General features: G+C 70.1%; 50 protein-coding genes, 3 tRNA genes and 1 pseudogene (2 of these 54 cut by a window edge). 38 read left to right on the forward strand and 16 right to left on the reverse strand.

Translation table 11 applies throughout. The features are described from left to right. Together DFP88_RS12430 and DFP88_RS12435 are read left to right on the forward strand one after the other, a co-directional pair. On the forward strand, positions 1-1,204 hold the end of the coding sequence (locus tag DFP88_RS12430) for an efflux RND transporter permease subunit (RefSeq protein WP_110815019.1). It extends 1,850 nt beyond the left edge of the window; the window shows 1,204 of its 3,054 coding nt (coding positions 1,851-3,054); its start codon lies beyond the left edge, outside the window; the stop codon is at positions 1,202-1,204. Then, positions 1,201-1,893: a TetR/AcrR family transcriptional regulator gene (locus tag DFP88_RS12435; protein WP_110815021.1), complete on the forward strand. Its 693-nt coding sequence runs from the start codon at positions 1,201-1,203 to the stop codon at positions 1,891-1,893. The genes DFP88_RS12430 and DFP88_RS12435 overlap by 4 nt, the downstream gene beginning before the upstream one ends. Here DFP88_RS12435 and DFP88_RS12440 read toward each other — a convergent pair. After that, a complete protein-coding gene (locus DFP88_RS12440) occupies positions 1,890-2,423 on the reverse strand; it encodes a gluconokinase (protein WP_110815023.1) in 534 nt (177 codons plus the stop codon). The two genes, DFP88_RS12435 and DFP88_RS12440, sit on opposite strands and share 4 nt — an antisense overlap. A 134-nt stretch (positions 2,424-2,557) precedes the next feature. Here DFP88_RS12440 and gndA point away from each other — a divergent pair, with 134 nt between their 5' ends. Beyond that, entirely contained in the window at positions 2,558-3,973 is a 1,416-nt protein-coding gene (gene gndA / locus DFP88_RS12445; RefSeq protein WP_110815025.1) for an NADP-dependent phosphogluconate dehydrogenase, read from the forward strand. A 59-nt stretch (positions 3,974-4,032) separates the two neighbouring features. Here the strand turns inward: gndA and DFP88_RS12450 are convergent, their stop codons facing one another. The 3 genes from DFP88_RS12450 to DFP88_RS12460 form a co-directional block, all read right to left on the reverse strand. Further along, positions 4,033-4,953 (reverse strand): DMT family transporter, encoded by a 921-nt coding sequence (locus DFP88_RS12450; RefSeq protein WP_245904809.1) that lies wholly within the window; start codon positions 4,951-4,953, stop codon positions 4,033-4,035. 43 nt (positions 4,954-4,996) lie between these two features. Then, the gene (locus tag DFP88_RS12455; RefSeq protein WP_110815242.1) at positions 4,997-5,596 is read right to left on the reverse strand and encodes a LysE/ArgO family amino acid transporter; all 600 of its coding nucleotides are present in this window, start codon (positions 5,594-5,596) and stop codon (positions 4,997-4,999) included. A gap of 99 nt (positions 5,597-5,695) precedes the next feature. Then, positions 5,696-8,101: an ATP-dependent helicase gene (locus tag DFP88_RS12460; RefSeq protein ID WP_110815027.1), complete on the reverse strand. Its 2,406-nt coding sequence runs from the start codon at positions 8,099-8,101 to the stop codon at positions 5,696-5,698. A 131-nt stretch (positions 8,102-8,232) separates the two neighbouring features. Between DFP88_RS12460 and DFP88_RS12465 the strand changes: the two genes are divergently transcribed. From DFP88_RS12465 to DFP88_RS12475, 3 genes are read left to right on the forward strand one after another with little or no spacing between them, the layout of a single operon-like run. Beyond that, complete coding sequence (locus DFP88_RS12465) at positions 8,233-10,041, forward strand: sensor domain-containing diguanylate cyclase (protein WP_110815028.1); 1,809 nt, start codon at positions 8,233-8,235, stop codon at positions 10,039-10,041. Between the two features lie 54 nt (positions 10,042-10,095). Next, a complete protein-coding gene (gene hisF / locus DFP88_RS12470; RefSeq protein ID WP_110815029.1) occupies positions 10,096-10,881 on the forward strand; it encodes an imidazole glycerol phosphate synthase subunit HisF in 786 nt (261 codons plus the stop codon). Further along, the gene (locus DFP88_RS12475) at positions 10,878-11,183 is read left to right on the forward strand and encodes a phosphoribosyl-ATP diphosphatase (RefSeq protein WP_110815030.1); all 306 of its coding nucleotides are present in this window, start codon (positions 10,878-10,880) and stop codon (positions 11,181-11,183) included. The genes hisF and DFP88_RS12475 overlap by 4 nt, the downstream gene beginning before the upstream one ends. Positions 11,184-11,370: 187 nt before the next feature. Here the strand turns inward: DFP88_RS12475 and rlmB are convergent, their stop codons facing one another. Beyond that, a complete protein-coding gene (gene rlmB / locus DFP88_RS12480) occupies positions 11,371-12,162 on the reverse strand; it encodes a 23S rRNA (guanosine(2251)-2'-O)-methyltransferase RlmB (protein ID WP_110815031.1) in 792 nt (263 codons plus the stop codon). Between the two features lie 154 nt (positions 12,163-12,316). Between rlmB and DFP88_RS17060 the strand changes: the two genes are divergently transcribed. Next, positions 12,317-12,400 (forward strand) — tRNA-Tyr (locus DFP88_RS17060). Positions 12,401-12,422: 22 nt separating this feature from the next. Here DFP88_RS17060 and DFP88_RS12485 read toward each other — a convergent pair. After that, positions 12,423-13,538 carry an AbrB family transcriptional regulator gene (locus DFP88_RS12485; RefSeq protein ID WP_110815243.1) on the reverse strand — a complete coding sequence of 372 codons (1,116 nt, stop codon included), beginning with the start codon at positions 13,536-13,538 and terminating at the stop codon, positions 12,423-12,425. A gap of 176 nt (positions 13,539-13,714) precedes the next feature. On the opposite strand from DFP88_RS12485, the pseudogene DFP88_RS17585 reads away from it, so the two are divergent. After that, positions 13,715-14,101: pseudogene (locus DFP88_RS17585) on the forward strand (four-helix bundle copper-binding protein). 88 nt (positions 14,102-14,189) lie between these two features. Beyond that, a complete protein-coding gene (locus DFP88_RS12490; RefSeq protein ID WP_110815032.1) occupies positions 14,190-14,729 on the forward strand; it encodes a DUF421 domain-containing protein in 540 nt (179 codons plus the stop codon). Here DFP88_RS12490 and DFP88_RS12495 read toward each other — a convergent pair. Next, positions 14,720-15,460, reverse strand: coding sequence for an SIMPL domain-containing protein (locus DFP88_RS12495; protein WP_110815033.1), 741 nt, complete (start codon positions 15,458-15,460; stop codon positions 14,720-14,722). The genes DFP88_RS12490 and DFP88_RS12495 overlap by 10 nt on opposite strands. 166 nt (positions 15,461-15,626) lie before the next feature. On the opposite strand from DFP88_RS12495, the gene DFP88_RS12500 reads away from it, so the two are divergent. The 10 genes from DFP88_RS12500 to DFP88_RS12545 all read left to right on the forward strand — a co-directional run bounded on the left by DFP88_RS12500 (position 15,627) and on the right by DFP88_RS12545 (position 28,093). After that, positions 15,627-19,181 (forward strand): hypothetical protein, encoded by a 3,555-nt coding sequence (locus DFP88_RS12500; protein WP_110815034.1) that lies wholly within the window; start codon positions 15,627-15,629, stop codon positions 19,179-19,181. 55 nt (positions 19,182-19,236) lie between these two features. After that, positions 19,237-21,165 (forward strand): monovalent cation:proton antiporter-2 (CPA2) family protein, encoded by a 1,929-nt coding sequence (locus tag DFP88_RS12505; protein WP_110815035.1) that lies wholly within the window; start codon positions 19,237-19,239, stop codon positions 21,163-21,165. Between the two features lie 183 nt (positions 21,166-21,348). Beyond that, a tRNA-Gly gene (locus DFP88_RS12510) sits at positions 21,349-21,423 on the forward strand. A gap of 142 nt (positions 21,424-21,565) precedes the next feature. Continuing rightward, positions 21,566-21,640 (forward strand) — tRNA-Gly (locus DFP88_RS12515). An 87-nt stretch (positions 21,641-21,727) separates the two neighbouring features. Continuing rightward, positions 21,728-22,696, forward strand: coding sequence for an NAD(P)H-dependent flavin oxidoreductase (locus tag DFP88_RS12520; protein WP_110815036.1), 969 nt, complete (start codon positions 21,728-21,730; stop codon positions 22,694-22,696). A 200-nt stretch (positions 22,697-22,896) separates the two neighbouring features. Continuing rightward, positions 22,897-24,492 (forward strand): ABC transporter substrate-binding protein, encoded by a 1,596-nt coding sequence (locus tag DFP88_RS12525; RefSeq protein WP_181418639.1) that lies wholly within the window; start codon positions 22,897-22,899, stop codon positions 24,490-24,492. Positions 24,493-24,499: 7 nt separating this feature from the next. After that, positions 24,500-25,555, forward strand: coding sequence for an ABC transporter permease (locus DFP88_RS12530; RefSeq protein WP_110815038.1), 1,056 nt, complete (start codon positions 24,500-24,502; stop codon positions 25,553-25,555). Then, the gene (locus DFP88_RS12535) at positions 25,552-26,475 is read left to right on the forward strand and encodes an ABC transporter permease (RefSeq protein ID WP_110815039.1); all 924 of its coding nucleotides are present in this window, start codon (positions 25,552-25,554) and stop codon (positions 26,473-26,475) included. The genes DFP88_RS12530 and DFP88_RS12535 overlap by 4 nt, the downstream gene beginning before the upstream one ends. Beyond that, positions 26,472-27,329 (forward strand): ABC transporter ATP-binding protein, encoded by an 858-nt coding sequence (locus DFP88_RS12540; protein WP_110815040.1) that lies wholly within the window; start codon positions 26,472-26,474, stop codon positions 27,327-27,329. The genes DFP88_RS12535 and DFP88_RS12540 overlap by 4 nt, the downstream gene beginning before the upstream one ends. Next, positions 27,326-28,093 (forward strand): ABC transporter ATP-binding protein, encoded by a 768-nt coding sequence (locus DFP88_RS12545; RefSeq protein WP_110815041.1) that lies wholly within the window; start codon positions 27,326-27,328, stop codon positions 28,091-28,093. Before DFP88_RS12540 ends, DFP88_RS12545 begins: the two co-directional genes overlap by 4 nt. On the opposite strand, the gene DFP88_RS12550 is transcribed toward DFP88_RS12545, so the two are convergent. Continuing rightward, a complete protein-coding gene (locus DFP88_RS12550) occupies positions 28,090-29,148 on the reverse strand; it encodes a dipeptidase (protein ID WP_110815042.1) in 1,059 nt (352 codons plus the stop codon). The genes DFP88_RS12545 and DFP88_RS12550 overlap by 4 nt on opposite strands. 108 nt (positions 29,149-29,256) lie before the next feature. Then, positions 29,257-31,707, reverse strand: coding sequence for a beta-glucosidase (locus DFP88_RS12555; protein ID WP_110815043.1), 2,451 nt, complete (start codon positions 31,705-31,707; stop codon positions 29,257-29,259). Positions 31,708-31,864: 157 nt separating this feature from the next. Between DFP88_RS12555 and DFP88_RS12560 the strand changes: the two genes are divergently transcribed. Continuing rightward, positions 31,865-32,731: a ribokinase gene (locus DFP88_RS12560; RefSeq protein ID WP_110815044.1), complete on the forward strand. Its 867-nt coding sequence runs from the start codon at positions 31,865-31,867 to the stop codon at positions 32,729-32,731. Positions 32,732-32,770: 39 nt separating this feature from the next. Here the strand turns inward: DFP88_RS12560 and DFP88_RS12565 are convergent, their stop codons facing one another. Beyond that, entirely contained in the window at positions 32,771-33,571 is an 801-nt protein-coding gene (locus DFP88_RS12565; RefSeq protein WP_110815045.1) for an XRE family transcriptional regulator, read from the reverse strand. A gap of 129 nt (positions 33,572-33,700) precedes the next feature. Here DFP88_RS12565 and DFP88_RS12570 point away from each other — a divergent pair, with 129 nt between their 5' ends. The 8 genes from DFP88_RS12570 (at position 33,701) to DFP88_RS17545 (ending at position 43,878) form a co-directional block, all read left to right on the forward strand. Continuing rightward, on the forward strand, positions 33,701-35,683 hold the full coding sequence (locus DFP88_RS12570; RefSeq protein WP_110815046.1) for a CocE/NonD family hydrolase: 1,983 nt from the start codon (positions 33,701-33,703) through the stop codon (positions 35,681-35,683). 54 nt (positions 35,684-35,737) lie between these two features. Continuing rightward, positions 35,738-37,309 (forward strand): ABC transporter substrate-binding protein, encoded by a 1,572-nt coding sequence (locus DFP88_RS12575; RefSeq protein ID WP_110815047.1) that lies wholly within the window; start codon positions 35,738-35,740, stop codon positions 37,307-37,309. Between the two features lie 10 nt (positions 37,310-37,319). Beyond that, positions 37,320-38,264 carry an ABC transporter permease gene (locus tag DFP88_RS12580; protein WP_110815048.1) on the forward strand — a complete coding sequence of 315 codons (945 nt, stop codon included), beginning with the start codon at positions 37,320-37,322 and terminating at the stop codon, positions 38,262-38,264. Further along, positions 38,248-39,126, forward strand: coding sequence for an ABC transporter permease (locus DFP88_RS12585; protein WP_110815049.1), 879 nt, complete (start codon positions 38,248-38,250; stop codon positions 39,124-39,126). Before DFP88_RS12580 ends, DFP88_RS12585 begins: the two co-directional genes overlap by 17 nt. After that, complete coding sequence (locus tag DFP88_RS12590) at positions 39,123-40,118, forward strand: ABC transporter ATP-binding protein (RefSeq protein WP_110815050.1); 996 nt, start codon at positions 39,123-39,125, stop codon at positions 40,116-40,118. Before DFP88_RS12585 ends, DFP88_RS12590 begins: the two co-directional genes overlap by 4 nt. Then, the gene (locus DFP88_RS12595) at positions 40,115-41,092 is read left to right on the forward strand and encodes an oligopeptide/dipeptide ABC transporter ATP-binding protein (protein WP_110815051.1); all 978 of its coding nucleotides are present in this window, start codon (positions 40,115-40,117) and stop codon (positions 41,090-41,092) included. Before DFP88_RS12590 ends, DFP88_RS12595 begins: the two co-directional genes overlap by 4 nt. Continuing rightward, positions 41,089-43,359, forward strand: a complete 2,271-nt coding sequence (locus tag DFP88_RS12600; protein WP_110815052.1) for a S9 family peptidase — start codon at positions 41,089-41,091, stop codon at positions 43,357-43,359. The genes DFP88_RS12595 and DFP88_RS12600 overlap by 4 nt, the downstream gene beginning before the upstream one ends. A gap of 159 nt (positions 43,360-43,518) precedes the next feature. Continuing rightward, the gene (locus DFP88_RS17545) at positions 43,519-43,878 is read left to right on the forward strand and encodes a M23 family metallopeptidase (RefSeq protein ID WP_425450838.1); all 360 of its coding nucleotides are present in this window, start codon (positions 43,519-43,521) and stop codon (positions 43,876-43,878) included. 98 nt (positions 43,879-43,976) lie between these two features. On the opposite strand, the gene groL is transcribed toward DFP88_RS17545, so the two are convergent. Both groL and DFP88_RS12615 read right to left on the reverse strand, forming a co-directional pair. Then, the gene (gene groL, locus DFP88_RS12610) at positions 43,977-45,629 is read right to left on the reverse strand and encodes a chaperonin GroEL (RefSeq protein WP_110815053.1); all 1,653 of its coding nucleotides are present in this window, start codon (positions 45,627-45,629) and stop codon (positions 43,977-43,979) included. 76 nt (positions 45,630-45,705) lie between these two features. Then, on the reverse strand, positions 45,706-45,993 hold the full coding sequence (locus DFP88_RS12615; protein WP_110815054.1) for a co-chaperone GroES: 288 nt from the start codon (positions 45,991-45,993) through the stop codon (positions 45,706-45,708). A gap of 378 nt (positions 45,994-46,371) precedes the next feature. Here DFP88_RS12615 and DFP88_RS12620 point away from each other — a divergent pair, with 378 nt between their 5' ends. The 10 genes from DFP88_RS12620 (at position 46,372) to DFP88_RS12660 (ending at position 53,109) form a co-directional block, all read left to right on the forward strand. Further along, on the forward strand, positions 46,372-46,656 hold the full coding sequence (locus DFP88_RS12620; RefSeq protein WP_110815055.1) for a hypothetical protein: 285 nt from the start codon (positions 46,372-46,374) through the stop codon (positions 46,654-46,656). A 92-nt stretch (positions 46,657-46,748) separates the two neighbouring features. Beyond that, the gene (locus DFP88_RS12625) at positions 46,749-46,997 is read left to right on the forward strand and encodes a hypothetical protein (protein ID WP_110815056.1); all 249 of its coding nucleotides are present in this window, start codon (positions 46,749-46,751) and stop codon (positions 46,995-46,997) included. Positions 46,998-47,118: 121 nt separating this feature from the next. Next, a complete protein-coding gene (locus DFP88_RS12630) occupies positions 47,119-48,036 on the forward strand; it encodes a manganese-dependent inorganic pyrophosphatase (RefSeq protein ID WP_110815057.1) in 918 nt (305 codons plus the stop codon). Next, on the forward strand, positions 48,036-48,920 hold the full coding sequence (locus DFP88_RS12635; protein ID WP_110815058.1) for a TIGR01459 family HAD-type hydrolase: 885 nt from the start codon (positions 48,036-48,038) through the stop codon (positions 48,918-48,920). The genes DFP88_RS12630 and DFP88_RS12635 overlap by 1 nt, the downstream gene beginning before the upstream one ends. Positions 48,921-48,992: 72 nt before the next feature. Next, complete coding sequence (locus DFP88_RS12640) at positions 48,993-49,958, forward strand: bifunctional riboflavin kinase/FAD synthetase (protein WP_110815059.1); 966 nt, start codon at positions 48,993-48,995, stop codon at positions 49,956-49,958. A 1-nt stretch (position 49,959) separates the two neighbouring features. Then, positions 49,960-50,400, forward strand: coding sequence for a YcgN family cysteine cluster protein (locus tag DFP88_RS12645; RefSeq protein ID WP_110815245.1), 441 nt, complete (start codon positions 49,960-49,962; stop codon positions 50,398-50,400). Next, positions 50,401-51,453, forward strand: a complete 1,053-nt coding sequence (locus tag DFP88_RS12650; RefSeq protein ID WP_110815060.1) for a threonine aldolase family protein — start codon at positions 50,401-50,403, stop codon at positions 51,451-51,453. An 86-nt stretch (positions 51,454-51,539) separates the two neighbouring features. Continuing rightward, entirely contained in the window at positions 51,540-51,704 is a 165-nt protein-coding gene (locus DFP88_RS17075) for a hypothetical protein (protein ID WP_181418640.1), read from the forward strand. Then, a complete protein-coding gene (locus DFP88_RS12655; RefSeq protein ID WP_110815061.1) occupies positions 51,701-51,928 on the forward strand; it encodes a hypothetical protein in 228 nt (75 codons plus the stop codon). The genes DFP88_RS17075 and DFP88_RS12655 overlap by 4 nt, the downstream gene beginning before the upstream one ends. A 161-nt stretch (positions 51,929-52,089) precedes the next feature. Beyond that, a complete protein-coding gene (locus DFP88_RS12660; protein ID WP_110815062.1) occupies positions 52,090-53,109 on the forward strand; it encodes a ribose-phosphate pyrophosphokinase in 1,020 nt (339 codons plus the stop codon). Between the two features lie 359 nt (positions 53,110-53,468). Here the strand turns inward: DFP88_RS12660 and DFP88_RS12665 are convergent, their stop codons facing one another. The 4 genes in view from DFP88_RS12665 to atpA are tightly spaced (at most 30 nt apart) and all read right to left on the reverse strand, a layout consistent with a single transcriptional unit that may run on beyond the window. Continuing rightward, entirely contained in the window at positions 53,469-53,906 is a 438-nt protein-coding gene (locus DFP88_RS12665; protein WP_110815063.1) for a F0F1 ATP synthase subunit epsilon, read from the reverse strand. A 2-nt stretch (positions 53,907-53,908) separates the two neighbouring features. Continuing rightward, on the reverse strand, positions 53,909-55,333 hold the full coding sequence (gene atpD, locus DFP88_RS12670) for a F0F1 ATP synthase subunit beta (RefSeq protein ID WP_110815064.1): 1,425 nt from the start codon (positions 55,331-55,333) through the stop codon (positions 53,909-53,911). A 19-nt stretch (positions 55,334-55,352) separates the two neighbouring features. Next, a complete protein-coding gene (locus DFP88_RS12675) occupies positions 55,353-56,237 on the reverse strand; it encodes a F0F1 ATP synthase subunit gamma (RefSeq protein ID WP_110815065.1) in 885 nt (294 codons plus the stop codon). A gap of 30 nt (positions 56,238-56,267) precedes the next feature. Next, a protein-coding gene (gene atpA, locus DFP88_RS12680; protein ID WP_110815066.1) for a F0F1 ATP synthase subunit alpha crosses the window boundary here: on the reverse strand, positions 56,268-56,292 show its end. 1,514 nt of this gene lie beyond the right edge of the window; the window shows 25 of its 1,539 coding nt (coding positions 1,515-1,539); the start codon falls outside the window, past its right edge — the gene reads right to left on this strand; its stop codon occupies positions 56,268-56,270.

The following is a 56,292-nucleotide window of genomic DNA, read 5'->3' on the forward strand; positions in this document are numbered from 1 at the left end:
CATCGTGATGACCCGCGACCTCCCCGCCCGCGACGCGCTGGTCGACAAGATCGCCGCCTATGGCCGGGATCGCCCGGGGGTCGAATACCTGCCCAAGACCGTCGCCCTCGGCCCGCCGGTCGGCAAGCCGGTGCAATACCGTCTGACCGGGCCGGACTATGCCGTGCTGCGCGACGAGGGGCGCGAGCTTGCCGCCGTCATGGCGCAGGACCCGCGGCTCGACCTGATCGCGCTGGACTGGAACGAGCCCAGCCGCGTCGTGCGGGTCGAGCTGGACCAGGCCCGGATGCGGCAGCTCGGGCTGGCGCAGACCGATGTCGCCAACGTGCTCTCCAGCCTCTTCGAGGGCAGCACCGTCACCCAGCTGCGCGAGGGCGACCGGCTGATCGACGTCTCGGTCCGCGGCGCGGACGAGGATCGCACCACCCTTCGTGCGCTGCAGAACCTACAGTTCGCCAGCTCGCAGGGCGCGACGATCCCATTGTCGTCCATCGCGACGCTGGACTACACGACCGAGCAGCCGGTGATCCGGCAGCGTGACCGGACGCCGACGATCACCGTCTCGGCCGCGATCGCCACCGCCGATCAGCCCGCGACCGTGGTCGCCGCGCTGACCCCCGCCATCGACGCCTTCGCGGCAGAGCTGCCGGACGGCTACCGGATCGAGATCGGCGGCAGCGTCGAGACCAGCGGCGAGAGCCAGGAACCCATCGTGGCCATCGTGCCGATCATGATCTTCATCATGCTGACGCTGGTGATGATGCAGATGCAAAGCTTCCGCCTGCTCTTCATCGTCATGGCGGTGGCGCCGCTGGGGCTGATCGGCGTGGTGGCGGCGCTTCTGGGCTCGGGCGCGCCGCTGGGCTTCGTCGCGATCCTCGGGGTGCTGGCGCTCGTCGGCATCCTGATCCGGAACTCGATCATCCTGATCCACGAGATCGAGAACCTGCGAAAGGCCGGTCGCAGCCGCTGGGAGGCGGTCTTCGAAGGGACGGACAGCCGCGCCCGACCGATCCTGCTGACGGCGGCGGCGGCCTCGCTCGCGCTGATCCCGATCTCGCGCCAGGTCTTCTGGGGGCCGATGGCCTATGCGATGATGGGCGGCATCATCGCCGGCACGCTGATCACCCTGCTCTTCGCCCCGGCGCTCTACTGCGCGGTCTTCCGGGTGCGCCCGCCCTCGCCCGACGAGACGCGGGCATGACGGACTGCCCCTGCGCCGCGCCGCCCAAGGACGGCAGCCGCCGCGCCCGCACCCAGGCGCGGCTGATCGAGGCGGCGATCCTCGTGCTGGCCGAGCAGGGGCCGGACCGCACGGTCATCGACGACGTGATCACCCGGGCCGAGGTCTCGCGCGGGACCTTCTACAACTACTTCCGCTCCATCGAGGAGGTGCTCGCCGCCGTGCAGCAGGCCTTGGGGGCAGAGATCCTCTCCCTCGTGAAGGCCAATATGCAGGAGGTGCGTGATCCGGCGGTGCGGGTCGCCACGGCCGTGACCCTCTTTACCGAGGCGGCGCTGCACTATCCCCTGTTTCTCGAGTTCACGGCCCGCATCGGCCACCGCACCCGCGGCCCCGGCAGCGTGCTGCACGACGCGGTGCAGATGCTGCTTCAGGACGGCTTCGCCACGGGCCGCTTCATCCCGATGCCCGCGCAGATGATGGTCGATGTCGTCGGCGGCAGCACCATCGCGCTTCTGCAGCGGATGCAGGACGGCGACCGCAGCGAGCGGCGGCACTTCATCGCCGCCCTCCTGCGGTTGCTGGGGCTGCCCGCCGAAGAGGCCTGGCAGCTGGCCGAGCAGCCGGTCCCCGAGATTGACCTGCCGGAAGAAAGCCTGATCTGCCGCAGCGAGCTGGTGCGCACGGCGGGCGCAGGCGCGGCGCCCTAGGCCCGCGTGGCGCTCAGCCCGCGCACGGCAGAGGCCAGATCCCTGGTCACGACATCGAGCGGCGGCGCGATGCTGACGATGGCGGCATCGGCCTCGTCCTCGGGCCGCTCCAGCGTGTCGAGCTGGCTTTGCAGCAGGCTCGTCGGCATGAAGTGCCCGTGCCGCCCCGCCAGCCGCGCAGCAAGCAGATCGGCCGGCCCGTCCAGCAGCAGGAACTGCAGCTCGCAGCCCGCCTCTTCGCGGATGCGGTCGCGGTAGGCGCGCTTCAGCGCCGAACAGGCCACGACGACAGGCGGCGGGCTCTCCCGCAGCACCTCGGCCACCAGCGCGAGCCAGGGCCAGCGGTCGGCATCGGTCAGCGCCTCGCCGCGGCTCATCTTGGCGACATTCGCCTCGGGGTGCAGGTCGTCTCCGTCGACGAACCGCCCGCCCAGTGCCTCGGCCAAGCCGCTGCCGGCGGCGGATTTGCCGCTGCCAGAGACACCCATGATCACGATCCGCGCGCCTGCAGCGCCCTCCTGAGCCGTCATCGACCACTCCCCCCTTGCCACATCGGAACCCGGCCTCATCCTTTCGTGCCATGCAAGGGGGGGCAACCCCCGAGGTTGCCGCAGCCGCGCCGGGCGCGTATGCGGCTGTAGACGAATGAATACGGAGACGGGACATGACCGACGCCCCCGCACGGATCGGCCTGATCGGCCTTGGCACCATGGGCGGTGCGCTAACCCTCAACATCGCGGAGGAAGGTTTCCCGATCGCGGTCTGGAACATCGACGAGGCCGTCACCCGCGCCTTCCCCGAGCGCGCCGGTGAGCTTGCCGACAAGATCGTGCCCTGCATGACCCACGAGGAGCTGGTCGCCGCGATCCAGCCGCCGCGCGCGATCATCCTGCTGATCCCCGCCGGCGAGGCCGTCGACCAGCAGATCGCCGCGCTGACCCCGCTGCTCGACGATGGCGACATGATCATCGACATGGGCAACGCCAACTTCCACGACACCAACCGCCGCGCGCGCGAGGCCGGCGGCGTCAACTTCCTCGGCATGGGGATCTCGGGCGGCGAAGAAGGCGCCCGCCACGGCCCCGCCATCATGGCCGGCGGCCGCCCTGAGGACTGGGCCCGCGTGGAAGAGGTGATGACCGCCGTCGCCGCCAAGCACGAAGGCGAGCCCTGCGCCGCCCTCGTCGGCCCCGAGGGTGCCGGCCACTTCGTGAAGGCCGTCCACAACGGCATCGAATATGCCGACATGCAGATGATCGCCGAGGTGTACGGCCTGATGCGCGACGGCATGGGCATGGGCGCCGGCGAGATCGCCGAGGTCTTCGAGGGCTGGGTCGAAAGCCCGCTGCGCTCTTACCTGATCGAGATCTCGGCCGAGGTGGCCCGCGCCACCGACCCCGAGACCGGCAAGCCCGCGCTCGACGTGATCCTCGATGCCGCCGGCCAGAAAGGCACCGGCCGCTGGACCGCGATCGAGGCGCAGCACCTCGGCGCCCCCGTCCCCGCGATCGAGGCCGCCGTGCAGGCGCGCAACCTCTCGGCCAAGGTCGCGGACCGCGCCGCGGGCGAGGCGCTGTTCGGCCCCGGCCCCCGGCCCCTGCCCGAGGGCGCGCTCGACCTGCCAACGCTGCAGGCCGCGCTGATCGCCGGCAAGGTGCTGTGCTACGATCAGGGCTTCGGCATGATCTCGGCCGCCGGGCGCGACTACGGCTGGGACCTGCCGCTGCCCGAGATCGCCAAGATCTGGCGCGAGGGCTGCATCATCCGCTCCGCCATGCTCGACGACATGGCCGAGGCGCTGGCCGAGGATCCGGACCGCAACCTGATGATGGCGCCCTACTTCTCGAAGTTCCTGGTGGACGGCGAGCATGCGCTGCGCACCCTCGTGGCGCAGGCGGCGATGGCCGGTATCCCGGTGCCGGCACTGGCCTCTGGCCTCGCCTACTTCGACGCGATGCGCACCGCCCGCGGCACCGCCAACATGATCCAGGCCCAGCGCGACTACTTCGGCGCCCATGGCTTCGACCGGCTGGACGGCAAGGACATCCACCACGGCCCCTGGGCCGGCCACGGGCTGTAACGTCCAGCCCCATCAATGACCCCAGGGCCGCGCCTGCATGGCGCGGCCCTTTTCATGTCCTAGCCCTTGGTGGCCTGCACCGGCGGCGTGACCACCCGCTTCGCCCGCGCCTCGCGCCAGGTGATGAAGCTGATCGCGGCGATGATCATGCCCCCGCCCAGCAGCACGAAGGGATCGACCGCCTCGCCGAAGAGGACGGCCCCCAGCGCCACGGCCCAGACGAGGTTCAGGAAGGTCACCGGCTGCGTCACCGTCAGCGGCGCCACGGCGAAGGCGCGCGTCATCGCGTAATGCCCGCCCGTGGCGAAGAAGGCGGCCAGGGCCATCCAGCCCAGTTCCACCCCGCTCGGCGGCACCCAGACCGAGATGGCGAAGGGCGCGAGGCAGATCGACACGGTCACCGTCAGCAGCGCCACCACCACGGCGGGCGCGATCTCGGCCGTCAGGCTCTTGGCGATCAGGTAGCCCGAGGCGAGGCCCAGCGCGGTGCCCAGCATCGCGAAGTGCCCCGGCTCGATCTCCCGCAGCCCCGGTCGCAGCACCACCAGCGCCCCCAGCAGCGCCACCCCCACGGCCGCCAGGCGCCGGGGCGGCAGCGCCTCGCGCAGCAGGAACGCCGCGCCGACCGTCACCCCGATGGGGTTGAGGTAGTTGATCGCCATGACGTCCCCCAGAGGGATCCGCGCCATCGCATAGAACCAAAGAAGCACCGCCACGCTGTGCACTGCCCCGCGCCAGGCGATCAGCCGCCAGAGCCGCGGCGTGATCCGCGCCCGGCGCAGCGCGCCGAAGGCCGGCGCGACAAATATCAAGCCGAAGGCAAAGCGCAGGAAGCCTGTCTGCGCCGTCGGCAGCGCGGTGCCGACGTGCTTTACCACGGCGTTCATGCCGACGAACATCAGGCCCGACAGCACCATCCAGAGGATCCCGGCGACGGGGCTGCGGGGTACGGCGGATGGGGAAGCTGCGGCTCGGCTCATGCGCGGGGTAGAGCGCGCCGCGGGGCCGGGCGCAAGGGCCCCGCTACTCCAGCACCAGCCGCAGCGCGATGGCCCACATCACCACCCCGATCACCGCGTCCAGAACCCGCCAGGCCAAGGGACGCGCGAAAAGCGGCGGCAGCAGCGCCGCGCCGTAGCCCAGCGAGAAGAAGAACACGAAGCTTGCCGTGACCGCGCCGGCGCCGAAGGCCAGCCGCGCCCCCTCCCAGCGGGCGGCGACGCTGCCCAGCAGAACCACGGTATCGAGGTAGACATGCGGGTTCAGCCAGGTCAGCGCCAGGCAGGTGCCCAGCGCCGCGCCCAGCCCCTGCTCCGCCGCGCCCGCCACCTCCAGCGCCGCGCCGCCGCGCCAGGCCGCGCGAAAGCTGCGCGCCCCGTAGACCAGCAGGAAGGCCGCCCCGCCCCAGCGCATCGCCGCGGCCAGCCAGGGCAGCGCCTCGACCAGCGCGCCCATGCCGCCGACGCCGCCGGCGATCAGGACCGCGTCCGAGAGCGCGCAGCACAGGCAGACGGCGAAGACATGCGCCCCGCGCAGCCCCTGCCGCAGCACGAAGGCATTCTGCGCCCCGATCGCCAGGATCAGGCTCAGCCCCAGCGCAAAGCCGGCGGAGGCCGCGCTCAGCACCCGCGCCCCTCTTCATGTTTCCGAAAAATACTCCGGGGGGAGGCGGCCGCAGGCCGGCGGGGGGCTGCCCCCCCTGCCCCGGCCACCGCCCGCGCCTCAGAAGGGCACATCGTCCGCCGCATCCGCCGCCACGACGAAGCGGGCGACGATATGCTTGGTGCCAGCCTTCTCGAAATCGACCTTCAGCTTGTCGCCCTCGATCCCGGACACCAGGCCATAGCCGAACTTCTTGTGGAACACCCGGTCCCCTTCGGTAAAGCTCGAGACAGCGGTGGCATCGATGGTCAGACCGCGCGCCTCGACCGGCTGCGCCAGCCCGCGCGCGCCCTGCGAGCGGCTCTGCAGCCGCTTCCAGCCGGGGGAGTTGTAGACATCCGCCCGTCCCGCCCGGTCGTGCAGGTCCGATGTCGCCGCCCCCGCGATGGCGGGCGAGGCGCTGGCCGCCATGCCCGCCGCGCCATAGGCGCCGCCGTACAGCCCCGGCGGCGTCAGCACCTCCACGTGATCCTCGGGCAGCTCGTCGATGAAGCGCGAGGGCAGCTGGCTCTGCCATTGCCCGTAGACCCGGCGGTTCGCGGCGAAGGAGACCGTGGCCAGCCGCTCGGCCCGGGTGATGCCGACATAGGCCAGCCGCCGCTCCTCCTCGAGGCCCTTGAGCCCGCTCTCGTCCATCGCGCGTTGCGAGGGAAAAAGCCCGTCCTCCCAGCCCGGCAGGAAGACGACCGGAAACTCCAGCCCCTTGGCCGCATGCAGCGTCATGATCGAGACCTTGGCCTCGGCATCCGAGGATTCATTGTCCATGATCAGCGCGACATGCTCGAGAAAGCCCTGAAGGTTCTCGAAGTTCTCCAGCGCCTTGACCAGCTCCTTGAGGTTCTCGAGCCGGCCCGGCGCCTCGGGCGTCTTGTCGTTCTGCCACATCGCGGTGTAGCCGCTCTCGTCGAGGATCATCTCGGCCAGCTCGACATGGGTATCGGCCTCGGAGCGGACCTGCCCGTGCCAGCGGTCCAGCGCATCGACGAGGATGCCCAGCTCCTTGAGGCCCTTGCCGGACAGAAGCTTTGTCTGCACCGCCAGCCGCGCGCCCTCCACCAGGCTGACGCCATTGGCGCGGGCCGTGCGCTGGATCGTCTGCACCGCCTTGTCGCCAAGGCCGCGCTTGGGCGTGTTCACCACCCGCTCGAAGGCGAGATCGTCGTCCAGGCTGACTGCCAGCCGGAAATAGGCCATGGCATCGCGGATCTCGAGCCGCTCGTAGAAGCGCGGGCCGCCGATCACGCGGTAGGGCAGGCCGATGGTCAGGAAGCGGTCCTCGAAGGCGCGCATCTGGTGCGATGCACGCACGAGGATCGCCATGTCGTCGAGGCTGACCGGATCGAGGCCGCGGGTGCCGCGCTGCAGCGCCTCGACCTCCTCGCCGATCCAGCGCGCCTCCTCGTCGCCGTCCCAATGGCCGATCAGGCGCAGCTTCTCGCCCTCTTCCGCCTCGGTCCAGAGCGTCTTGCCCAGCCGCCCCTTGTTGGCGTCGATCAACCCCGAGGCGGCGGCAAGGATATGCGGGGTGGAGCGGTAGTTCTGCTCCAGCCGGATGACCTTGGCGCCCTCGAAGTCCTGCTCGAAGCGCAGGATGTTGCCCACCTCGGCGCCGCGCCAGCCGTAGATCGACTGGTCGTCGTCGCCGACGCAGCAGATGTTCTTGTGCCCGCCCGCCAGCAGCCGCAGCCAGAGGTACTGCGCGACGTTGGTATCCTGGTACTCGTCGACCATGATGTAGCGGAACCAGCGGCGGTACTGCGCCAGAACGTCCTCGTTCTGGGTGAAGATCGTCAGCATGTGCAGCAGCAGGTCGCCGAAATCGGCGGCGTTCAACTCGCGCAGGCGGGCCTGGTAGGCGGCGTAGAGGCGCACGCCGCGGCCGTCGAAGGCCTGTGCATCGGCGGTGGGGATCGCATCCGGCGTCAGGGCGCGGTTCTTCCAGCCGTCGATGATGCCGGCCAGCATCCGCGCCGGCCAGCGCTTGTCGTCCATGTCCTCAACGGCGACCAGCTGCTTGAGCAGGCGGATCTGGTCGTCGGTGTCGAGGATGGTGAAATTGGTCTTCAGCCCGACCAGCTCGGCGTGGCGGCGCAGCAGCTTGACGCAGATGGCGTGAAAGGTGCCGAGCCATGGCATCCCCTCGACCGCCTCGCCCATCAGGGCGCCAAGGCGGTTGCGCATCTCGCGCGCGGCCTTGTTGGTGAAGGTGACGGCCAGGATCTCGTTCGGGCGGGCCCGGCCGGTCGTCATCAGATGGGCGATGCGGGTGGTCAGCGCCTTGGTCTTGCCGGTGCCGGCGCCGGCCAGCATCAGCACCGGGCCGTCCAGCGTCTCGACCGCCTCGCGCTGCGCCGGGTTCAGCGTGTCGAGGTAGGGTGCATGCGCCTTGGGGTCCGCGCCCATGGCACGGCGCGACAGCGGCACGGCGGCCGCGCCGAAGGCGTCGCTTTCATCATAGCTGCTCATGCGCGCAATCCTAACCTCTCCGCCGCGGGAGGAAAAGCCGTGTTCCAGCAATGTTCGCAATTCTTCGCAGGGCCGTTAACCTGCCCTCAGCCCCGATCCGTCATAACGCCCCCGAAGCGGGGAGAGCGGCGATGACTCAGGTGAACGAGGCCGGGCGAAAGCCCTGGCTGCGGCGCAGGGACCGGCGCGCAAGGCGCGGCCTGCCGCTGCTTCTGCTGACCGCGCTGCTGCTGGTGGGCGGCGGCATCGCGGCGACGGTGGCCCTGCCGACCCCGCTGGCGATGCGGATCATCGGCAGCAAGACCGTGCACGACGCCCATGTCTGGCGCGCGGAGGTCATCGAGCTGCTGGACGGCGGCGCAGCGACCTTCGAGGCGGGCCGCCTCTCTGCGCGCGAGCACGAGCGCCTGTCGCAGATCACCGCCCTGTCCGACATCTACCGCTACAAGCTGTTCACCAACCAGGGCACCATCTTCTGGTCGACCCGGCCCTCGGACATCGGCCGCAGTACGGTCGAGGATTACTTCCGGACCGTGGTGATGCAGGGCGGCGATTATTTCGGCACCGGCACAGCCTATGCCGGCGCCTCGGAAGCGGCGGCCGGTCACGGCGGGCTGCGCCAGATCGCCGAGATCTACGTGCCCGTCTTCGAGGGCGGCGTGGTTGTCGGCGCGATCGAGTTCTACAGCGACATCACCGAGCTGCGGCAGCTGATCATCGGCCAGATTCGCCTCGGACTCGGCGTGCTGACGGCCAGCGGCATGGCGATGCTGATCGCCCTCGCGGCCCTGATGCAGAAATCCAGCCGGGCCGAGGTCGCCCTGCTGCGCCAGCGCGCCGCAGACGAGCGGGCGCTGCGCGACACGCAGGTCACCCTCTCGCGCGAGGTCAGCCTGATGGCCGAACTCAGCAGCTGGCTGCAATCCTGCCGCTCGCTCGACGAGCTCTACGGCATGATCGCCCGCGTGATGCCGCTGCTGCTGCCGGGCACGCGGGGCAGCCTGTATGTCTATTCCAACAGCCGCGACGTGCTGGACGGCGTGGCCAGCTGGAACGGCAGCCAGCACCACGAGCATATCCGCCCCGACGATTGCTGGGCCCTGCGCCGCGGCCACCCCTATGTCTACGGCGCCAACGAGATCAGCTTTCGCTGCGATCACGACGGCGGCGGCGACAGCCGCGAGGCAGACGAGGACAGCCCGGCCTTCTGCCTGCCCGTCCTCGCCCATGGCGAGACGCTGGGCCTGCTGCATGCCCATCCTTTGGCCGAGGCGACCGAGGCGCAGTTCCGCGAGACGCGCCAGAAGGCCCAGCTCTGCGCCGAGCATCTGAGCATGGCGCTGGCCAATGTGCGCATGCGCGACGCGCTGCACGACAGGGCGATCCGCGATCCGCTGACCGGCCTCTACAACCGCCGCCACCTGGGCGAGGTGCTGCGCAGCCAGACCGAGCGTGCGCGCCGCACCGGCACCGCCCTCTCGCTGCTCTCGCTCGACGTCGATCATTTCAAGCGCTTCAACGACACCCACGGGCACGATGCCGGCGACATCGTCCTGCGCCATGTCGGCGCGGCCATGGAGGCGGCCACCGATGGCGACGAGGCGGCCTGCCGTCCCGGCGGCGAGGAGTTCGTCATGGTCCTGCCCGGCGCCAGCCTCGAAGAGGCCGCCGCCCGCGCCGAGACGCTGCGGCAGGAGATCGGCGGGCTGGCGGTGCGCTATGCCGACCGCACGCTGCCGCGGATCAGCGTCTCGATCGGCGTCGCCGCCCTGCCCGAGCATGGCACCACCCCGAGCGAGCTGCTTCGGGCGGCGGATGTCGCGCTTTATGCCGCGAAACGCGCGGGGCGCGACCGGGTCGTCTGCGCGGGCGACGATGAGGTCGGCGCGGAGGAGCCGCAGGCCGGCCCCGCCCTCGCCGCCCTGCCCGCCGCAGAGTAGCGCGCCCGCAGCTTCCGTCTGGCACAGCGCCGCGACAGCGGGTAAAGCGGCGCCATGCTGAAGACCCGGATCATCCCCTGCCTCGACGTCGCGGACGGCCGCGTCGTCAAGGGCGTCAACTTCACCCAGCTCGTCGATGCCGGCGACCCGGTCGAGGCGGCGCGCGCCTATGACGCCGCCGGCGCGGACGAGCTGTGCTTCCTCGACATCAACGCCAGCCACGAGAATCGCGGCACGCTGATCGACCTCGTCACCCGCACCGCCGAGACCTGCTTCATGCCGCTCACGGTGGGGGGCGGTGTGCGCAGCGTGGCGGACGTGCGCGCGCTGCTGCTGGCCGGCGCCGACAAGGTCAGCATCAATTCCGCCGCCGTGGCCAACCCGGACGTGGTGACCGAGGCGGCGATGCGCTTCGGCGCGCAATGCATCGTGGTCGCCATCGACGCCCGCTCCGTCGCGCCGGGCCGGTGGGAGATCTTCACCCATGGCGGGCGGCGCGAGACCGGCATCGACGCGGTCGAGTTCGCCCGCACCATGGCCGCCAAGGGCGCCGGAGAGCTCTTGCTGACCTCGATGGACCGCGACGGGACGAAAAGCGGCTTCGACCTGCTGCTGACCCGCGCCATCTCGGACGCGGTCGAGGTGCCGGTCATCGCCTCGGGCGGGGTCGGCACGCTGGATCACCTGGTCGAAGGCGCGGCTCTTGGCGGCGCCTCGGCGGTATTGGCAGCGTCGATCTTCCACTTCGGCACCTATTCGATCCCGCAGGCCAAGGCGCATATGGCCGCCTACGGCATCCCGATGCGCGATGCGGCAGGGGTCGCGGGGACCGCGGCATGAGCCTGCATGACCTTGCCCGCGCCGTCGAGGCGCGCCGCAGCGCCGACCCTGACGGCAGCTGGACCGCGCGCCTGCTCGCCAAGGGCCCCGAGAAATGCGCCGAGAAATTCGGCGAAGAGGCCATCGAAGCCGTGATCGAGGCGGTGAAGGGCGACCGGGCGCGGCTGACCTCTGAGGCGGCGGATGTGCTTTATCACCTTCTCGTGATGTGTGCCGCCCGGGATGTCACTCTCGCCGATATCGAGGCCGAGCTGGCGCGCCGCGCCGGCACCTCCGGCATCGAGGAGAAGGCCGCGCGCTGACCCCGCGCGGCGCCCCCTACACACAAAAAAAGCCCGGACACGAAGGCCCGGGCGTGAAAGGTGTGGAACGAGGGACAGTTGATGAAGCAGACATGTTCCAGACGACTGCTTCCACGGAACCAGATGGGGACGATCCGGTTCCGTCTTAGACCCTCTCAGCAAAGCGTGAACGCCGCGTAAACGGCGCCTAACCCCGGGCGGCGTAAAGTGCGACCGCCGCCGCGTTCGACACGTTCAGCGAACCGAAGCCCCCCGCCGCATCGATCCGCACCAGCGCATCGCAGGAGGCGCGGGTGCCTTCGCGCAGGCCAGGCCCCTCGGCGCCCAGGACCAGCGCGATCGGCCTGTCCCGCCGCCCCTCGACCGCGGCTTCGATGCCCTCCTCGGCCTCGCCGGCAAGGCCCAGCACCAGCCAGCCGGCCTCTTGCAGGGTCTTGATCGCGGCATTGAGGTTCTTGACCCGCAGGTAGGGCTGCCGCTCCAGCGCGCCGCTGGCGGTCTTGGCCAGGGCGCCGGTCTCGGGCGCGGCATGGCGCTGCACACCGATCACCGCGCGGGCGCCGAAGACCTCGGCCGAGCGCAGGATGGCGCCGACGTTATGCGGATCGGTCACCCGGTCCAGCAGCACGAGGCGCGGCGGCCCGCTGCGCGCGCCGTCGTCCCCCTGTCCCGCGGCGACCTCCTCGAGGCTGCCCCAGTCCAGCGGCCGCACCTCGAGCGCGGCGCCCTGGTGCACCGATCCAGGATCGAGCGGCACCGGGAACTTGCGCGCATCGGCGGTCTCGGCCGTCATGCCGCTGGCGGCAATGGCCTCGGCCAGCCGGTCGGCGGCGTTCAGCGTGACGACCAGCCGCAGCCGCGTGCGGCGCGGGTTCAGCAGCGCGTCGCGCACCGCGTGGATACCAAAGAGCCAGAGCGTCTCGGCCGCAGCCGCGCGCTTTGCCTGTTCCTTGGCGATGACCCAATCCGGTTTCTTCATGCCCCCTCCCTGCGCTGCGGCGGCGCCGCGTTCAAGCCCCCTCGTCCTGCCTGCCGCCACGCCAAGCCAGCGGCCCGCGGATTGAGAGTTGACCTCTGCCCGACCCCCGCGTATCACCCCCGTCGCGCCGCAGGGGATTGCCCCTGCACAGCGCGGGCGACGAGCTGCAAGGTGCGGCAGCGGACTGTAACTCCGCCGGGGAGACCCACGCCTGGTTCGATTCCAGGGTCGCCCACCATCCCCCCCCTTTTTCGACCGACCTAGCTGCCGAAGCGCCGCGCCACCATGCGCGCCAGCGTCGGCCCGGTGATCAGGATCAGCAGGAACCGCGCCATCTGCATCGCCATGACGAAGGCGACATCGACATCCGTGGCGCTGGCGATGATCGCCACGGTATCGGCCCCGCCCGGACTGGTCGCGAGATAGGCGCTGAGCGGGTCGATCCCGGCAAAGACCACCAGCGCCCCGGCCATCAGCCCGCAAAGCGCGACGAGGCAGGCGATGGCTGCGAGGATGCGCGGCAGCGCCCGCAGCGCATGGCCGGTCACCGCCCGGTCAAAGCGCAGGCCGACGCCGATGCCGACGCAGGCATAGGCCAGCGCCAGAAGCGGCTGCGGCAGCACGATCTCGATCACCCCCGTCCCTTCCAGCACCGCGCCGCCGATCAGCGGCAGCAGCAGCGCGGCGCCGGGGATCGGCAGCCACCGGCCCAGCAGGACGGAGCCCAGCGCCAGCGCCAGCGTCGCGGCAAGCCCCGGCCAGTCCGGCACCGCCAGCCAATCCACTGCCTCCGCGCCCTGCCCCGCCCCGCCGGTCGCCAGATGCGCGACCAGCGCCGCCAGCAGCGCGACGATCAGCACGCGGGTATATTGCATGAAGGCGACGAGGCGCATGTCGGCGCCGAAATCGCCGCACATCAGCACCATGGCGCTGGCCGCGCCGGGGGCAGAGCCCCAGATCGCCGTCGATCCCGGCAACACCTCCAGCCGCGCGAGCACCCAGCCCGAGGCGAAGCCCGCCGCGATGACCGAGGTCACGCCGAGCGCGAAGATCGGCCAGTCGCGCCCCACCTCCTGCAGCACCGACAGCGAGAGCGATTGCGCGATCATGCAGCCGACCAGCGCCTGGCACAGCGAGAAGAGCGGCCGGGGAATTGCCAGCTTCGCGCCGCCGAGGCCGAAGCCGATGGCGACCAGCATCGGCCCCAACAGCAGCGCCGCAGGAAGGCCCGCCCGCTCGAGCCCGCCCGCCGCGAGGGCGGCAAGGGCGATCAGCCCGGCCCAGCGCAGCCCCCTTTGGGCAGGGCCCGGGGCCGCGGGCCGGGGATGGGGACTGTCGGCGGGAATGGCGAACCTCGGGGCGGAGCGACCGCGCATCATCGCGGCCCGGTCGATGGGGTCCGGGCTATGCCTGCCCCGCGATGCGGTCAAGCGATGACGCTTTGGTCATTACCGCACAGATAGCGGAACGGGCAGGCTTTTTCGCGGTTGACCGGATGGGACGGCCGCTGACCCGGTGGCGACGGAAGGACCACGAGATGCTGATTCAGGAAATGCTGCTCGCCCATCCGCGAGAGGGCAGTCCCGCCGCCGAAGCCCTGCTGACACTCGTCGAGGCGGCGCATGATTGCTCTCAGGCCTGCACCGCCTGCGCCGATGCCTGCACCGCCGAAGAGGCCGTCGCCGATCTGCGCGGTTGCATCTGACGGGCGCTCGACTGTTCGGACCTGTTCTGCGCGCTGTCGAAACTGGCGAGCCGTCACACCGGCGACAACCGCGAGGTGCTGATGGCCGCGATCGGCGCGGCGCAGCAGGCCGCGATTTCCTGCCAGGCCGACTGCGAGCGCCATGCCGCCGTCTACGCCCATTGCCGCCTCTGCGCCGAGACCTGCCGCAGGGCCGAGGCAAGCTGCGACGCCGCGCTCGAGGCCCTGCGCTAGATCAGCACCGGGACGGTCTGCGCGCGGCGATGAAGTATAACGGCGCGCCTGCCGACGATAGGCCGTGTCCCATTAAATGGAGAGCAGAATGATCCCGGAGATGCTGTTTCAGGGCTGGCAGGGCGTTCTGCGCACCGTGCTCGTGGGGACGCTGGCCTACGTCGCGCTGATCGTGCTGCTGCGCGCCTCGGGCAAGCGGACGCTGGCCAAGCTCAATGCCTTCGATCTGGTGGTGACGGTGGCGCTCGGCTCGACCCTCGCCACGATCCTGCTGTCCGAGGACGTCGCCCTCGCCGAGGGCCTGACAGCCTTCGCAACGCTCATCGCGCTGCAATACGGCGTGGCCTTTGCCTCGGTCAGGTCGCACCGCTTCGCCGGGCTCGTGCGGTCGGAGCCGACGCTGATGATGCGCGGCGGCACGCCCTGCCACGCTGCCATGCGCCGCGCCCGCGTCACAGAGGCAGAGCTGATGACCGTGATACGGTCCAGCACCACGCCCGACCCGCAGCGGGTCGCGGCGGTGGTGCTGGAAAGCGACGGATCCTTCAGCGTGATCGCGCAGCCGCAGGGTGGCGGCGCGGCGAATTTCGCTCGCGCCGGCCTGCGGGATGCGGCGCATCAGTCCTGATCGCCCACCTCCGTCTCGTCCTCGTCGCCCTCGTCGATTTCCCAGACGATCTCGACCAACTGCGATACGGTCAGGTCGCCCGGCGCGACCGGTAGCGCCGCCTCGGCGACCATCATCGCATCGCCGCGCTGCATCGGCCGCGGCCTGCCCGATCCGGTTTCCGAGATCTGGAGGATATCCCCCAGCGACACGCCCGCCGCATCGGCCAGCACCTCGGCCCGCTCCCGCGCGTCGGCAACCGCATCGCGGCGGGCCTCCTCGCGCAGGACCGAGTCGTCCTCGATGCCGAAGTCGACGCCCTGCAGCCGGTTGGCGCCATCGGTGATCGCGGCGTTCAGCACCTCGCCGAGGCTGTCGAGGTCGGTGACGCGGACGGTCAGCATGGTGCCGGCGAGGAAGGGCCGCTCGTCCGAGGGCTCTTCGCCGTACTGCTGGTCTAGCGTGAGCTGGCCGGTCTGGATTGCCGCCCGCGGAATGCCGCTTTCGACCAGCCGGTCGATGACGCGGGCGGCGGCCTCGCTCATCATGTCGCTGGCCTCGCGCGGCGTCGCGGCCTCGGCCTCGACGCCGAGGGTGACGGTGGCGCGGTCCGGCTTCGCGGTGGCCTCGCCCTCGCCCATGACGATGATCTGGTGCGGCGCGCGGTCCTGCGCGGCGGCGGGCCCGGCAAGGCCGAAGGCGGCGGCGGAGAGGGCGGCGGCAAGGCCGACAGGGCGAAGCGGGTGGGTCATTGGCGGGTCTCCCATTACGTGACTTGCGCAAGAAGTGACCCTCGGCGCGCCGCCAGACAAGGGCGGGCCGATGCACGGTCAATTGATTGCGCGGGAAACTGCTTTAGGCGAATCCGGCCTCCGCGCGATATTGGGGGCGGGTTCATTCGATGCTAAGGCTTCGGTCATGAAACCGAACTTCGCCATGTCGTTTACCGACGGGGCCGTCCGGCTGCTTCATCGCGGCGCCGGCGGATGGACAGAAATTGGCGAGGTCGGGCTGGATGCACCCGATCTGTCCGCCGCTCTCGCGCACCTGCGCAGCAATGCGCTCGGCCTGTCGGGCGGGGCGCTGCGCACGCGCGTGCTGATCCCGGCGGACCAGATCCGCTATCTCGAGCTGCCGCAGGATGCCGGCGAGGACGCGGTGCGCACCGCGCTCGACGGATCGACGCCCTATGCTCTGGCCGATCTGCGCTATGCCGTCAGCCGCAGCGGCGGGCGCTGCTGCGTCGCCGCCGTCGCGCAGGAGACGCTGGACGAGGCCGAGGCTTTCGCCGCCGCCCATCGCTTCGGCCCCGTGGCCTTCGCCGGCGAGCCCGACGACCGCTTCGACGGAGAGGCCTTCTTCGGCCCGAGCGCCGCCGCCGAGACACTGCTCGCCCCCGGCGAGACGGTCGAGGCGGAGGCCCGGCCAGTCGCGCCGCGCCGCCGCGCCCCGGCCCGGGCCGCCGCGCCTGCCGCGACAGCGCCTGCCGTGGCAGAACCCGAGGCGCGGCAGGATGCGGCGCAAGCGACGCTCCCCGATACCAAAGAAGAGGACAGCGCTGTGCAGACCCCGGCCCGCCCCAAGGGCACGGGGCCGGCGATGCCGCCCGACGCGCCCCCCGTTGCCGCCCCCATGCCGCGCGCTTCCACGCCCAGCGGCGAAAGCCGGCCCCCCGCCGCCCCGCGCGCCGATGACGCGGGTGGCAAGGGCGGTCCGGTCATGCCGCCCGAGGCGACCCGCACGCCGCCAAGCCCCGCCGCCGATACTGGCAAAGAGGCCGTCTTCGCCTCTCGCAAGAGCGGCGCAGGCGCGCGGGACGAAGCCAGCCCGACCCCCGCGGTCCAGACGCCGCCCCGCCCCGTGGAGCGGCAGAAGGCCGCGAAGGCCCCTGCCGGCGCGGCCCTTCCCCGCCGCGAGACGCAGGAGGGGGCGGCAGTCTCCCTCGCGCCGGTTCTGGCGCCCGAGCAGCTGCAGGGCGCTGTCGAATCGCTGCAGAAGCGACATGCCGGCTTCACCGCCCCCGTGGCAGAGCCCTTGGCGCCTGCCGCGCCCCGCGATTCGGCGGCCCGCCCCGCGACCGCGCCAGAGGCTCCTGCGACCGCGCCCGTCGAAACGATCGACGACCTCGCCCCCGCAGATCCCGCGCCCGCCGCACCGCAGGCGGCCCCCGGCATCGCGCCGCAGGTCCTCGAGCGGCTGCGCCGCGCCACCAGCGCCGATCCCGCTGTCTTGCGGGACCCCGAGGACGACGGGAATGGCGCCGTCGCCACGCTGCGCCGCAGGCCGCGCCTTCTGGCGCTGGTGCTGACCGCCGTTCTGCTGCTTGCCATGCTGCTGGTCGCCGCTTTTGTCGGGGCGCCGGGCGGCGATCCGCGCGCCTGGTTTCAGGGGCAGGAGAGCGCGCCCTCGCGCACCGCCTCTGCCCCCGCCGAGCCGGCGGGTGAGGACACCCCCGAAGCGCCGGCGTCCGAGCTGGCGCTGGCCCCGCAGGCGCCGCCGCAACCCTCAGCCGAGGCAGAGACCGCCCCGGCGCCGCAGATCGATGCCGCGACGGCTGCCGCCGTGGCCGAGGCCGTGGACAGCGCCGCCGCGCAATCGCGCGACGCGGAGGCCGCGGCAGAGGGGACCGACACCGAGGCTGCCGAAGCAGAAGCCGCCGAGGCGCTGGAGCCCGCCGCCGTGCCGGCCCCGCCCCGCGGCACCCCCGTCTCGCCCGACGAGGCAGAGCGCGTCTATGCCGCGACCGGTGTCTGGCCGCGCGCGCCGCGCCTGCCCGTCATGCCGCGGGACGAGGCTGTCGGCGCCCCCGCCGCGGCGCAGCCGCAGCCGCTGGACCTGCCCGAGGCGCCGGCCCGGCCCAGAACCGGGCTAGGCACCACGCCCGACCCGCGCCTGATGCGCCAGCTCGATCCGCCGCCCGCCGGAACCGTCTTCGACCGCGACGCGCAGGGCTTCATCCGCGCGACCGAGGCCGGCACGGTGATCCCGGACGGCATCGTCGTCTATGCCGGCAGCCCCGACGTGGTGCCGCCGACCCGCCCCGGAACCGAGGCGCCGATTCCCGCGCCCCCCGCCCGTCCCGAGGATGGGCGGGTGCAGGCGCCCGCGCCCAGCGAGGCGCCCGCCGCCGCCCCCGCCGCGCCGCGCCGCGCCGCCGATGACAGCGATGACGGCGAGGATGACGAGGCCGCCGTGCGCGGGGCGCAGACCGCGCTGCCGCAGACGGGCACGTCCATGGCCTTCATCGAGCAGGAGCCGCAGCAGGAGCCGGGCTCGCAGGACGCGGTTCTCTCCGCGCTCACCGAGGAAGTGGCCCGGCAGATCGCCCCGATCATGGAGGCTGCCGGCGCCACCCCGGCCCCGCAGGGAGAGGGCTCTCAGATCGCGGCGCTGGAGACCCTGCCCGACAGCCTGCCGCCGGTGCGCCCCGCCCAGAGTGATGAAGAGGCCGCCGCTTCGGCCCCCGCAACTGCGCCGGCCCGTCCGGCCGCACGCCCCGGCAGCGCCCAAGTGGCCGCCCCCGCCGCCCCGGAGGAGGGGGCCGCCGAGGAAGACGCCGCCCCTGCGCCAGAACCTGAGGCCTCCCCAACCGCCACAGCGCAGACCTCTGACGCGCCGCCGGCCCTGCCCCGCGCGCGTCCCTCCGGCCTTGCGCCCGAGCAGGCTGCCGAGGCCGCGCCTGAGGAGACCGCGCCGCGCGAGACGGCAGAGCAGGCCGCGGAGGCCGGCGTGACCGTTGGCGCTCCGCCGCTCGTCCCGCCGAGCCGGCCCGGCACGCCTGCCCCTGCCGCGGGCGCGGCCCCCGGCGGCGTGGCACTTGCCGCCCTCGACGGCGGCGCGCCGCTGGCAAGCTGGGACGGGCTGCGGCCCGATCGCCGCCCCGAGGGCCTCGCGCCGGACGCCGGGGCCGAAGCCGCCAGCGAAGAGGCCGAGGATCTGGCCGACGAAGCCGCACCCGATGTCGAGGGCACGCTGGCCGCGATCCTTGCCTCGGGCGCCGATCCGCTCGCCACCGCGACCAACCGCGCGGTGCCGCGGGCGCCGGTGCCGGAAACCCGGCCCGGCGATTTCAGCAGCCTCGTGCAGCAACAGCTGCGCGCCGCCGCGCCGCCGCCCGCTGCGGCCCCCGCGCCCGCTCCTGCCCCCGCCCCGGCCCCGCAGCAGCAGGCCAGCCGCGCGCCCGAGCCCGAGCAGGTGCCGGCGACCTCGGCCCGCCCCTCGGGCACCACGCCCGCTGGCGCGGCGCAGACCGCCACCGCCGTCGATGCGATCAACCTTCGCAACATCAACCTGATCGGCGTCTATGGCCGCCCGAACCAGCGGCGCGCCCTGATCCGGCTGGACAACGGGCGCTACGTCCGCGTCTCGATCGGCGATGCGCTGGATGGCGGTCAGGTCACGGCGATCAGCGACAATGCCCTGAACTACGTCCGCCGCGGCCGCACCTACCTGCTGCAGATCCCCTCGGGCTAGGGGCCTGCCCCTCGGGGGATGTTGCCGCGGCCGCGCCTTGGTGCCATGAGGCGGCATGGAAGGCTTTCTTTTTCAGGCGATGATCTACCTCGGCGCCGCCGTTCTGGCGGTGCCGCTGGCCGCGCGGCTGGGCCTTGGCTCCGTCCTCGGCTACCTCGCCGCCGGCATCGTGATCGGCCCTATCCTCGGCCTCGTCGGGGCCGAGACGCAGGACCTGCAGCATTTCGCGGAATTCGGCGTCGTGATGATGCTGTTCCTGATCGGCCTCGAGCTCGAGCCGAAGGCGCTGTGGGAGATGCGCGACAGGCTGATCGCGGGCGGCGGGCTGCAGGTCGTGCTGACGACCCTCGCCATTGCCGGGACCGGTGTGGCCTTTGGCCTGGCCTGGCAGACGGCGCTGGTGGTGGGGATGATCTTCGCGCTGTCCTCCACCGCCATCGTGCTGCAGACCCTGACCGAGAAGCGGCTGATGGAGACGCCGGGCGGGCGCAACGTCTTCTCGGTGCTGCTGACGCAGGACATCGCGGTGATCCCGATGCTGGCGCTGCTGCCGCTGCTGGCCGTCGCCCCCGCCGCCGCCCCCGAGGGCGCGGAGGAGACGATCGGTCCCGCCAGCGAGGAAGTCGAGGCCGCGCGCACCCTGATCGAGGGGCTGCCCGCCTGGGCGGTCACGCTGGTCACGCTGGGCGCTGTGCTGGCCGTGGTGCTGGCGGGCATCTACCTGACGCGGCCGGTCTTCCGCTGGATCCACCACACCCGCCTGCGCGAGCTCTATACCGCGCTGGGGCTGCTGATGGTCGTCTCCATCGCCGTGCTGATGGAGCTTGTCGGTCTCTCGCCGGCGCTGGGGACCTTCCTTGCCGGGGTGGTGCTGGCCAGTTCCGAATGGCGGCACGAGCTGGAGAGCGATCTGGAGCCCTTCAAGGGGCTGCTGCTGGGGCTGTTCTTCATCACCGTGGGCGCCGGCATCGATTTCCAGGTGCTGATGCAGGATCCGCTGCGGATAGCCGTGCTGACGGCGGCGGTGATCGGCATCAAGGGCGCCGTCCTCTACCTGCTGGCGCGGATGTTCCGCATGCGCACCCGCGAGCGCTGGCTTTATACGCTGGCGCTGGCGCAGGCCGGGGAGTTCGGCTTCGTGCTGACCTCCTTCTCGGTGGCGCAGGGGGTGCTGACGGAGGGCGACGCCTCGACCATGCTGCTGGTGATCGCGCTGTCGATGCTGATCACGCCGCTGCTCTTCATCCTGTACGGCTGGCTCGCCTCGCAGGGCGAGGAGGCCGAAGAGCCGGAGCCGGACCATATCGACCGACAGGGGCCGATCATCGTCGCAGGCATCGGCCGCTTCGGCCAGGTCGTCAGCCGGCTGGTGATGGGCGCGGGCTACGATACCGTGCTGCTCGACAGCGACATGGCGATGATCGAGACCATGCGGCGCTTCGGCTTTCGCGGCTTCTTCGGCGATCCGGCGCGGCCGGACATCCTGCATGCGGCGGGCCTCGAGAAGGCGAAGGTGCTGGTGGTCGCGCTGGACGATCCGCAGGCCTCGCTGCGGCTGATCGCCCATGCCCGCTCCATGCGGCCGGACCTGCACATCGTCGCCCGCGCCTACGACCGCGAGCATGTCTACCAGCTGCACAAGGCCGGCGCCGACGACATCGTGCGCGAGATGTTCGACAGCTCGCTGCGGGCGGGGCGCTACGTTCTGGAGCGGATGGGCCTGTCCGAGGCGGATGCCGCCGAGGCGCAGGCCGCCTATTACCGGCACGACCGCAACGCGGTGAAGCAGCTGGCCGAGCTCTGGCAGCCGGGCGTCCCGGTCGCGCAGAACGCCGCCTATGTCCGCCACTCGAAAGAGCTGAACCGCGAGCTCGAGACGCAGATCCTGGCCGGGATGAGCGGCGGCAACGCGGAAGGGGGCGAGACCGCGCAGGGCGAGGCGCCCTCTCCTGACGCGCGGTCGCCGGGCAGCCAGAGCGGCTGAGGGCGGCGATCGTGGCAGGGGGCGCGGGGGGCGCTGCCCCCGTCGCCCTTCGGGCGACTCCCCCGGGATATTTGCAAAGAGAAGAATAGGGCGGCGGGCCCGGTCGATTTCGCTGCGCGAGGGGCGGAAAAAGCGCTTGCAGCCCCGGGCGCGCGGCTGTACATGCGGCGCACCGAAACGGAGGCGGGCGTAGCTCAGGGGTAGAGCATTACCTTGCCAAGGTAAGGGTCGTGAGTTCGAATCTCATCGCCCGCTCCAGTTCGGGACTTGCTGACAGGGCCGCCTTCGGGCGGCCCTTTCGCGTTGTGGCGTAGCGTTTCGGATCGCCCTCGCCCGCCGCCGCGTCACCCCTTGCGAGCGGCGCCGCGCTTCGCTAGAGCCTGCGTCACCGGAGACGGAGGCGGGCGTAGCTCAGGGGTAGAGCATTACCTTGCCAAGGTAAGGGTCGTGAGTTCGAATCTCATCGCCCGCTCCAATCCGGTCCTTCCTGCATCACTGCGACGCAGCGGCGTTCTGGACGCGCGGCAGCCCCTGGGGCAGCCTTCGCGCAGGAGGACCGCCCATGCCCATCGAGATCCTGAAAGGCCGCCTGTCGCTGCCCGTCGTCGCCGCGCCGATGTTCATCGTCTCGGGGCCGGAGCTGGTGATCGCGCAGTGCAAGGCCGGCATCGTCGGCTCCTTTCCCGCGCTGAACGCGCGGCCCCCCGCCCTGCTGGACGAATGGCTGCACCGCATCCGCGAGGAGCTGGCCGCCCACGACCGCGCCCACCCCGAGGCGCCCTCGGCCCCCTTCGCCGTCAACCAGATCGTCCACCGCTCGAACGCGCGGCTTGAGCAGGATCTGGAGGTCTGCGTGGCGCATGAGGTGCCGCTGGTCATCACCTCGCTTGGGGCGCGGCCCGAGGTGAACGAGGCGGTGCACGCCTACGGCGGCACGGTGCTGCACGACGTGACCAATGCGCTGCACGCCCGCAAGGCCATCGAGAAGGGCGCCGACGGCCTCATCGCCGTTGCCGCCGGCGCGGGCGGACATGCCGGCACGCTGTCGCCCTTTGCCCTGGTGCAGGAGATTCGCAGCTGGTTCGACGGGCCGCTGGCCCTGTCGGGCGCTATCTCGGGCGGGCGGTCGATCCTGGCGGCGCAGGCGATGGGCGCGGATCTGGCTTATGTCGGCAGCGCCTTCATCGCCGCCGAAGAGGCCAATGCCGCTGAGGACTACAAGCGCATGGTGGTCGAGAGCGCGGCCGAGGACATCGTCTATACCGATCTTTTCACCGGCATTCCGGGCAATTACCTGCGCGGCAGCATCACCCGCGCCGGGCTGGACCCCGACGCGCTGGGGGGCGAGGCGCGGCCACAGCCGGGGCTAGAGGGGGCGAAGGCCTGGAAGGATGTCTGGGGCGCCGGACAGGGTATCGGCGGTACTGCCGCATCCCAGCCCGCGGCGCGCATCATCGAAGGCTGGGCGGCCGAGTATCACGCGGCCCGCGCCGCCCTCGCCGCGCCGCAGACCCTGCTGCGCGCCCGCTGACCTCCGGCCTCTCTGCCGCGCGATGAAAGAGCCATCGCTGTGCTCAAATATTGACCTGACGGCAGCGCGGGTGCGAGGCTTGTTCACGCGTCACTAAAATCGGGGGCCGCCGACGCCTTGCGCCCTGCGGCACCCCGGGTCTGTGTTGACGCGGAACAACGCGAGCCCCGGCACAAGGGGCCACCAGAGGGAGATTGCACATGATGCACCGTTCCGGCCTGAAGGCCGCTGCCATCGCCGCCCTGATGGGCGCCACGGCCATGCCCGCGCTGGCGGACACGCCGCCGAACATGCTGATCGTCGCCTCGGCGATCGACGACCTGATCACGCTCGACCCCGCCGAGGCCTTCGAGTTCTCGGCCGGCGATGTCGTCGACAACGTCTATGAAAAGCTCGTCAGCTTCGATCCCACGGACCTCGAGGCCGGCTACCAGCCCAGCCTCGCCGAAAGCTGGGAGGTCAGCGAGGACGGGACCGAGATCACCTTTACCCTGGCCGAGGATCACGTTTTCGCCTCGGGCAATCCGGTCACCGCCAATGACGCGGCCTATTCGCTGCAGCGCGCCGTGAAGCTGGACAAGACGCCCAGCTTCATCCTGACGCAGTTCGGCTTCACCGCCGACAACGTCGAAGAGCGGATCACCGCCCCCGACGAGACCACGCTGGTGCTGACGCTGGACCAGCCCTACGCCGTCTCCTTCGTGCTGAACTGCCTGACCGCCACCATCGCCAGCGTGGTCGACAGCGAGACCGTCATGGCCAATGCCGGCGACGACATGGGCAATACCTGGCTGCGCAACAATTCTGCCGGCTCCGGCCCCTACATGCTGCAAAGCTGGACCCCGGACGAAAGCTACATTCTGCAGGCGAACGAGAACTACAGCGGCGAGGCGCCCGCCCTGCCCCGCATCGTGGTGCAGCACATCCCCGAAAGCGCGACCCAGCGCCTGCAGCTCGAGCGGGGCGATATCGACGTGGCGCGCGACCTCTCGCCCTCGGACATCGCCGGGATCGAGGGCAGCGAGGACATCAAGGTCATGGACGAGCTGCGCGGCCGCATCCAGTACTGGGGCGCCAACCAGAAAAGCGACGTGCTGTCGAACCCGCAGGTCATCGAGGCGATGAAGTGGGCCACCGACTACCAGGGCATGGCCGACAGCTTCCTCTCGGGGCAGTACAACGTGCACCAGGCCTTCCTGCCCGAGACCTTCCTCGGCGCGATGACCGACACGCCCTACAGCTTCGACATCGAGAAGGCGCAGGCGCTGATGGACGAAAGCGGGGTCGAGGATGCCGCGATCTCGATGGAAGTGCGCGACGACCAGATCGACCTCGGCATCGCGCAGTCGCTGCAGAACACCTGGGGCCAGATCGGCATCGAGGTGGAGCTGAATGTCGGCACCGGCGCGCAGACGCTGGATGTCTACCGCTCCCGCCAGCACGACATCTACCTCGGCGCCTGGGGGCCGGATTATCCCGACCCGAACACCAATGCCGGCACCTTCGCCTATAACCCCGACAACTCGGACGAGGCGCAGCTGACCGGCCTTCTGGCCTGGCGCAACGCCTGGGCGGTGCCCGAGGCGATGAACGAGGCCACCCAGGCCGCCGTGACCGAGCAGGACACCGAGGCCCGCGCCGAGCAGTACATGGCCCTGCAGGAGGAGTTCGCGCAGACCGCGCCCTTCGGCATCATGTTCCAGCAGGTGGAGCAGAACGCCATGCGCAGCGAGGTCGAGGGCTGGGTCGCCGGCGGATCGATCACCTCGGTCTTCTACTGGGCCGTGTCGAAGTAGGCGCGCCATGGGCGATGCAACCCTTGGGAAGGGGCGCCCCGCGCCCCTTCTTGCCCGCTGGCCGCGAAAGGCGCTGAGCCTCGTGGTCACGGTGGCCGTGACCCTGCTGGGCCTTCTCTTCGTGACCTTCATGATCGGCCGGGTGATGCCGATCGACCCCGTCCTCGCGGTGATCGGCGAACGCGCGACGCAGGCGCAGTACGAGGCCGCCTACCAGGCGCTCGGCCTCGACCGGCCGCTGCTGGTGCAGTTCTTTTCCTACGTCGGCGAAGTGCTTCAGGGCGACTTCGGCCGCTCGCTTCGGACCGGGCAGCCGGTAGCGCAGGACATCGCCCGCGTCTTTCCCGCCACGCTGGAGCTGGCGACGCTGGGCACGCTGATCGGCGTCAGCATCGGCGTGCCGCTGGGCGTGCTGGCGGCGGTCTACCGCGGAAGCTGGATCGACCAGATCGCCCGCATCCTCGGCCTCGTCGGCTACTCGATGCCGATCTTCTGGCTGGGGCTGATGGGACTTTTGCTGTTCTACGGCATCCTCGGCTGGGTCTCGGGGCCGGGCCGGCTGGGCGTGTTCTATCAGGGCCTCGTGCCGACGCGGACCGGGCTGCTGCTGGTCGACAGCGCGATCGCCGGCGACTGGACGGTGTTCCGCGACGCCTTTTCGCACATCATCCTGCCGGCCTCGATTCTTGGCTACTTCTCGCTCGCCTACATCAGCCGGATGACGCGGTCCTTCATGCTTGAACAGCTGAGTTCGGAGTATGTGACCACGGCCCGCGTGAAGGGCCTCAGCGAATGGCACGTCGTCTGGCGCCATGCCTTCCGCAACATCTCCGTCCAGCTGATCACCGTGATCGCGCTGAGCTATGCCAACCTCTTGGAGGGATCGGTGCTGACCGAGATCATCTTCGCCTGGCCGGGGCTGGGCAATTACATCACCACCTCGCTGCTGGCCAATGACATGAACGCGGTGCTGGGCGGGACAGTCGTGATCGGCACGATCTTCGTGTGCCTGAACATCCTGTCGGACATCCTCTACCGCGTCTTCGACCCGAGGGCGAAATGACAAGCCTCCCCACCCCCACCACATGGCGCGCCTGGCTGACCGCCGATGCGCCCGCCTCGCGCCGACAGGCCCGCGCCGCGAGCCTGTATCAAGGCTGGCAGCGGCTGCGCGCCAACCGGCTGACGATGCTGGGCCTCGCCGTCCTCGCGCTGCTGGTGCTCGCGGCGATCTTCGCGCCGCTGCTGGCGCCCTACAGCCCCTATGCGCAAAGCCTCGGCGACCGCCTGCTGCCGCCGGGCAGCGAAGGGCACCTGCTGGGCACCGACAGCCTTGGCCGGGACATCCTGTCCCGCCTGCTCTTCGGGGCGCGCATCTCGCTTTATATCGTGCTGCTGGTGGTGCTGGTGGCGCCCGTTCTGGGGCTGCTGGTCGGCACCATCGCCGGCTATGCGGGCGGCATCGTCGACACGGTACTGATGCGGGTGACGGACATCTTCCTCGCCTTTCCGCGGCTGATCCTGGCGCTGGCTTTCGTCTCGGCCCTCGGCGCGGGGATCGAGAACGCGGTGCTGGCGATTTCGCTGACCGCCTGGCCGCCCTATGCCCGCATCGCGCGGGCCGAGACGCTGACCTTCCGCGGCGCCGATTTCATCCATGCCGTGCGGCTGCAGGGCGCGGGACCGGTGCGCATCGTCACCCGGCACATCTGGCCGCTCTGCGTGCCCAGCCTGGTGATCCGCGTCACGCTCGACATGGCGGGGATCATCCTGACGGCGGCGGGCCTGGGGTTCCTCGGCCTCGGCGCGCGGCCGCCCAGCCCCGAATGGGGGGCGATGATCTCGGGCGGCAGCGACTACCTGCTGGACAGCTGGTGGGTCGCGACGATCCCCGGCCTTGCCATCTTCGCCGTCTCCCTTGCCTTCAACCTGATCGGCGACGGGCTGCGCGACGTTCTCGACCCCAAGGATTCCGGTCAATGAGCAACCTTCTGGACGTCGAGGATCTCTCCGTCACCTTCCCCACCCGCTCGGGCGAATTCGAGGCGGTGCGCGGCATCTCCTTCTCGCTGGGGCGCGAGCGGCTGGGCATCGTCGGCGAAAGCGGCTCTGGCAAGTCGATGACGGGCCGCGCGGTGCTGGGGCTGATCCGCCCGCCGGGGCGCGTGACCGCCACCCGCATGACGATGAACGGCGAGGACCTGAGGGCCGCCAGCCCGCGCCGGATGCGGGCGATCCGGGGCAAGCACATCTCGATGATCATGCAGGACCCGAAGTATTCGCTGAACCCGGTGATGACCGTGGGCCGGCAGATCACCGAGGCGCTGCGCACCCACGAGAAGGTCTCGCAGCGCGAGGCGAAGGCCCGCGCCATCGAGATGCTGGACGCCGTCGCCATCCGCGAGCCCGAGCGGGTGATGCGCCTCTACCCGCACGAGGTTTCGGGCGGGATGGGCCAGCGCATCATGATCGCGATGATGCTGATCCCCAACCCCGAGATCCTGATCGCGGACGAGCCGACCTCGGCGCTCGATGTCTCGGTGCAGCTTCAGGTGCTCGAGATCATGGACAAGCTGGTGCGCGACCGCGGCATGGGGCTGATCTTCATCAGCCACGACCTGACGCTGGTCTCGGGTTTCTGCGACCGGGTGGCGGTGATGTACGCGGGCCGGATCGTCGAGGTCTGCGATGCCGGGCGCCTGCACGAGGCGCAGCACCCCTACACGCGCGGGCTGCTGAACTCCGTTCCCGACCTCGAGCATCCGCGCGACAGGCTGGAGGCGCTGAAACGCGACCCGGACTGGCGCAGCGCCCCCAGCGTGAGTGCCCTGCTATGAGCGCCATCGACATCCGCAAGCTGAACGTCGTCTTCGGCGACTACGAGGATCGCAACCACGCGGTGCGCGACGTGACGATCGCGGTCGAGCGCGGCGAGAGCTACGGCCTTGTCGGGGAAAGCGGATCGGGCAAGTCCACGGTGCTGCGCGCGCTGGTCGGGCTGGTGCCCGAGTGGTCGGGCGAAATCGCCGTGCTGGGCGAGCAGCAGAAGCCCGGCCCGCGCCGCAGCCACGACTTCCACCGCGCGGTGCAGATGGTGTTCCAGGACCCCTATGCCTCGCTTCACCCGCGCCACACGGTCGATCAGGTCCTGACCGAGACGCTGCGGCTGCACGGGCTGAAAGGCGTCGACGCGCGGATCGAGACGCTGCTGGACCAGGTCGGCCTCGGCGGCGGCTACCGCTTTCGCTACCCGCACCAGCTTTCGGGCGGGCAGCGCCAGCGCGTCGCCATCGCCCGCGCCCTTGCCCCCGAGCCGCAGATCCTGCTGCTGGACGAGCCGACCTCGGCCCTCGACGTCTCGGTCCAGGCCGAGATCCTGAACCTGCTGGGTGACCTGCGCCGCGAGCTGGGGCTGACCTACCTCATGGTCTCGCATGACCTCGGGGTGATCGGGCACATGTGCAGCCGCATCGCGGTGATGCAGAACGGCGCCCTCGTCGAGGAGCTGGGGGTGGAGCGGATGCGCCGGCTGGAGGCCAGCCACGACTACACCCGCCACCTTCTCGACAGTGCGCTGCGCTCGGTCCGGGGCGGGCGCTAGCGCCCCCAGGTCCGGCGCAGCACGTCCAGCCAGTTGCCGTGGCAGAGGCGCGCGATCAGCGCCTCGCCGTAGCCCGCCTTTCGCATCGCCGCGATCAGCGCGGGCAGACCGGCAAGATCTCCGATCTCCTGCGGGACGACCGCCCCGTCGAAGTCGGAGCCAAGGCCGACTCCGCCCTCGCCCAGCCGCCCGATCAGGTGGTCGAGGTGGCGGATCATCACCTCTAGCGGGACATCCGCCTGCATCTGCCCGTCGGGGCGCAGGAAAGCGGCGGCGAAGTTCAACCCAACCATGCCGCCGCTCTCGGCGATCTGGTCCAGCTGCCGGTCCGTCAGGTTGCGCGCATGCGGGCTGATGGCATGGGCATTGGAATGGGTCGCGACCAGCGGCGCATCCGTCAGGGCGGCGACGTCATCGACGCCCTTCTCGTTCAGATGCGACAGGTCGATCATGATGCCCAGCCGGTTGCATTCGCGCACCAGCCGCTTGCCATCCTCGGTCAGCCCCGGCCCGATGTCCCCGGTCGAGGGGAAGCGGAAGGGCACGCCGGTCGCCCAGCGCGTCTCGCGGCTCCAGACCGGGCCAAGGCTGCGCAGGCCCAGCGCATGCAGGACGTGCAGCGCGTGGAAGTCGGGGTCGATGCAATCGGCCCCCTCGAGGTGCAGCACCGCCGCCATCGCAGGGCCGTCGAGCGCCGCCTCGATCTGCGCCGCGCTCGTGCAGGGCAGGATCACCCCCGCCGCCGCAAGGTCACGGAACATCGAGACCTGCACCATGGCGCTGCGCAGGGCCGCACCCTCCTCCAGCAGGCCGGGCAGCGGCAGGTCGTAGCTCTCGCCCTCCATCGCGCTGGTGTCGGGGCGGGTCTTGTCGGGGCTGGGCGCATAGAGCGCGAAGAAGCCGCCGCCGAAGCCGCCCTTGATCGCGCGCGGCAGGTCGATCTGCGTCGGCCCGCCACCGTCGCGCACCTGTGCCACGCTGGTTCGCCCCGAAGAGAGGGCCAGCAGCAGGTCGTTGTGACCGTCGAAGATCGCGGGGGAGTTCTGGGGGGTCATCTGGGCCTCGTTCTTGCGCCTGGGCACAGGCCTACGCCCGGGCGCGCCCGGCCCCAAGGGCAAAAGACGCCCGCGCCGCCGGTCGCGGCGCGGGCGCAGGTCATGGCGTCAGCGCTGTGCCTCTTTCGCGATCACGGCGGCGCCGATCTCGACATCCGCCTGCTGGCGCAGGTCGGCGGCGGAAAAGCCGGCCTCGATCCGGTAGCTGCCGCCGGTGACGCGCCAGCAGGCGCCGCCCTCGTCGTACCAGGCGAAGGCGCGCGGCGGCAGGCTCAGCATGACCTCGCGACTTTCGCCCGGCTCAAGCGCGAGCTTCTCGAAGGCCTTCAGCTCGCGCACCGGGCGCGGCAGCGGGGCGCCATCCTCGCCGAGGTACAGCTGCACCACGGTGCTGCCGGCGCGGTCCCCGGTATTGCTGACGGTAAGGCGCGCCAGGGCGCCGTCCTCCGCCGCCTCGACCGCGAGGCCGGTCAGCGTGAAGTCGGTGTAGCTGAGGCCGAAGCCAAAGGGGAACAGCGGCTCGATCCCGACCTTGTCGTAGTGCCGGTAGCCGATGAAGACGCCTTCCTCGTAGCGGACCTTGCCGTCCTGTCCGGGATAGACCTCCGGGTCCTGGCTGAAGGTCGGGTTGTCCGCCCAGCGCCGCGGAAAGCTTTGCGGCAGGCGCCCACCCGGCTCCGCATCGCCGTAAAGGACGTCGGCAATGGCATGACCGGCCTCCTGCCCCGGATACCAGGCCTGCAGCACCGCCGGCGCGTCGTCCAGCCAGGGCATCTCGACCGGGCCGCCGGTCTGCAGCACGACGACGGTGCGCGGATTGGCGGCCACAACGCGGGCGATCAGATCGTCCTGCCGGCCCGGCAGCGCGATATCCTCAAGGTCGGAGCCCTCGGTGTCCCACTCTCCCGAGCGGCCGACGAAAAGGATCGCGGTCTCGGCCTCGCTGGCGGCGCGCACGGCCTCTTCGATGGCCTCCTCGCCCAGCGGCAGGCCGATCCCGGCATAGAGCGCGGCAAAGCCCAGCCCCACCTGGTCGAGGGAGGCGAATTCGATCAGCACCTCGGCCGGCTCTCCGGCGGTCAGGGCGATCTCGCCCAGCACCGGATCGCAGCCCTGCTCGAAGAAGGTGCGGCCGGGGGTCCACCCCTCCCAGGCGTCGGCGACGAGGGTGCCGTTCACGTATAGCCGCGAGAGGCCGACGGAATGCAGGCCGATGCGGTAGGTGCCGTCCGCCTCGGGCGTGAAGGTGCCGGTGACGCGGGCCGAGAAGTGTGTCGGATCGACCTTGCCGCCCGCCAGCGGCGGGTTCCAGAAGGCCTGCGCCTCCTCCATCGTATCGACATGCACCGGATCGCCCGAGAAATCGCGGCCCTCGTAGAAGGCGACCTGCAGATCGCCGGACCAGACAGGCTCGAAGCGGTGGTTGCTGCAGCCCTTGGCAAAGCGCAGGGCCTCCTCGCCCAGCCGCGCCGCAAGCCCGTCCCATGGGCTGATGGCATGCACCGGGTTCAGCTGCGCGGAGCCGCCGCCCATGATCCGCGCGACCTTGGCATTGGGGCCGATCACCGCGACGCGGCCGCCGGGCGTCAGCGGCAGAAGCCCCTCGTTCTTCAGGAGCACCGCGGCTTCCGCCCCGGCGCGGCGGATCAGCGCGCGATCCTCGGGCCGGTCCTCGGACCGTTCCTCGAAAGGGGCGCTGCCCTGCAGCGCACCCGTCCGCTCCATCAGGCGCAGCACGTTCAGCGCGCGGGTGCGGATCGTCTCGGGCGCGACCTCGCCCGCCTTGACCGCGGCGACCAGCTGGTCGCCCCGGTCGCGCGTCGGCCCCGGCATCTCGATGTCGAGACCGGCATTGACGCTATCGGCGGTGGAGTGAGAGCCGAACCAGTCCGACATCACCACGCCGTCATAGCCCCAGTCGCCGCGCAGCACCTCGGTCAGCAGCCAGCGGCTGTCGGAGGTATAGGGCCCGTTCAGCCGGTTGTAGGAGGACATGACGCCCCATGTCCCGGCCTCGCGCACCGCGTCCTCGAAGGGGCGCAGGTAGATCTCGCGCAGCGCCCGCTCGGAGACGACGGAATCCATCGTCATCCGCTCGATCTCGCTCTCGTTGCCGGCGAAATGCTTGATCGTCGCCGAGACGCCGTTCTCCTGCAGGCCGCGGATATAGCCGACGGCCAGCGCGGCGGTCAGCTCCGCATCCTCGGAGTAGCATTCGAAGTTGCGGCCATTGGCGACCGAGCGGTGGATGTTCACCGTCGGCGCAAGCGAGACATGCGCCCCCTTGGCCTTGACCTCGCGCGCCAGCGCGGTGCCGATCTCCTGCGCCAGGGTGACGTTCCAGGTGGCGCCGATGGCGATGCCGACCGGGAAGGCCGCCGACTTCACGCCCCCGATGAGAGAGCCGCCGCCCCGCGCGCCGTTCGGCCCGTCGGTCACCCGCAGCTTGCCGATGCCCAGCCGCTCGATCGCCGGAAGCGACCAGAAATCCTCGCCCGAAAGCAGGCTGACCTGCTCCTCCAGCGTCAGTGCGTCCACCAGCTCGTTGATATCGGTCATAAGGCCTCCCGTCCTCTTGGCCCCTGTCCTAGCGGGAACTCCGGCCAGCGCGCCACCGCCAATTCGGTGCCCCCACGCGGCCTCTTGCCGCGCCGGATATCTTGCGAAAGAGTGTCTGCCCCGGCCGCACCCCGCGGCCCCTGGCAAGAGGCGCTGAATGACCGTCCTGAACATCGGCTCGATCAACTGGGACCGCGTCTACAGCGTGCCGCGCTTTCCGCAGCCGGGCGAGACTCTGGCCGCGACCTCGGCCTCGGTCGGGCTGGGCGGCAAGGGGCTGAACCAGAGCGTGGCGATCGCCCGCTCGGGCGGGCAGGTCCGTCACCTCGGCGCCATCGGCGCGGGGGACGAGGCGATGCTCGAGGCGCTGCGCGCGCAGGGGCTGGCGCTGGAGGAGATCGCGCAGGTGACCGGCGCGCTGACCGGCAGCGCGACGATCTTCGTCGATGCGGAGGCCGAGAACCTGATCGTCCTCGATCCCGGCGCCAATGCCCGGATCGAGGAGGCGGCGGTGGCGCAGGCGCTGACCCGCATGGCCAAGGGCGACTGGGCCTTGCTGCAGAACGAGACCAACATGCTGGGCCGCGGCGCGGCCCTCGCCCGCGAGGCCGGGCTGCGCGTGGCGCTGGCCGCCGCGCCTTTCGATGCAGAGGCGGTGCTGCCGCTGCTGGACCGTATCGACCTGCTGGCGGTGAACGAGATCGAGCTTGCCCAGCTGCAGGAGGCCGGCGGCACCCTGCCCGAGGGGCTGGCGGTGCTCGTCACCCTTGGCGCCGAGGGGGCGGAGTATCGCGCTGGCGGCCAGAGCATCCGCGCCGCGGCCCACAGGGTCGAGGCCGTCGATACCACCGGCGCCGGCGACACGGTGCTTGGCGCCTTTCTCGCCCGCCTCGATGCCGGCGAGGGGCCGGAGGCCGCGCTGCGCTACGCCATGGCCGCCGGCGCGCTGCAGGTCACCCGCCCCGGCGCCGCCGCCGCGATCCCGCGGCAGGACGAGGTCGAAGCGCTGCTGGCCAAGGGCTGACCGGCGCCTGCCCGCGCCCCGGCCTCGAAGCGTGCCGTTTTAGCCGCCGACGCCGAAGGGCTCTGACCGGGTGGCGAAGTAGCTGCGCACGATGGGATCGAGCTTCAGGCTGTCCGCCGCATAAAGACCGCAGCCCTGCACCGCCTGGCGCAGGGGCGTGGCCTCGGGCACCCGCCGGGTGATGACCTGCGAGGCGAAGGGCGCGCGGTGCGGGTGCCAGCCGATGCCAAAGGTCATGCCGGTCAGGTAATTCCCCTGATGCTGATGCGCGGCATAGAGGATCGTCTGGCCGAAGCTGTCGACGACGCCGCGCACCTTCTCGATCACGAAAATGCGGTCGCCGCGCAGCACGACCTGCCCTTCGAAGCGCGAGCGGACGGTCTTGTCGAAATCGGGATCGCGCACGCGTCCGAGGTAGCGCGAGAGGACATGGTCCCCCTGCTGGTAGAACTCCATCAGCCCGCATTGCACCTGCCCCGGCCAGGTCGGCGTCAGGAAGAAGTAGTGGTGATGGCCGATGTAGCGGCGTAGCAGCGGCAGCTCTCCGGGCTGGGGTCGCAGCGCCTCGATCAGCGGCAGTACCTGCAGCGGCGCCTCGCTCCGGCGGCGCTGGCGCAGGCGCGCCGGATCGCCCAGCAGCGCTGCCTCCGGCAGGTCGAAGAACAGGCACAGCCGGCGCATGTTATGCGCCGAGGGCATCGCCGCCCCCTTCAGATAGCGTTCCATCTGCTGGCGATTGAGGCCGATCTCGCGGCAGATCGCCGAGACGGAGCGCTGCTCCGCGCAAAGGCTGCGAAGATTTTTCGAGAAAATCTCCTGTTTTTCGTGCCGGGTCGGCATGGATTTTCCGCGCCCTTCAACGCCTCCGCTTAAAGTCGCGCAAGTACGTGTAAAGCCGCGAAATTGTCAAGGGGAAAGGCCGGGCTCTATGCCCGTGGCAACACCAGACGGAAAGGATCCGGACCGCCCATGACACGCCCCATCGTCGAGACGCCAGACATGTCGATCCCGCTGCCGGACGGGACCACCCTTTCGGCGCGGGTCTGGATGCCGCGCGATGCCGCCGCGCAGCCGGTACCGGCGATCCTCGAGTTCCTGCCCTACCGCAAGCGCGACGGCACCGCCGCCCGCGACGCCCGCAACCACCCCTGGTTCGCGCAGAACGGCTATGCCGCGATCCGCGTCGACATGCGCGGCTGCGGCGACAGCGAGGGGCTGTTCGACGACGAGTATTCCGAGACCGAGATGCGCGATTGCGAGGCGGTGATCGCCTGGATCGCGGCGCAGCCCTGGTGCACCGGCAAGCTGGGGATGATCGGCATCTCCTGGGGCGGGTTCAACGGGCTGCAGCTGGCCGCCCGCCGGCCCGAGCCGCTGAAGGCCGTGGTCACCATCTGCTCCAGCGCCGACCGCTATGCGGACGACATTCACTACAAGGGCGGCTGCCTGCTGGGCGAGAACATCGGCTGGGCCTCGACCGTGCTGTCCTGGTTTTCGTCCGCGCCGGACCCCGAGATCGTCGGGGACCGCTGGCGCGACATGTGGATCGAGCGGCTCGAGAACACGCCCTTCCTCGCCCGCACCTGGCACGAGCACCAGCATTACGACGACTACTGGAAGCACGGCTCGGTCTGCGAGGACTGGTCGTCCATCGAGGCGGCCGTGCTGACCGTGGGCGGCTGGCACGACGGCTACCGCGACACGATCTCGAAGCTGGTCAGCAACCTCGATGCGCCGGTCAAGGGCATCGTCGGCCCCTGGAACCACAAGTATCCGCATATGGCCGTGCCCGGCCCGCGCATCGGCTTCCTGCAGGAGGCGCTGCGCTGGTGGGACCGCTGGCTCAAGGACGAGGAAACGGGCGTCGAGGACGACCCGGCCTATACCGCCTGGCTGATGGACAGCGTCGCGCCCGACATCGGGCTCGAGCATCGCCCCGGCCGCTGGGTGACCGAGGCCGAATGGCCCTCGCCCCGGATCGAGGCGCGCGAGATGCCGCTGGGCTTCGGCACGCTGTACGCCCGGGACCCGGCGCCCTTCCCGCAGATCGCCGCCCCCTCGACCGCCGTTGGCATGGGCACGGGCGAGTTCTTCCCCTTCGGCTTCGGCCCCGGAGAGCTGCCGGACGACCAGCGCGGCGATGACGCGCTTTCGGCCTGTTTCGACGGTGCGCCCGTGGCCGAGACGACCGATATCGTCGGCGCCCCGCGCATCGCGCTGCGGGTGGCGACCGACCAGCCCAAGGCGCAGCTGGCCGTGCGGCTGTGCGATCTGCGGCCCGACGGGACCTCGGCCCTGATCACCATGGGCGTCTTCAACCTGCGCCACCGCGAAGGGCGCGAGCAGCCCGTGGCGATGCCGGTGGGCGAGACGGTCGACATCGCCTTCGACCTCGACCAGATCGCCTATCGCCTACCCGAGGGGCACCGCCTGCGGATCGCCGTCTCGACCAGCTACTGGCCCTTCATCTGGCCCGAGGCCGCGCCGGTCACCGCCACGATCAGCGGCGGCGCGCTGACCCTGCCCGTCCGCCCCACGGCGCAGGGCGACGAGCGCCGTTTCCCCGAGCCCGAGGCCGCCCCCGAGCTGCCGCAGCGCGCCCATGGCGAGCGGCAGGAGGACAAGCGGATCGAGACCGACGTGACCACCGGCGAGACGCGGATCACCATCTCGGGCACCGTGCCGCCGACCGAGGACCTGACCCACGGCCTTGTCACCTCGAGCCGGATGGAAGAGGTCTGGAGCATCCGCAAGGGCGATCCCGCCAGCGCCAATGTCGACATGACATGGGAGCGGAGCACCGGGCGCGGCGACTGGCAGACGCGCACCGTCACCCGCACCCGCCTCTGGGCCGATGCGGAGCACTTCCACATCGTCCAGCGCCTCGAGGCCTACGAGGGCAAGCGCATGGTCTTCCACCGCGACTTCCAGGACAGCGTCGCGCGGCTCTGACCGCGCGCCACCCATTTCGCGCCACACCGGCGCAGCAGAGACGAAAGGTACGACATGATCCGCACCCCCTACCGCCTGACTCGCCGCGGCCTTCTGGGCCATGGCCTCGCCGCCGGCGGCCTTGCCGCCCTGCCCGCGACCCGCGCGCTGGCGCAGACCTCGGACGAGGGCGGCCGCCTGCGCGCGCGCCTCTACGCCGATATCCAGAACCTCGACCCGGCCTTCTGGACCTCGGCCTCCGACGCGCTGGTGATGGAGTGCATCTACGCCTTTGCGATGCAGTTCGAGACCGGGACCGACCAGTTCACCGCCCAGCCCGTCGCCTTCAGCCGGATCGAGCAGGTGGACGACACCCATATCGAGTTCGAGCTGCACGAAGGGATCATGTACTCGGGCGACTACGGCGAGATGACCGCCGAGGACGTCAAGTTCTCCTACGAGCGGATCGCCGACCCGGAGGTCGACAGCCCCTATGCCGAGGACTGGGCCCAGCTCGACCACGTCGAGGTCACGGGCAAGTACAGCGGCACCATCGTGCTCAAGGCGCCCTTCGCGCCGCTGTTCAATTCGACGCTGCCGGCCACCAGCGGGATCATCCTGCCGCAGGCCGCGATCGAGGCCGCGGGCGGGCAGTTCACCACCGAGCCGCCGGTCTATTCAGGCCCCTACCGCATCCGCAGCTGGGAGCCGCGCACCCGCGTCGTGCTTGAGCGGAACCCCGACTTCACCCTTTTCGAGGTGGAATTCGACGAGATCGAGCTGATCCCGATCGAAGATCCCAAGACCGCCGAGCTGGGCTTCGAGGCGGGCGACATCGACCATGCGCAGACCTCGATCTCCTCGATGGCGCGCTATGCCGAGACGCCGCCCGCGCGCGGCAGCTTCCAGCGGTTCACCGGCCTGAACTACTACTGGCTGGGCATGAACGAGGGCAACGCCGACCTCGCCGACCAGAACATCCGCCGCGCGATCCAGCACGGTATCAGCCGCGAGGCCGTGGTCGAGGCCGCCTATCTCGGCGCTGCCGAACCCGCCGCCGGCATCATCGCGCCGGGGCTGACTGGCCACCGCGAGGCGAACCTTTACGACTACGACCCGGAGCGGGCGCGCCAGCTTCTGGACGAGGCGGGCGCCTCGGGCCTGCGCGTCAGCCTCGCAATCCAGCAGACGGCCGAGGATCTGGCCGCCGCGCAGGTGATCCAGGCGCTGCTCGCCGATATCGGCGTCATGGTGCAGATCGACCAGTACGAGAGCGGCACCTTCTGGAGCCTCGGCGTCGAATCCGAGGGGGACCAGTGGCGCGATCTGCAACTGTTCCTCTTCAGCTTCACGATGCAGCCCGATCCCAGCTGGGCGACCGTCTGGTTCACCCCGGCGCAGGTCGGCGTCTGGAACTGGCAGCGCTTCGACAATGCCGAATACGCAGAGCTTCATCGCGCCGCGGCGAGCGAGCTGGACACCGAGGCCCGCGCCGAGATGTACGTGCGGATGCAGGACCTGATGGAGGAATCGGGCGACTTCGTCTTCCTGACCTTCGAGCCGGTCGGCATCCTGACGGCGGATGGCGTGGAGGACGCGATGCGCCCCGACGGCACCCCGATCCTGCCGCGCTTTACCCGCAGCTAAGGACCGGTTCATGCTGAGTTACGGGCTGAAACGGCTGGGGCTTTCGGTGGCGGTCGTCGTGATCGTCATCGCTGCCCTCTTCGTGATGATCTACGCGGTGCCGGGCGATCCGGCCCGCGTGGCGCTGGGGCCGCGCGCCTCTGACGCGCTGGTGGCAGAGCTGCGGGCGCGCCTCGGCCTCGACCTGCCGATCTGGAGCCAGATCCTGCGCTTCTACGGATCGATCCTGCAGGGTGATCTCGGGCGCGACGTGATCTCCGGCGCGCCGGTCCTCAAGGTCATCCTCGCGCAATTGCCCGACACGCTGCGCCTCGTCGGCGGGGCGATGCTGGTGGCGGTGGTGCCCGGCATCGTGCTGGGCGTGATCTCGGCCACGCATCGCGGCAGCGCCATCGACCGGCTGACCTCGGTCCTGTCGGTCTCGGTCATGGCGGTGCCCTCCTTCGTGATCGCGATCTACCTTCTGCTGATCTTCTCGATCAACCTCGGCTGGTTCCCGGCCATCGGCGCGGGCCAGGGTTTCTGGGACGTGGCGCATCGGCTGGTCCTGCCCTCTCTCGCGCTGGGGCTGGCCTGGATCGGCTACACGGCGCGGATACTGCGCGCCTCCATGCTCGAGGTGACGGGACAGAGCCACGTGCGCACCGCCCGCGCCTTCGGCATCTCGGACCGGCGCATCATGTACGACTACGTGCTGCGCATCGCGATCCTGCCGACGATCACCGTGCTCGGCCTCGGCATCGGGCAGATGCTGTCCGGCGCCGTCTTCGCCGAGATCGTCTTCGGCCGCCCCGGCATCGGCAAGCTGGTCTACGACGCGATCCTCGCGCGGAACTATCCGGTCGTCACCGGCACCGTCCTCTTCACCACCGTCTTCTTCGTGGCGGTCAACCTCGCCGCCGATCTGCTGATCGCCTGGCTCGACCCGAGGGTGCGTCATGACCTTGCACACTGATCCCGCAGCCGCCCCCAGCCGCCGCACGAAACCGCGCGGCGCGCTGGCCCGGCTGGTGGCCGACCCGCTGGGCGCGCTGGGGCTGACGCTGATCGCGCTGACCGTGCTGGGCGCCGCCCTTGCCGGGCTCAGCCCGCATTCACCCACCGGCCTCAGCCCGCTCGACCGCTTTTCGGGGCCCACGGCGGAGTTCTGGCTGGGCACCGACAACCTTGGCCGCGACCTCTTCACCCGCGTTCTCTACGGCGCGCGCGTGGCGCTGGCCCTGTCGATCGGCGCGACCGCGCTGGCGCTGGTCTTCGGGCTGGTGACCGGCGTCGCGGCGGGCTTCGGCCCGCGCTGGGCCGACAACATCCTGCTGCTGATCCTCGACGCGATGAAAAGCGTGCCGACGGTGATGCTGGCCCTCGTCCTTGTCACCTTCACCGGGCCCAGCCTCTGGGCGGTGGTGCTGGTCGTGGTGCTGGTCAACGGGCCGGCCTATGCCCGGATGGCCCGGACCCAGACCCTCGCCATCCGCAATGCCGACTACATCGAGGCCGAGCGGTCGCTCGGCGCGGGCGGCGCGCGCATCGTCTTCGCCCATGTGCTGCCGAACATCCTCGGGCCGATCCTGATCCTTGCGGCGATGGACATCCCCATCGTCGTCGGGATCGAGGCGGGTCTGTCCTTCCTCGGCCTCGGGGTGCGGCCGCCCGCGCCGTCCTGGGGGACGATCCTCTACGACGGCTTCTCCTACATCCGCGACAGCGCCTGGATGGTGATCGCGGGGGGCATCCCGATCGTGATCACCGCCCTCGGCTTCACCTTCCTCGGCGAGGCGCTGCGCGACACCTTCGATCCGAAACTGGCAAAGCGATGACACAGACAGACGACATCCTCTCGGTGGACGGGCTGAGCGTCAGCTACGCCACCCCCACGGGGACGCTGCGCGCGGTGCGCGACGTCTCCTTCACCATCGGCCGCGGCGAGATCGTCGGCCTCGTCGGCGAGAGCGGCTGCGGCAAGTCCACGCTGATGCAATCGATCCTGCGGCTGCTGCCCGGCGCCGCCCGGATCGAGGGCGGAGCGATCCGCCTTTCGGGCGAGGATCTGGCCCATGCGCCGAAGAAGCGGATGCGCCAGCTTCTGGGCGACCGCATCTCGGTCGTGTTCCAGGACCCGATGGAGACGCTGAACCCGGTGCTGACCGTGGGCCGGCAGATGATCGACATCCAGCACCGCAGCCGCGAGAGCCGCGCCGCCAAGCGCGCCCGCGCCGTCGCGATGCTCAAGCGGGTGAAGATCCCCGATGCCGAGACCAAGATCGACAGTTACCCGCATGAATTCTCGGGCGGGATGCGCCAGCGCGTCGCCATCGCCATGGCGCTGATGGCCGAGCCCGACCTTCTGGTCGCGGACGAGCCGACGACCGCCCTCGACGCCACGCTCGAGATCGCGACCATCGACCTGCTGCGCGAGCTGCAGGAGGAGATCGGCTGCGCCATCCTCTTCATCACCCACCACCTCGGCGTGGTGGCCGAGCTCTGCGACCGCATCGACATCATGTATGCCGGGGCGCTGGTCGAAAGCGGCCCGACGATGGAGGTCTTTCGCGACCCCCGGCATCCCTACACGCAGCTTCTTTTCGCCTGCGATCCCGCGCAGATCGCCGAGCAGAGGCGGCACCTGCCCTCGATCCCCGGCAGCCTGCCGGACCTGATCGACCTGCCGCAGGGCTGCATCTTCGCCGGCCGCTGCCCCCGCGCCGAGGACCGCTGCCGCACAGAGGCGCCCGCCCCGCGCGCCGCCGGCGGATCGGAGCAGGTGCGCTGCCACTTCGCGGATGCCCCGCGCCTGGAGGTGCCGGCATGAGCGCGCTTCTGACAGTCCGGGACCTGCACGTCCGCTTCAACACCGGCGGGCCGCTGGCCCGCGCGCTGGGCCGCGACACCCATATCGAGGGCGTCGCCGGCGTCGATCTGGACATCGCGCCGGGCGAGACCATGGCGCTGGTCGGCGAAAGCGGATCGGGCAAGACGACGCTGGCCCGCGCGGTCGCCGGCCTCGGCGGCGACATCACGGGCGAGGTGCTGTTCGACGGCAAGCCCGTCGCGGGCCGCACGGGCGGCGAGGCGAAGGCCCTGCGCCGCGACGTCGCCTTCATGTTCCAGGATGCGGTCAGCTCTCTCAGCCCGCGCTTCACCATCCGCGGCCTGATCGAGGAGCCCTTCCGCATCCACGGCCAGCCGATCCCCGAGGGCGAGGTTGAGCGTCTGCTCGGCCTCGTCGGCCTGAGCGCCGAGATGGCCGACCGCCGCCCGCACGAGCTGTCGGGCGGTCAGGCCCGCCGCGTCGGCGTTGCCCGTGCCCTCGCGCTGGAGCCGCGTCTGGTGATCGCGGACGAGCCGACAGCCGGCCTCGACGTCTCGGTCCAGAGCGAGGTTCTGAACCTGCTCAACGACCTGCGGGAGCGGCTGGATCTGGCGATCCTGATCATCACGCATAACCTTAACATCGTGCGCCATGTCGCTGATAAAATGGCAATCATGTACCTCGGCCGCTTCGTCGAGATCGGCGAGACGCAGGCGATCTTCGCCCAGCCGCGGCACCCCTATACCAAGGCGCTCCTCTCGGCGAACCCGATCATCGACGCCGAGGCGCGCCGGGATCGCATCGCGCTGGAGGGCGAGGTGCCCAGCCTGACGCAGCGCCCCGAGGGCTGCGAGTTCCATGGCCGCTGCCCCTTCGCGCGGGACCTCTGCGCCCGCGAGGCGCCCGACCGGACGCGAGAGCCCGCGCGCAGCTACACCTGCCACTTCCCCCTCGAAGAGGAGGCCCCCGCATGACCGGACTGACCGCCCAGGACAGGGAGGCGATCGCCCCCTTCCGCCCCGACCGCCGGGACGGCCTTGCCCGGAACCTGACGCTCGCGCCGCATTGGAGCCCGGGCGGCAGAGGCTTCTGGTACCGCGCCGAGACAGTCTCCGGCCCCGAGTACCGCACCGTCACCGCCGCGACCGGCGCGCAGGCCCCGGCCTTCGACCACGCCGCGCTGCGGGCGGCCCTGCCGGAGGGAAGCGACTTCGCGGCGCTCGAGATCCTGTCGCTGGAGCCGGGCGTGACCTTCCGCGCCGGGGCGCAGATCTGGCACTGGGACGGCGCCAGCCTGACCCCGCGCGCGCCGCGTCCCAATGCCCCGGACGAGCTGCCCTCGCCCGATGGAACCCTCGTGCTGCTGCGCCGGGCGGGCGATCTGTGGCTGCGAGAGGTGGCCACCGGCGAAGAGCGGCGCCTGACGGACAGCGCCGAGGCCCATTTCGAATGGGCCAAGTCGCCGGACCAGAGCCTCGAGACCATCCACATCGCGCGGCAGGGCCTGCGCCTGCCGCCCGTCGCGATCTGGTCGCCGGATTCCCGGCGCATCTTCACCCATCAGCTCGACGAGCGCGCCGTGCGCGTGGTGCCGCTGGTGCAGAACATCCCCGATGACGGCAGCTACGCGCCGCAGATCTGGAGCCTGCGCAACGCCTTCACCGGCGATCCGGACGAGAGCCTGCCGATGGCGCATCAGGCGGTGATCGAGGTCGAGACCGGAGAGGTCCGCCCCCTCCGCCCCGTCCACGTCACCGAAACCAGCCTGATCGAACGCCGCGAGGCCTGGTGGAGCGCCGACAGCGCCCGCCTCTTCTACGTCGATCACGACCGCTTCGAGACGAAGCTGACGCTTTGCGATGTCGATGCCGCCACGGGGACCGAACGCGAGGTGCTGGCAGAGACATCCGCCAGCTTCGCGGAGGTGAATCCCGCCTTCGGCGCCCTGCCCAACATCCGCCTGCTCGACCGGACGGGTGAGGTCGTCTGGTTCAGCCAGTCGGACGGCTGGGGGCACCTGTCGCTGCACGACCTCGCCACCGGCGCGCGCAAGGCGCGCATCACCCGCGGCGACTGGACGGTCTGCGACCTGCTGCATGTCGACGAGGATCGGCGCGAGGCCATCGTCCTCGCCGGCAGCCCGGAGGACGGCCCCGATCCCTACCTGCGCCGCATCCTCGCCGCCCCCCTCGACGGCGGGCCGGCGCGCGTCCTCGCCGAAGGCGCGGGCGATCACGGCGCCCACCTGCGCGAGGTCGGCTGGCCGGACCTTCTGGCCGAGGCCGAGCGGCTTGGCTCCGCGCCCGCCGCCGTGGCGCCCGACGGCGCGCATCTGGTCGAGACGCTGGGCACCTTCGATGCCCTGCCCCGCCACGTCCTGCGCCGCACATCGGACGGCGCGGTGGTGGCCGAGCTAGGCGAGGCAAAAAGCGACATCAACTGGCCCCTGCCCGAGCGGCTGACGCTGACCGCCGCCGATGGCGCCACGCGGCTTTTCGGTCTGCTCTGGCAGCCCGAGGGGCCGGCGCCCGAGGGCGGCTGGCCGCTGGTCGACATGGTCTATCCCGGCCCGCAATGCATCCAGACGCCGCGCGCCGCCCTGACGGGGGAGGACCTGCCGAAACTCGCCATGGCCGCCGCGCTGACGCGGCTGGGCTTCGCGGTGCTGATGATGGACGGGCGCGGCACGCCCTACCGCTCCAAGCCCTTCCACGACCTCTGCCACGGCAACCTCGGCGATCCGGGGTTCCTCAGCGACCATGTCGCGGCGATCCGCGCCCTCTGCGCCGAACGGCCGGCACTCGATGCCGGGCGGGTCGGCATCATCGGCCATTCCGCCGGCGGCCATGCGGCGGCGCGGGCGATCCTCGAGTACCCCGGCGTCTTCCATGCCGCCGTCGCCACCGCCGGCAGCCACGAGTCGCGCGCCTACAACCGCTGCTGGCCGGAGAAGTGGCAAGGCCCGCTGGTCGTGGCCGGGGATGGCAGCAGCAGCCACGACGCGGTCGCCAACGCGCCGCTGGCCCACCGGCTGGAGGGGGCGCTGTTCCTCGGCCACGGCGACATGGACGAGAACGTGCTGCCCGCCGTCACCCTGCGCCTTGCCCGCGCGCTGGACGAGGCGGGCAAGCGCTACGAGCTGATGATCGCCGCCGGCAAGGACCACGCCACCTTCAAGACCGATCCGGCGGCCTGGGAGGCGCAGCTCGATTTCCTCGTGCGGCACCTCGCGCCGCGCTGATTGATCGGGTTCAGGGAGGCAGCCCGCCCGGCCCCTTGCAGCGCCGCGCCAGGCGCCCCGCGAGCAGCAGGCACGCTCGCAGAACACGAGGCCGCCCCGAACCGAGGCTTCCGAGGTTGATCACGGCTGTCCCTCCCATGCCGCGGACGAAGGCCAGCGATTTGCGCTGGACCTGCTAGTCGTGCGGGACGGGCAATCAAAACGACCTCGCCGGACAATCCAGCCGGAAACCACGTCGTCATCGACTTCGGCAACGAGGCGTACGGCTTTCGCGCCCATCTTCGGCAGGACAGCCTGTGGGTTTCAGAAGGCGATGCGGTCACGGCGGGGCATGAGATCGGCCTGTGTGGGAACAGCGGCAACACGTCAGAGCCGCATCTGCATTTCCATCTCCAGACCAGCCCGAGACTGAAGCAAGGCGAAGGCCTGCCGGCGCAGGTCTCTCACTACCGGGCCAACGGCAGGATGATCGACCGGGGCGAGCCCCAAAGGGGCGAAACCATCCAGGCGGCCCAGTAGCAGCGTCGCACCGCGTCGCCGCCCTTCGGCGTCAGCATATAAAGAAAAAGGGGCGCTCCTTTCGGAGCGCCCCAATCGGTCCGGGTAAGCCGGGCAGCTTACATCATGCCGCCCATGCCGCCCATTCCGCCCATGCCGCCCATGTCGCCGCCACCGGCGGGCTCTTCTTTCTTGGGCTTGTCGGCGATCATCGCTTCGGTGGTGATCAGCAGGCCGGCCACCGAGGCAGCGTCCTCGAGCGCGGTGCGGACGACCTTCGCGGGGTCGATCACGCCGAACTTGAACATGTCGCCGTACTCTTCGGTCTGGGCGTTGAAGCCGAACTTCAGATCGTCCGACTCGCGGATCTTGCCCGCAACGACCGAGCCGTCGACACCGGCGTTCTGCGCGATCTGGCGCAGCGGAGCCTCGAGCGCCTTGCGCACGATGGTGATGCCGGCGTTCTGGTCCGAGTTCTCGCCGACGAGGCCGTCGAGAGACTTGGCACCCTGGATCAGGGCCACGCCACCGCCGACGACGATGCCTTCCTGAACCGCGGCGCGGGTCGCGTTGAGCGCGTCATCGACGCGGTCCTTGCGCTCCTTCACCTCGACCTCGGTCATGCCGCCGACGCGGATGACGGCGACGCCGCCGGCCAGCTTGGCAACACGCTCTTGCAGCTTCTCGCGGTCGTAGTCCGAGGTGGTGTCCTCGATCTGCGTGCGGATCTGGTTCACGCGGGCCTCGATCTCGGCCTTGTCACCATGGCCGTCGACGATGGTCGTCTCGTCCTTGGTGATCTCGATGCGCTTGGCGGTGCCGAGCATGTCCATCGTCACGTTCTCGAGCTTCATGCCGAGGTCTTCGGAGATGACCTGGCCACCGGTCAGGACGGCGAGGTCCTGCAGCATGGCCTTGCGGCGGTCGCCGAAGCCGGGCGCCTTGACGGCGGCGATCTTCAGGCCGCCACGCAGCTTGTTCACGACGAGCGTCGCCAGGGCTTCGCCCTCGACATCCTCGGCGATGATCAGCAGCGGCTTCTGAGACTGGATGACCTGCTCGAGGAGCGGGACCATCGGCTGCAGCGAGGAGAGCTTCTTCTCGTGCAGCAGGACGAGGCAATCGTCGAGCTCGGCGATCATCTTGTCGGTGTTGGTCGCGAAGTAGGGCGACAGGTAGCCGCGGTCGAACTGCATGCCTTCGACGACTTCGGTCTCGGTCTCGAGGCCCTTGTTCTCTTCGACGGTGATGACACCCTCGTTGCCGACCTTCTGCATCGCATCCGCGATCTGACGGCCGATTTCCTTCTCGCCGTTGGCGGAGATGGTGCCGACCTGGGCGACTTCGTCGCTGTCGTTGACGGGGCGGGCGGCGGCCTTGATGGCCTCGACGACCTTGGCGGTGGCAAGATCGATGCCGCGCTTGAGGTCCATCGGGTTCATGCCGGCGGCAACCGACTTGGCGCCTTCGTTGACGATGGCCTGGGCCAGGACGGTGGCGGTGGTGGTGCCGTCGCCAGCTTCGTCATTGGTGCGGGAAGCGACTTCCTTCACCATCTGCGCGCCCATGTTCTCGAACTTGTCCTCGAGCTCGATCTCCTTGGCGACGGTGACGCCGTCCTTGGTGATGCGGGGGGCGCCGAAGCTCTTGTCGATGACGACGTTGCGGCCCTTGGGGCCCAGCGTCACCTTGACGGCGTTGGCCAGGATGTTGACGCCTTTCAGCATCCGGTTCCGGGCATCGGTTTCGAAGCGAACGTCTTTCGCAGCCATGTTGGCTCTCCTTACGTATCAGTTGGGCGTGGCGCGATCCGGGGGTCCGGGGCGCCTGCTAGGGGGAAGGGCGTTCTCAGGCGATGATGCCGAGGATGTCGCCTTCCTTCATGATCAGCAGGTCCTCGCCGTCGATCTGGACCTCGGTGCCCGACCACTTGCCGAACAGCACGCGGTCGCCGGCCTTGATGCCGGGGGCGATCAGCTCGCCGTTGTCCTTGCGGGCGCCTTCGCCGACCGAGACGACTTCGCCTTCGGCGGGCTTTTCCTTGGCGCTATCGGGGATGATCAGACCACCCTTGGTCTTTTCCTCACCCTCAACGCGGCGAACGAGCACGCGGTCTTGCAGCGGTTTGAAAGCCATCTGATGCAGCTCCTCACAATCAATGTCCTGCCCCCGGCCCGGGTCTTCCGGCGGGGCCTTAGCACTCATCTAGGGTGAGTGCTAACGACGCGGGATGTAGAAACCGGCGCCGCTTCTGTCAAGCTGATGTGTGTGCCATCGGCCACGCTGTGAACCACCATCGCGCAGGTTTCTGCACGACCCGGCGGAAAGCGGCTGGACAGCCTCTCCGGCGCCGGGCATGGCAGGCCCATCGCATTGAGGCGATGCCAAGAGTCCCGATCGGGGAGAGCGTCTATGACCAGCATCAGGTTCAACCGCGCAGCCTAAGAGCTGCCCAGACGCCAAGACCCGGCGCCGAGCCCTTCGTGCCGGCGCACCCCCAATCGGACCGATCCCATGTACCCCCTTCGCAAGGGCGCCGGCGCTTCGCCGGGCCGCCCCTCCCCCGTCCGGAGTCTTTTCGGCACCCTGCCACTGGGCCTCGGCTATGCCGGTCAGTCCGGCCTGCCTGCGCCCGGTTGGCCGCCGCTGCCGCTTGCCCTGCCCGAGGATCTGCATCCCCTTGGGGATAGCACCCCCCATGCGGGCAAGCCGCGCGGCGCCGGGCGGCTGGCCGGCCTCGGCTTTGCCTTGCAGCGCGCGCTGAGCCTCGCGCGGCGGCCCTCACCCGCCGCGCCCTAGGCGCCTCACTGAACACCCAGTCACCCCGCCCTGCTGCAGCCGCCCCTGGCTGCGGCACGGCCCCCTCATGCCCAAATCACAGGAGACATGGCATGCACCCTCCCTTCTTCTTCAAGGATCACCGCGCCGCACCGCGTGGCGTTCAGCCGTGGCAAGACCGGCGCGCCCCGCGCCGTCACGGCCCCGAGACACTGCGCCTGGGCACCGGCGCAGAGGGCACCGTGCTGCACGACCTCGCGCAGCGCCCGCTGCCCGATCCCGCCCCGCGTCCCGTGCGCGGCGGATGGAGCTGGCTGGGGATCTGGCGGCTGAGACCCCCGCCCCAGGCGGCCATGCGGTAAGGCGCCCGCCCCCGGAGCCGTCGCGCTTCGGGGGCGGGCATCCCGGCCCGCGCCCTCGGGTGACAAGCGCGCGCACGCTACCTATAAGGCGGCCAACTCTGCATTCGACAGGATCCGTCCCATGACCACTTACGTTTTCGGCCACAAATCCCCCGACACCGATTCCACCGGATCGCCGCTGATCTGGGCCTGGTACCTGTCCCACAAGGGGATCGAGGCCGAGGCCCGCCTGCTGGGCGAGCCCAATACCGAAGCCAAGTTCGTGGCCCAGCGCTGGGGCTTCGATCTTCCGCCGGTCCTCGGCCCGCTGGAGGAAGGGCAGAAGGTCGTCCTCGTGGACACCAACAACCCCGCCGAGCTGCCCGATGATCTGCACCGCGCCGACGTGCAGGCGATCATCGACCACCACAAGCTTTTCGGCGGGATCGAGACCAAGGCCCCGATCGACGTCACCATCCGCCCGCTGGCCTGCACCGCCACCATCATGCACCAGATGATGGTCGCCGATGCCGAGGCCATGCCCGAGGGGATCAAGGCGCTGGTGCTGTCCTGCATCCTGTCCGACACGCTGGAATTCCGCTCGCCGACCACGACCGAGGTCGACCGCAAGCTGGCCGAAGATCTGGCTGCCGATCTGGGCGTGACGATCCCCGATTACGCCGCCGAGATGTTCGCCGCGAAGTCCGATGTCTCGGCCTTCTCCGAGGAAGACCTGCTGCGGATGGATTCCAAGGAATACGAGGTCGGCGGCAAGACCTTCCGCGTCTCGGTCCTCGAGACCACCTCGCCCGAGCAGGTGCTGGCGCGCAAGGATGCGCTGGTTGCGGCGATGCCCGTCGTCGCGCAGGCCGATGGCGCCGACCAGGTGCTGCTCTTCGTCGTCGATATCCTCAAGGAGGAAGCGACGCTGCTGGTGCCGAACGACTTCACCCGCGACGTGGCCGAAAAGAGCTTCGGCAAGCGCGCCGAGGGCGACACGCTGGTCCTGCCCGGCGTCATGAGCCGCAAGAAGCAGATCATCCCCGCGCTGGCCGTCTGATGAGCGCGATCATCGGCAGCTTCTCCGAGATTTCGGACCGGTTCGATGCCGCCTTCGTCGATCTCTGGGGCTGCATGCACAACGGGGTCAAATCCTGGCCCGAGGCCATCGCGGCGATGCGCGCCTTTCGCGCGCGTGGAGGGAAGGTGATCCTTGTCACCAACTCTCCCCGCCCCCGGCGCGAGGTCGAGGGGCAGATCGCCGCCGTCGGCCTGCCCGAGGATTGCTGGGACGCCATCGCCAGCTCCGGCGATTCGGCGCGCGCGGCGATGTACGAGGGCGTCGTCGGCCACCGCGTCTGGGTCATGGGCGACGACCGGGACGATCCCTTCTTCGCACCGATGAAGCTGGTCGAGAACCCGGTGACCATCGACCGCGTCCCGCTCGATGAGGCGGAGGGCATCGTCTGCTGCTCTCCCTTCGACGAGACCGCCGATCCTGAGGTCAACGAGCCGCAGTTCCGCGAGGCCATCGACCGCGGGCTGAAGCTGCTCTGCGCCAACCCGGACATCGTCGTCGACCGCGGCGACGATCGGGTCTGGTGCGCCGGGGCGCTGGCGCGGCTTTACAGCCAGATGGGCGGCGAAAGCCTGTACTTCGGCAAGCCGCATGCCCCGATCTACGATCTGGCGCGGCGGCGCCTCTCGGCGCTTGGCGCGGATGTGCCGGACGACCGGATCGTCTGCATCGGCGACGGCATCCATACCGATATCCGCGGCGCGGCGGATGCGGGGCTTGCCTCGCTCTTCATCACCGGCGGGCTGGCGGCGGAAGAGACCGGCACCGACATCCTGTCGGATGGACAGCCCAAGGCCGACCTGCTGGACGACTACCTCGCCGAGGCCGTCCTCTCCCCCGACTGGGCCATCGGCTTCCTGCGCTGAAGCCCTCGCGGGGCCGCACCGACGCTGCGGCCCCGCTTGCACCTGTCGCGGCAAGGGCATAGCTGCTGCCGCATGCGCCGCCACACCGACACCGCAGCCCTTCCGCCCCGCGACCGAGGCGCCGCCGTGGCCATCGGCAACTTCGACGGCGTGCACCTGGGCCACCAGTCGATCATCGCGCTGACGCAGGCCGAGGCGGCGCGCATCGGTGCCCCCGCCGGCGTCCTGACCTTCGAGCCGCACCCGCGCGAGGTCTTCGCGCCCGAGGCCCCGCCTTTTCGCCTGATGAACGCCGGCGCCCGCGCCCACCGGCTCGAGAAGCTGGGCCTCGACGCGCTCTACGAGGTACCCTTCGACCGCGCCCTCGCCGCCCTGAGCCCCGAGGATTTCGCGCGCGAGGTGCTGGTCGGCCGCCTCGGCATCGCCCATGCGGTGGTGGGCGAGGATTTCTGCTTCGGCAAGGACCGCGCTGGCACGGCGCAGGTGCTGGCCGATCTGGGGCGAGACCTCGGCTTCGGCGTCACGCAATCGCCGCTGATGGACATGGGCGGGCTACAGGTCAGCTCCACCGCGATCCGCGCCGCCCTCAGCGAGGGGCGCTGCCGCGACGCGGCGCAGATGCTGGGCCACTGGCACCGGATCGAGGGCGAGGTGCTGCACGGCGACAAGCGCGGGCGCGAGCTGGGCTACCCGACCGCGAACATGTCGATCAGCGGCCTGCACCCGCCGCGCTACGGCGTCTATGCCGTGAAGGTCGACGTGCTGGACGGCCCCCATGCCGGCAGCTACGGCGGCGCCGCGAGCATCGGCGTGCGCCCGATGTTCGAAACGCCCGTGCCGCATTGCGAGACCTTCCTCTTCGACTTCACCGGCGATCTCTACGGCGCGACTCTCTCGGTCGCGCTCGTGGACTGGCTGCGCCCCGAGCTGCGCTTCGACGGGCTGGAGGCGCTGATCGCGCAGATGGACGCCGATTGCGTGCAGGCGCGCGAGATCCTCGCCCGCACCGGCCCCGCCCCGAGAACCGCCCATGCGTGAGATGCGTCCCCGCTTCTGGGAGCTGCCGCTGAGCCGCCTGAACCCCACCGAGTGGGAGGCGCTTTGCGACGGCTGCGGCAAGTGCTGCCTGAACAAGCTCGAGGACGAGGAGACGGGCGAGGTCGCGCTGACCGACGTCGCCTGCCGTCTTTTCGACGGCGCGACCTGCCTGTGCTCGCGCTACGAGACGCGGCACCAGTACGTGCCCGAATGCATCGTCCTGAGCCCCGGCAAGATCGCCGAGACGATGTACTGGCTGCCCGGCACCTGCGCCTATCGCCTGCGCTACGAGGGCAAGCCCCTGCCCCACTGGCACCACCTGCTGACCGGCAGTTTGGAGACGGTGCACGAGGAGGGGCTGACCCTGCGCGGCCGCACCGTCTCGGAGATGGAGGTGGAGGAGGACGACTGGGAGGATCACATCATAGAGGAGCCGACCTGAATGTTTCTGGTCTCCGACAATACCGGCCCCGTGCACCCCTCGGTGCTCGAGGCGCTGACCCGCGCGAACGAGGCCTATGTCGCCGGCTACGGCGCCGATGACGCCAGCGCCCGCGCGGTGCAGGCGATCCGCGACCTCTTCGAGGCGCCCGAGGCGGCGGTCCACCTCGTCGCCACCGGGACGGCGGCCAACTCGCTGATCCTGGCCAGCATGGCGCAGCCCTGGTCCACGATCTTCTGCGCCCCCATGGCCCATATCCAGGAAGACGAGTGCAACGCGCCCGAGTTCTTCTCGGGCGGCGCCAAGCTGACGCTGGTCGAGGCCGAGAACGCGAAGATCACCCCCGCCGCCCTGCGCGCCGCCATTGCGGCCGAGCAGACGCGCGGCGTGCACGGGCCCAAGCGTGGCCCCGTCTCGATCACCAATGCCACCGAGAAGGGGACGGTCTACAGCCCCGCCGAGGTCGCGGCCCTCGCCGAGGTGACGAAGGAATACGGCCTGCCGCTGCACATGGACGGCGCGCGCTTTTCCAACGCCGTCGCCGCCCTGGGCTGCACCCCGGCCGAGATCACCTGGAAGGCCGGCGTCTCGGCCCTCTCCTTCGGGGGCACGAAGAACGGGCTGATGGGCGTCGAGGCGGCGGTCTTCTTCGATCCTGCCCTCGCGGCGGAGTTCGAGTATCGGCGCAAGCGCGGCGGCCACCTCTTCTCCAAGCACCGCTACCTCTCGGCGCAGATGGAGGCCTATATCGAGGGCGACCTCTGGCATGACCTCGCGACTCGCGCCAACGAGGCCTGCGCCCACCTGCTGCGGGGCCTGCGCCAGATCCCGCAGGTCGAGATCGCCTTCGAGCCGGAGGCGAACATCATCTTCGCCAGCTTCCCGCGCGAGATGCACCAGCGCCTTCGCAAGGCCGGGGCCCAGTATTCGGTCTGGTCCGGCGATGTCGAGACTGGCGATCCGGCCGAGATGCTGACCGCCCGCATGGTCACCGACTGGTCGCAGGATCTCGCGCAGATCGACCACATGCTCGCGGTGATGCGCGGCGCTTAGGGGACCATTTACCATGCCGTCGTAGATCGGCCTCACTGGATTGTTCTACGACGGAGCCCCAGATAACCCACACGCTCTTTTCGGCCATGGCCAAAGCTGCCATGGATGCCGAAGACGCTGGTTTCACCGAAACCGCCCGCGCCATGCAGGCGGTGCTGTCCTCTTTCGTGGTGGCGGAGATGACCCTGCCGGTCGTCACCCCGCCCCACGAACCGGCCCCCTGCGCGTCCGCCGTTATGGAAGCGGCATGATCAGCGCGCCCTGCGCTCTCGACATGGCGCGGCTGCTCGGCCGGGTCATGCGCTATGCCAGCGACAGCGGCAACGAGCTGCTCGTCATCCAGGGCCGCATGGCGGCGCTAACGGCCTGCATCGAGATGAAGCACGACCCACAGGTCCACCTTCTCGAAGAGCTTGCCTTGGGCCGCCCCCGCGCCCGTCCGGCAGAAATCCCCGGCACGGGACGGCCAATCTGATCTTGCCCTGCCCTGCCCCGGAACCGGGGCAGAGCATGTCTCGCCCCGGTCGAAACGCAGGGCCGGGCCGCAACCTGAACATTGGTCATGTTTGCCTCGCCCCATCGCTGTGCTAGGGCGTGGCAACCGCCGCCGCCCGGGCGGCCTCGCGAGGAAGACCGATGGCCAGCGTCAACGAGCCCAAGCTCATCTCCGGCAATGCCAACCGCCCCCTCTCACAGGCCGTCGCCCGGCGCATGTCGATGCACAGGGGCATGAACGTCAGCCTCGTCGATGCCCGCGTTGAACGGTTCAACGACCAAGAAATTTTCGTCGAGGTCTACGAGAACATCCGCGGCGAGGACATGTTCATCATCCAGTCGACGTCGAATCCGGCGAACGACAACCTGATGGAACTGCTCGTCATGGCCGACGCCTTGCGCCGGTCTTCGGCAGCCCGGATCACGGCCGTCATTCCCTACTTCGGCTACGCGCGACAGGATCGTCGCACCAAGTCGCGCACCCCAATCAGCGCCAAGCTGGTCGCCAATCTTATCACCCAGGCGGGGATTGACCGCGTACTGACGATGGACCTGCACGCGGCCCAGATCCAGGGCTTCTTCGACATTCCCGTCGACAACCTCTACGCTGCGCCGATCTTCGGCCTCGACATCCTGCACCATTTCCGCGAGCACCGGCAGGACCTGATGATGGTCTCTCCCGACATTGGCGGCGTGGCCCGCGCGCGCGATCTCGCGCAGCGACTCGGCGTGCCGCTGGCGGTGGTGGACAAGCGGCGCGAGAAGGCCGGTGAAGTGGCGGACATGACGGTGATCGGCGACGTGGCGGGCAAGACCTGCATTGTGGTCGACGACATCGCCGATACCGCGGGCACCCTCTGCAAGGCCGCCGAGGTGCTGCAGGAGGCCGGCGCCACCGAGGTGCACAGCTACGTCACCCATGGCGTGCTCTCCGATCCGGCGGTCGCCCGGCTCGAGAACTCGGTCATGAAGTCGCTGGTGATCACCGACTCGATCCAGCCGACGCAGAAGATCAAGGACTGCAGCCGCATCCGCATCGTCCCCACCGCGCCGATCTTCGCCCAGGCGATCCTGAACACCTGGAGCGGCACCTCCGTCTCTTCGCTGATCGACCAGGAGACGCTCTCGCCGATCTACGAGGGCATGTACTCGGCCGCCTAAAGGCGCCCGGGACGGCGGCATACCCGGCGTCTTGCGCTGTGCGCCTGGTTGGTCGGGGCCTCCGGCGGGGATATTTTCAAAGAGAAGAAGCAAGGTTCCGTTAACCTTGCGCGCCTAGGCTCGACCGGCGGTACAGGCGGGGACGCCGATGACCGCAAGAGGAGACGCCCTTCGTCGCCCCGCCAAGAGCCGGGCGATGAAGGGCCGCCGCCCCTCCTTCTTCTCTTTTTTAAATATCCCCGCCGGAGGCATAGGCCGCGGCCCGCCCAACACCCGTCACGAAGAGCGCTGCGCGACCGATGGCACAAACGGAAAAAGGCCCCGCCGTGGCGGGGCCTTCGCCTTCAATCGCGGAGCGATCAGAAGTTGGACTGGTTCGGATCGAGTCCGATATGGCCGCCGACGGCCACCATGTCCTCGACCAGCTTGGCCGCATCGTCGACCAGGCCGGGCTCGTTCTCGGCGTTCTCCTTGGCCTGCGCATGGCTGCGCTTGGCGTCGGAGAGCATCTCGTTGAAGGTTTCCTGCGTCATCTCGTCCCGGTGGACCGAGCGCTCGGCCAGGACCGAGACCTCTTCCGCACCGACCTGGGCGAAGCCGCCGGAGACCACGTATTCGTCGGTCTTGCCGTCGTGCAGCACCCGGAGCAGCCCCGGACGCAGCGTGGTGATGACGGGGAGGTGCCCCGCCATCGCCGTGAGATCCCCGTCCGTGCCGGGAATCTGGACCTCGGTCGCCTTGTAGGACGCAACGCGCCGCTCGGGGCTGACGAGGTCGAACTGAAGCGACTCTGCCATGATCAGGCCGCCTTGTTCGCCTGACGTTCGGCCTTGGCCTTCACGTCCTCGATGCCGCCGACCATGTAGAAGGCCGATTCCGGCAGGTGGTCGTATTCACCGGCCACAACCGCCTTGAAGGAGGAGATCGTGTCCTCGAGCGGCACCTGCACGCCGTCGACCCCGGTGAAGACCTTGGCGACGTCGAAGGGCTGCGACAGGAAGCGCTGGATCTTCCGGGCGCGGGCCACGGTCAGCTTGTCCTCTTCCGAGAGCTCGTCCATCCCGAGGATCGCGATGATGTCCTGCAGCGACTTGTAGCGCTGGAGGATACCCTGCACGTCGCGCGCCACCTGGTAGTGCTCTTCGCCGACGATCTGCGGATCCATCAGCTGCGAGGTCGAATCGAGCGGGTCGACGGCCGGGTAGATGCCCAGCTCGGAGATCGCGCGGTTCAGGTTGGTGGTGGCGTCGAGGTGGGCGAAGGTCGTCGCCGGCGCCGGGTCGGTGAAGTCGTCCGCGGGCACGTAGACGGCCTGGATCGAGGTGATCGAGCCGTTGCGCGTCGAGGTGATCCGCTCCTGCATGGCGCCCATGTCGGTGGCCAGCGTCGGCTGGTAGCCCACGGCGGAGGGGATGCGGCCCAGAAGCGCCGAAACCTCGGAGCCGGCCTGGGTGAAGCGGAAGATGTTGTCCACGAAGAACAGCACGTCCGTGCCCGAGCTGTCGCGGAACTCTTCCGCGATGGTCAGGCCGGTCAGGGCGACGCGCGCGCGGGCTCCCGGCGGCTCGTTCATCTGGCCGTAGACCAGCGCCACCTTGGAATCCTCGATGGTGTCGGGGGTGATGACGCCACCCTCGATCATCTCGTAGTACAGGTCGTTGCCTTCACGGGTCCGCTCGCCGACGCCGGCGAAGACCGAGTAGCCCGAGTGCACCTTGGCGATGTTGTTGATCAGCTCCTGGATCAGAACTGTCTTGCCCACGCCGGCACCGCCGAAGAGGCCGATCTTGCCGCCCTTGGCGTAGGGGGCCAGCAGGTCGATGACCTTGATGCCGGTGACGAGGATTTCACGCTCGGTCGACTGATCGATGAAGTCGGGCGCCTCGCGGTGGATCGGGCGGGTCACCTCGGCGTTGATCGGGCCCTTCTCGTCCACCGGCTCGCCGATGACGTTCAGGATGCGGCCCAGCGTCGCCTTGCCGACCGGCACCGAGATCGGCTTGGACGTATCGGTGACGAGGGCGCCGCGGGCAAGCCCGTCGGTGCCGTCCATCGCGATGGTGCGGACGGTGTTCTCGCCCAAGTGCTGGGCGACCTCGAGAACGAGCACGCGCTCGCCTAGGTCGATCGTCAGCGCGTTCAGAATCTCGGGCAGGTGGTCGGTGAACTGGACGTCGACGACGGCGCCCATGACCTGTGTGACCTTGCCGGTTGCTTCAGCCATAAGTGGTGTCTCCGGGGTTCTAGAGCGCTTCGGCGCCCGAAATGATCTCGATCAGCTCGTTGGTGATGACGGCCTGACGGGAACGGTTGTACTGGATGGTCAGCTTGTCGATCATCTCGCCGGCGTTGCGCGTGGCGTTGTCCATCGCGCTCTGCCGTGCGCCCTGCTCGGACGCGCCGTTCTCCAGAAGCGCGGTGAAGATCTGCGTCGCCACGCCGCGCGGCAGCAGGTCCGCGAGGATCTGCTCTTCGCCGGGCTCGTAGTCGTACTGCGTATCGCCGCCGGTGGCCTCTTCGCCCTCGGGCGTGTCGAACTTGGCGGGGATGATCTGCTGCTCGGTCGGGATCTGGCTGATCACGTTCTGGAAGCGGCTGAAGAAGATCGTCGCCACGTCGAACTCGCCCGCGTCGAAGCGGCCGAGGATGTCCTTGGCGATCCGCTGCGCATCGGCATAGCCGACCTGCTTCACCTCGGACATGTCGACGTGGCCGACGAAGGCATCGCCCCAGTCGCGGCGCAGCATCTCGCGGCCCTTCTTGCCGACAGTCAGGATCTTGACCGTCTTGCCCTCGGCGCGCAGGCGTTCGATCGCCTGGCGTGCCTTGCGCGTAATGGAGCCGTTGAAACCGCCGCAAAGCCCGCGCTCGGCGGTCATCACGACGATCAGATGCGTCTGGTCGCTGCCCGTGCCGGCCAGCAGCGACGGCGCACCGTCGCTGCCGCCGACCGAAGAGGCGAGATCGGCCATGACCGTGTTGAACTGCTCGGCATAGGGCCGGGCAGCCTCGGCGGCATCCTGGGCGCGGCGCAGCTTGGCCGCCGCGACCATCTGCATGGCCCGGGTGATCTTTCGCGTCGACTTGACCGACGCGATCCGGTTCTTGAGGTCCTTAAGACTTGGCACTGGCCAGCCCTCCCTTCAGGTCGGTCAGTCTTAGGCGAAGTCGCGGGCGAATTCG

Source organism: Pseudoroseicyclus aestuarii (genome assembly GCF_003217255.1).
GTDB classification, from domain to species: domain Bacteria; phylum Pseudomonadota; class Alphaproteobacteria; order Rhodobacterales; family Rhodobacteraceae; genus Pseudoroseicyclus; species Pseudoroseicyclus aestuarii.

Coding starts and splice junctions, on each gene's coding strand:
- DFP88_RS12500 (WP_110815034.1), top strand. CDS start 15,627: ATGAAACCGAACTTCGCCATGTCGTTTACCGACGGGGCCGTCCGGCTG.
- DFP88_RS12450 (WP_245904809.1), bottom strand. CDS start 4,953: ATGAGCCGAGCCGCAGCTTCCCCATCCGCCGTACCCCGCAGCCCCGTC.
- DFP88_RS12465 (WP_110815028.1), top strand. CDS start 8,233: ATGACTCAGGTGAACGAGGCCGGGCGAAAGCCCTGGCTGCGGCGCAGG.
- DFP88_RS12615 (WP_110815054.1), bottom strand. CDS start 45,993: ATGGCTTTCAAACCGCTGCAAGACCGCGTGCTCGTTCGCCGCGTTGAG.
- DFP88_RS12570 (WP_110815046.1), top strand. CDS start 33,701: ATGACACGCCCCATCGTCGAGACGCCAGACATGTCGATCCCGCTGCCG.
- DFP88_RS12650 (WP_110815060.1), top strand. CDS start 50,401: ATGTTTCTGGTCTCCGACAATACCGGCCCCGTGCACCCCTCGGTGCTC.
- DFP88_RS12440 (WP_110815023.1), bottom strand. CDS start 2,423: ATGACGGCTCAGGAGGGCGCTGCAGGCGCGCGGATCGTGATCATGGGT.
- DFP88_RS12495 (WP_110815033.1), bottom strand. CDS start 15,460: ATGACCCACCCGCTTCGCCCTGTCGGCCTTGCCGCCGCCCTCTCCGCC.
- DFP88_RS12660 (WP_110815062.1), top strand. CDS start 52,090: ATGGCCAGCGTCAACGAGCCCAAGCTCATCTCCGGCAATGCCAACCGC.
- DFP88_RS12625 (WP_110815056.1), top strand. CDS start 46,749: ATGCACCCTCCCTTCTTCTTCAAGGATCACCGCGCCGCACCGCGTGGC.
- DFP88_RS12630 (WP_110815057.1), top strand. CDS start 47,119: ATGACCACTTACGTTTTCGGCCACAAATCCCCCGACACCGATTCCACC.
- DFP88_RS12645 (WP_110815245.1), top strand. CDS start 49,960: ATGCGTCCCCGCTTCTGGGAGCTGCCGCTGAGCCGCCTGAACCCCACC.
- DFP88_RS12655 (WP_110815061.1), top strand. CDS start 51,701: ATGATCAGCGCGCCCTGCGCTCTCGACATGGCGCGGCTGCTCGGCCGG.
- DFP88_RS12460 (WP_110815027.1), bottom strand. CDS start 8,101: ATGAGCAGCTATGATGAAAGCGACGCCTTCGGCGCGGCCGCCGTGCCG.
- DFP88_RS12555 (WP_110815043.1), bottom strand. CDS start 31,707: ATGACCGATATCAACGAGCTGGTGGACGCACTGACGCTGGAGGAGCAG.
- DFP88_RS12620 (WP_110815055.1), top strand. CDS start 46,372: ATGTACCCCCTTCGCAAGGGCGCCGGCGCTTCGCCGGGCCGCCCCTCC.
- DFP88_RS12475 (WP_110815030.1), top strand. CDS start 10,878: ATGAGCCTGCATGACCTTGCCCGCGCCGTCGAGGCGCGCCGCAGCGCC.
- rlmB (WP_110815031.1), bottom strand. CDS start 12,162: ATGAAGAAACCGGATTGGGTCATCGCCAAGGAACAGGCAAAGCGCGCG.
- DFP88_RS12545 (WP_110815041.1), top strand. CDS start 27,326: ATGAGCGCCATCGACATCCGCAAGCTGAACGTCGTCTTCGGCGACTAC.
- DFP88_RS12520 (WP_110815036.1), top strand. CDS start 21,728: ATGCCCATCGAGATCCTGAAAGGCCGCCTGTCGCTGCCCGTCGTCGCC.
- DFP88_RS12550 (WP_110815042.1), bottom strand. CDS start 29,148: ATGACCCCCCAGAACTCCCCCGCGATCTTCGACGGTCACAACGACCTG.
- DFP88_RS12640 (WP_110815059.1), top strand. CDS start 48,993: ATGCGCCGCCACACCGACACCGCAGCCCTTCCGCCCCGCGACCGAGGC.
- DFP88_RS12575 (WP_110815047.1), top strand. CDS start 35,738: ATGATCCGCACCCCCTACCGCCTGACTCGCCGCGGCCTTCTGGGCCAT.
- DFP88_RS12595 (WP_110815051.1), top strand. CDS start 40,115: ATGAGCGCGCTTCTGACAGTCCGGGACCTGCACGTCCGCTTCAACACC.
- DFP88_RS12560 (WP_110815044.1), top strand. CDS start 31,865: ATGACCGTCCTGAACATCGGCTCGATCAACTGGGACCGCGTCTACAGC.
- DFP88_RS12635 (WP_110815058.1), top strand. CDS start 48,036: ATGAGCGCGATCATCGGCAGCTTCTCCGAGATTTCGGACCGGTTCGAT.
- DFP88_RS12435 (WP_110815021.1), top strand. CDS start 1,201: ATGACGGACTGCCCCTGCGCCGCGCCGCCCAAGGACGGCAGCCGCCGC.
- DFP88_RS12580 (WP_110815048.1), top strand. CDS start 37,320: ATGCTGAGTTACGGGCTGAAACGGCTGGGGCTTTCGGTGGCGGTCGTC.
- hisF (WP_110815029.1), top strand. CDS start 10,096: ATGCTGAAGACCCGGATCATCCCCTGCCTCGACGTCGCGGACGGCCGC.
- DFP88_RS12485 (WP_110815243.1), bottom strand. CDS start 13,538: ATGCGCGGTCGCTCCGCCCCGAGGTTCGCCATTCCCGCCGACAGTCCC.
- DFP88_RS12490 (WP_110815032.1), top strand. CDS start 14,190: ATGATCCCGGAGATGCTGTTTCAGGGCTGGCAGGGCGTTCTGCGCACC.
- groL (WP_110815053.1), bottom strand. CDS start 45,629: ATGGCTGCGAAAGACGTTCGCTTCGAAACCGATGCCCGGAACCGGATG.
- gndA (WP_110815025.1), top strand. CDS start 2,558: ATGACCGACGCCCCCGCACGGATCGGCCTGATCGGCCTTGGCACCATG.
- DFP88_RS12505 (WP_110815035.1), top strand. CDS start 19,237: ATGGAAGGCTTTCTTTTTCAGGCGATGATCTACCTCGGCGCCGCCGTT.
- DFP88_RS12600 (WP_110815052.1), top strand. CDS start 41,089: ATGACCGGACTGACCGCCCAGGACAGGGAGGCGATCGCCCCCTTCCGC.
- DFP88_RS12585 (WP_110815049.1), top strand. CDS start 38,248: ATGACCTTGCACACTGATCCCGCAGCCGCCCCCAGCCGCCGCACGAAA.
- atpD (WP_110815064.1), bottom strand. CDS start 55,333: ATGGCTGAAGCAACCGGCAAGGTCACACAGGTCATGGGCGCCGTCGTC.
- DFP88_RS17075 (WP_181418640.1), top strand. CDS start 51,540: ATGGCCAAAGCTGCCATGGATGCCGAAGACGCTGGTTTCACCGAAACC.
- DFP88_RS12530 (WP_110815038.1), top strand. CDS start 24,500: ATGGGCGATGCAACCCTTGGGAAGGGGCGCCCCGCGCCCCTTCTTGCC.
- DFP88_RS12540 (WP_110815040.1), top strand. CDS start 26,472: ATGAGCAACCTTCTGGACGTCGAGGATCTCTCCGTCACCTTCCCCACC.
- DFP88_RS12565 (WP_110815045.1), bottom strand. CDS start 33,571: ATGCCGACCCGGCACGAAAAACAGGAGATTTTCTCGAAAAATCTTCGC.
- DFP88_RS12525 (WP_181418639.1), top strand. CDS start 22,897: ATGATGCACCGTTCCGGCCTGAAGGCCGCTGCCATCGCCGCCCTGATG.
- DFP88_RS12535 (WP_110815039.1), top strand. CDS start 25,552: ATGACAAGCCTCCCCACCCCCACCACATGGCGCGCCTGGCTGACCGCC.
- DFP88_RS12590 (WP_110815050.1), top strand. CDS start 39,123: ATGACACAGACAGACGACATCCTCTCGGTGGACGGGCTGAGCGTCAGC.
- DFP88_RS12665 (WP_110815063.1), bottom strand. CDS start 53,906: ATGGCAGAGTCGCTTCAGTTCGACCTCGTCAGCCCCGAGCGGCGCGTT.